The sequence below is a fragment of the Sinorhizobium sp. 8-89 genome (genome assembly GCF_030124325.1).
Classification (GTDB): Bacteria; Pseudomonadota; Alphaproteobacteria; order Rhizobiales; family Rhizobiaceae; genus Sinorhizobium.
The window spans coordinates 798,825-854,535 of sequence record NZ_JASKLR010000001.1; the positions used below are offsets into that span (position 1 = coordinate 798,825).

The 55,711-nt window shown below is 60.9% G+C and carries 53 protein-coding genes, 3 tRNA genes and 1 pseudogene (2 of these 57 only partly in view); 29 read left to right on the top strand and 28 right to left on the bottom strand.

What is annotated here, in order from left to right; all coding sequences use genetic code 11:
* Positions 1–1,311, top strand: partial view of a DNA polymerase III subunit alpha gene (gene dnaE, locus QN219_RS03885; protein WP_283998070.1) — the end only. The gene continues 2,184 nt to the left of window position 1, outside the view; 1,311 of the gene's 3,495 nt are visible here — the last part of the coding sequence; its start codon lies off the left edge, out of view; its stop codon occupies positions 1,309–1,311.
* A gap of 77 nt (positions 1,312–1,388) precedes the next feature.
* On the opposite strand, the gene QN219_RS03890 is transcribed toward dnaE, so the two are convergent.
* Together QN219_RS03890 and QN219_RS03895 are read right to left on the bottom strand one after the other, a co-directional pair.
* Positions 1,389–2,615, bottom strand: a complete 1,227-nt coding sequence (locus QN219_RS03890) for a L,D-transpeptidase family protein (protein WP_283998275.1) — start codon at positions 2,613–2,615, stop codon at positions 1,389–1,391.
* A gap of 95 nt (positions 2,616–2,710) precedes the next feature.
* On the bottom strand, positions 2,711–4,003 hold the full coding sequence (locus QN219_RS03895) for a DNA polymerase IV (RefSeq protein WP_283998072.1): 1,293 nt from the start codon (positions 4,001–4,003) through the stop codon (positions 2,711–2,713).
* Positions 4,004–4,078: 75 nt separating this feature from the next.
* On the opposite strand from QN219_RS03895, the gene QN219_RS03900 reads away from it, so the two are divergent.
* Positions 4,079–4,666 (top strand): GNAT family N-acetyltransferase, encoded by a 588-nt coding sequence (locus QN219_RS03900; protein WP_283998074.1) that lies wholly within the window; start codon positions 4,079–4,081, stop codon positions 4,664–4,666.
* 98 nt (positions 4,667–4,764) lie between these two features.
* Here the strand turns inward: QN219_RS03900 and QN219_RS03905 are convergent, their stop codons facing one another.
* Complete coding sequence (locus QN219_RS03905; RefSeq protein WP_283998276.1) at positions 4,765–5,424, bottom strand: hypothetical protein; 660 nt, start codon at positions 5,422–5,424, stop codon at positions 4,765–4,767.
* Entirely contained in the window at positions 5,421–5,693 is a 273-nt protein-coding gene (locus QN219_RS03910; RefSeq protein WP_173512556.1) for a DUF3572 domain-containing protein, read from the bottom strand. The genes QN219_RS03905 and QN219_RS03910 overlap by 4 nt, the downstream gene beginning before the upstream one ends.
* A 234-nt stretch (positions 5,694–5,927) precedes the next feature.
* Between QN219_RS03910 and QN219_RS03915 the strand changes: the two genes are divergently transcribed.
* Together QN219_RS03915 and QN219_RS03920 are read left to right on the top strand one after the other, a co-directional pair.
* Positions 5,928–6,299, top strand: coding sequence for a response regulator (locus QN219_RS03915; RefSeq protein ID WP_283998277.1), 372 nt, complete (start codon positions 5,928–5,930; stop codon positions 6,297–6,299).
* An 18-nt stretch (positions 6,300–6,317) separates the two neighbouring features.
* Entirely contained in the window at positions 6,318–7,685 is a 1,368-nt protein-coding gene (locus tag QN219_RS03920; protein ID WP_283998075.1) for a PleD family two-component system response regulator, read from the top strand.
* A 549-nt stretch (positions 7,686–8,234) separates the two neighbouring features.
* Here the strand turns inward: QN219_RS03920 and rpmG are convergent.
* The 10 genes from rpmG to QN219_RS03970 all read right to left on the bottom strand — a co-directional run bounded on the left by rpmG (position 8,235) and on the right by QN219_RS03970 (position 20,203).
* The gene (gene rpmG / locus QN219_RS03925; protein ID WP_153436600.1) at positions 8,235–8,402 is read right to left on the bottom strand and encodes a 50S ribosomal protein L33; all 168 of its coding nucleotides are present in this window, start codon (positions 8,400–8,402) and stop codon (positions 8,235–8,237) included.
* A 93-nt stretch (positions 8,403–8,495) separates the two neighbouring features.
* Positions 8,496–9,680, bottom strand: coding sequence for an MFS transporter (locus tag QN219_RS03930; RefSeq protein ID WP_283998077.1), 1,185 nt, complete (start codon positions 9,678–9,680; stop codon positions 8,496–8,498).
* A gap of 13 nt (positions 9,681–9,693) precedes the next feature.
* Positions 9,694–10,410, bottom strand: a complete 717-nt coding sequence (locus QN219_RS03935; RefSeq protein WP_283998078.1) for an NUDIX hydrolase — start codon at positions 10,408–10,410, stop codon at positions 9,694–9,696.
* Positions 10,407–10,862 (bottom strand): DUF983 domain-containing protein, encoded by a 456-nt coding sequence (locus QN219_RS03940; protein ID WP_283998279.1) that lies wholly within the window; start codon positions 10,860–10,862, stop codon positions 10,407–10,409. Before QN219_RS03940 ends, QN219_RS03935 begins: the two co-directional genes overlap by 4 nt.
* Before the next feature lie 39 nt (positions 10,863–10,901).
* Positions 10,902–13,271, bottom strand: a complete 2,370-nt coding sequence (gene rnr, locus QN219_RS03945; protein WP_283998080.1) for a ribonuclease R — start codon at positions 13,269–13,271, stop codon at positions 10,902–10,904.
* A 2-nt stretch (positions 13,272–13,273) separates the two neighbouring features.
* Positions 13,274–15,949 carry a type I DNA topoisomerase gene (topA, locus tag QN219_RS03950; RefSeq protein ID WP_283998081.1) on the bottom strand — a complete coding sequence of 892 codons (2,676 nt, stop codon included), beginning with the start codon at positions 15,947–15,949 and terminating at the stop codon, positions 13,274–13,276.
* Between the two features lie 231 nt (positions 15,950–16,180).
* Entirely contained in the window at positions 16,181–17,332 is a 1,152-nt protein-coding gene (gene dprA, locus QN219_RS03955; RefSeq protein WP_283998083.1) for a DNA-processing protein DprA, read from the bottom strand.
* Positions 17,332–17,943 (bottom strand): glycerol-3-phosphate 1-O-acyltransferase PlsY, encoded by a 612-nt coding sequence (plsY, locus tag QN219_RS03960; protein ID WP_283998084.1) that lies wholly within the window; start codon positions 17,941–17,943, stop codon positions 17,332–17,334. Before plsY ends, dprA begins: the two co-directional genes overlap by 1 nt.
* 29 nt (positions 17,944–17,972) lie before the next feature.
* On the bottom strand, positions 17,973–19,265 hold the full coding sequence (locus QN219_RS03965; protein WP_283998085.1) for a dihydroorotase: 1,293 nt from the start codon (positions 19,263–19,265) through the stop codon (positions 17,973–17,975).
* A complete protein-coding gene (locus QN219_RS03970) occupies positions 19,262–20,203 on the bottom strand; it encodes an aspartate carbamoyltransferase catalytic subunit (RefSeq protein WP_173512564.1) in 942 nt (313 codons plus the stop codon). The genes QN219_RS03965 and QN219_RS03970 overlap by 4 nt, the downstream gene beginning before the upstream one ends.
* Positions 20,204–20,352: 149 nt before the next feature.
* Between QN219_RS03970 and QN219_RS03975 the strand changes: the two genes are divergently transcribed.
* Positions 20,353–22,005, top strand: coding sequence for an acyl-CoA dehydrogenase family protein (locus tag QN219_RS03975; RefSeq protein ID WP_283998087.1), 1,653 nt, complete (start codon positions 20,353–20,355; stop codon positions 22,003–22,005).
* Here the strand turns inward: QN219_RS03975 and QN219_RS03980 are convergent.
* A complete protein-coding gene (locus tag QN219_RS03980; protein WP_283998088.1) occupies positions 21,987–22,922 on the bottom strand; it encodes an AEC family transporter in 936 nt (311 codons plus the stop codon). The genes QN219_RS03975 and QN219_RS03980 overlap by 19 nt on opposite strands.
* Before the next feature lie 158 nt (positions 22,923–23,080).
* Between QN219_RS03980 and QN219_RS03985 the strand changes: the two genes are divergently transcribed.
* Together QN219_RS03985 and QN219_RS03990 are read left to right on the top strand one after the other, a co-directional pair.
* Positions 23,081–23,236, top strand: a complete 156-nt coding sequence (locus tag QN219_RS03985) for a hypothetical protein (protein ID WP_283998090.1) — start codon at positions 23,081–23,083, stop codon at positions 23,234–23,236.
* A complete protein-coding gene (locus QN219_RS03990; RefSeq protein ID WP_283998092.1) occupies positions 23,233–23,574 on the top strand; it encodes a DUF6105 family protein in 342 nt (113 codons plus the stop codon). Before QN219_RS03985 ends, QN219_RS03990 begins: the two co-directional genes overlap by 4 nt.
* On the opposite strand, the gene ruvX is transcribed toward QN219_RS03990, so the two are convergent.
* A complete protein-coding gene (ruvX, locus tag QN219_RS03995) occupies positions 23,523–24,005 on the bottom strand; it encodes a Holliday junction resolvase RuvX (RefSeq protein ID WP_283998094.1) in 483 nt (160 codons plus the stop codon). The genes QN219_RS03990 and ruvX overlap by 52 nt on opposite strands.
* Before the next feature lie 165 nt (positions 24,006–24,170).
* Between ruvX and QN219_RS04000 the strand changes: the two genes are divergently transcribed.
* The 5 genes and pseudogenes from QN219_RS04000 (at position 24,171) to QN219_RS04020 (ending at position 27,875) form a co-directional block, all read left to right on the top strand.
* Positions 24,171–24,875 (top strand): metal-dependent hydrolase, encoded by a 705-nt coding sequence (locus tag QN219_RS04000; RefSeq protein WP_283998096.1) that lies wholly within the window; start codon positions 24,171–24,173, stop codon positions 24,873–24,875.
* A gap of 104 nt (positions 24,876–24,979) precedes the next feature.
* On the top strand, positions 24,980–25,267 hold the full coding sequence (gatC, locus tag QN219_RS04005; protein WP_283998097.1) for an Asp-tRNA(Asn)/Glu-tRNA(Gln) amidotransferase subunit GatC: 288 nt from the start codon (positions 24,980–24,982) through the stop codon (positions 25,265–25,267).
* Between the two features lie 50 nt (positions 25,268–25,317).
* On the top strand, positions 25,318–26,799 hold the full coding sequence (gatA, locus tag QN219_RS04010; RefSeq protein WP_283998100.1) for an Asp-tRNA(Asn)/Glu-tRNA(Gln) amidotransferase subunit GatA: 1,482 nt from the start codon (positions 25,318–25,320) through the stop codon (positions 26,797–26,799).
* Between the two features lie 114 nt (positions 26,800–26,913).
* Positions 26,914–27,039 (top strand): annotated as a pseudogene (locus QN219_RS04015) (GNAT family N-acetyltransferase); the annotation flags it as partial.
* A gap of 68 nt (positions 27,040–27,107) precedes the next feature.
* Complete coding sequence (locus QN219_RS04020; protein ID WP_283998102.1) at positions 27,108–27,875, top strand: GGDEF domain-containing protein; 768 nt, start codon at positions 27,108–27,110, stop codon at positions 27,873–27,875.
* Here QN219_RS04020 and QN219_RS04025 read toward each other — a convergent pair.
* Positions 27,862–28,116, bottom strand: coding sequence for a YjhX family toxin (locus tag QN219_RS04025; RefSeq protein ID WP_269276507.1), 255 nt, complete (start codon positions 28,114–28,116; stop codon positions 27,862–27,864). The two genes, QN219_RS04020 and QN219_RS04025, sit on opposite strands and share 14 nt — an antisense overlap.
* A 176-nt stretch (positions 28,117–28,292) precedes the next feature.
* Entirely contained in the window at positions 28,293–28,595 is a 303-nt protein-coding gene (locus QN219_RS04030; protein ID WP_283998103.1) for a DUF1294 domain-containing protein, read from the bottom strand.
* A gap of 163 nt (positions 28,596–28,758) precedes the next feature.
* Between QN219_RS04030 and gatB the strand changes: the two genes are divergently transcribed.
* The 5 genes from gatB to QN219_RS04055 all read left to right on the top strand — a co-directional run bounded on the left by gatB (position 28,759) and on the right by QN219_RS04055 (position 32,499).
* Positions 28,759–30,261: an Asp-tRNA(Asn)/Glu-tRNA(Gln) amidotransferase subunit GatB gene (gene gatB / locus QN219_RS04035; RefSeq protein WP_283998104.1), complete on the top strand. Its 1,503-nt coding sequence runs from the start codon at positions 28,759–28,761 to the stop codon at positions 30,259–30,261.
* Positions 30,262–30,263: 2 nt separating this feature from the next.
* Positions 30,264–30,761, top strand: a complete 498-nt coding sequence (locus QN219_RS04040) for a GNAT family N-acetyltransferase (RefSeq protein WP_283998106.1) — start codon at positions 30,264–30,266, stop codon at positions 30,759–30,761.
* Positions 30,762–30,864: 103 nt separating this feature from the next.
* Positions 30,865–31,329, top strand: coding sequence for a GNAT family N-acetyltransferase (locus QN219_RS04045; RefSeq protein WP_283998108.1), 465 nt, complete (start codon positions 30,865–30,867; stop codon positions 31,327–31,329).
* A 108-nt stretch (positions 31,330–31,437) separates the two neighbouring features.
* Positions 31,438–31,833 carry an NADH:ubiquinone oxidoreductase subunit NDUFA12 gene (locus QN219_RS04050; protein ID WP_283998110.1) on the top strand — a complete coding sequence of 132 codons (396 nt, stop codon included), beginning with the start codon at positions 31,438–31,440 and terminating at the stop codon, positions 31,831–31,833.
* Between the two features lie 213 nt (positions 31,834–32,046).
* The gene (locus tag QN219_RS04055) at positions 32,047–32,499 is read left to right on the top strand and encodes a DUF2155 domain-containing protein (RefSeq protein WP_405052079.1); all 453 of its coding nucleotides are present in this window, start codon (positions 32,047–32,049) and stop codon (positions 32,497–32,499) included.
* Between the two features lie 213 nt (positions 32,500–32,712).
* On the opposite strand, the gene aat is transcribed toward QN219_RS04055, so the two are convergent.
* The 5 genes from aat to QN219_RS04080 form a co-directional block, all read right to left on the bottom strand.
* Positions 32,713–33,327: a leucyl/phenylalanyl-tRNA--protein transferase gene (gene aat / locus QN219_RS04060; protein WP_283998112.1), complete on the bottom strand. Its 615-nt coding sequence runs from the start codon at positions 33,325–33,327 to the stop codon at positions 32,713–32,715.
* 9 nt (positions 33,328–33,336) lie between these two features.
* Positions 33,337–34,680 (bottom strand): acetyl-CoA carboxylase biotin carboxylase subunit, encoded by a 1,344-nt coding sequence (accC, locus tag QN219_RS04065; RefSeq protein WP_173513312.1) that lies wholly within the window; start codon positions 34,678–34,680, stop codon positions 33,337–33,339.
* A 12-nt stretch (positions 34,681–34,692) separates the two neighbouring features.
* A complete protein-coding gene (gene accB, locus QN219_RS04070) occupies positions 34,693–35,169 on the bottom strand; it encodes an acetyl-CoA carboxylase biotin carboxyl carrier protein (RefSeq protein ID WP_283998113.1) in 477 nt (158 codons plus the stop codon).
* Between the two features lie 24 nt (positions 35,170–35,193).
* Positions 35,194–35,640, bottom strand: coding sequence for a type II 3-dehydroquinate dehydratase (aroQ, locus tag QN219_RS04075; protein WP_283998115.1), 447 nt, complete (start codon positions 35,638–35,640; stop codon positions 35,194–35,196).
* Between the two features lie 156 nt (positions 35,641–35,796).
* On the bottom strand, positions 35,797–36,561 hold the full coding sequence (locus QN219_RS04080; RefSeq protein ID WP_283998117.1) for a DsbA family protein: 765 nt from the start codon (positions 36,559–36,561) through the stop codon (positions 35,797–35,799).
* A gap of 325 nt (positions 36,562–36,886) precedes the next feature.
* Here QN219_RS04080 and QN219_RS04085 point away from each other — a divergent pair, with 325 nt between their 5' ends.
* On the top strand, positions 36,887–38,044 hold the full coding sequence (locus QN219_RS04085; RefSeq protein ID WP_283998119.1) for a pyridoxal phosphate-dependent aminotransferase: 1,158 nt from the start codon (positions 36,887–36,889) through the stop codon (positions 38,042–38,044).
* Between the two features lie 176 nt (positions 38,045–38,220).
* On the opposite strand, the gene QN219_RS04090 is transcribed toward QN219_RS04085, so the two are convergent.
* Complete coding sequence (locus QN219_RS04090) at positions 38,221–41,001, bottom strand: ribonuclease E/G (RefSeq protein WP_283998121.1); 2,781 nt, start codon at positions 40,999–41,001, stop codon at positions 38,221–38,223.
* A gap of 821 nt (positions 41,002–41,822) precedes the next feature.
* Between QN219_RS04090 and QN219_RS04095 the strand changes: the two genes are divergently transcribed.
* The 3 genes from QN219_RS04095 to prfB all read left to right on the top strand — a co-directional run bounded on the left by QN219_RS04095 (position 41,823) and on the right by prfB (position 47,046).
* Positions 41,823–42,995, top strand: a complete 1,173-nt coding sequence (locus QN219_RS04095) for an N-acetylmuramoyl-L-alanine amidase (RefSeq protein WP_283998123.1) — start codon at positions 41,823–41,825, stop codon at positions 42,993–42,995.
* A gap of 368 nt (positions 42,996–43,363) precedes the next feature.
* Entirely contained in the window at positions 43,364–45,817 is a 2,454-nt protein-coding gene (locus QN219_RS04100; protein WP_283998124.1) for a penicillin-binding protein 1A, read from the top strand.
* A 97-nt stretch (positions 45,818–45,914) separates the two neighbouring features.
* Positions 45,915–47,046 (top strand): peptide chain release factor 2 gene (gene prfB / locus QN219_RS04105; RefSeq protein ID WP_283998125.1). Its coding sequence is split into 2 segments (ribosomal slippage): positions 45,915–45,983 and positions 45,985–47,046, totalling 1,131 coding nucleotides; the frame shifts between segments, so codons are not numbered across the junction.
* 92 nt (positions 47,047–47,138) lie between these two features.
* Here prfB and QN219_RS04110 read toward each other — a convergent pair.
* Both QN219_RS04110 and QN219_RS04115 read right to left on the bottom strand, forming a co-directional pair.
* Entirely contained in the window at positions 47,139–47,654 is a 516-nt protein-coding gene (locus tag QN219_RS04110; protein WP_283998127.1) for a hypothetical protein, read from the bottom strand.
* An 87-nt stretch (positions 47,655–47,741) separates the two neighbouring features.
* Positions 47,742–48,515, bottom strand: coding sequence for an NAD kinase (locus QN219_RS04115; RefSeq protein WP_283998129.1), 774 nt, complete (start codon positions 48,513–48,515; stop codon positions 47,742–47,744).
* A 155-nt stretch (positions 48,516–48,670) separates the two neighbouring features.
* On the opposite strand from QN219_RS04115, the gene QN219_RS04120 reads away from it, so the two are divergent.
* Positions 48,671–48,746: transfer RNA gene (locus tag QN219_RS04120), tRNA-Thr, on the top strand.
* A gap of 92 nt (positions 48,747–48,838) precedes the next feature.
* Here QN219_RS04120 and QN219_RS04125 read toward each other — a convergent pair.
* Positions 48,839–49,777: a LysR family transcriptional regulator gene (locus QN219_RS04125; protein WP_283998130.1), complete on the bottom strand. Its 939-nt coding sequence runs from the start codon at positions 49,775–49,777 to the stop codon at positions 48,839–48,841.
* A gap of 137 nt (positions 49,778–49,914) precedes the next feature.
* Here QN219_RS04125 and QN219_RS04130 point away from each other — a divergent pair, with 137 nt between their 5' ends.
* Complete coding sequence (locus QN219_RS04130) at positions 49,915–50,535, top strand: FMN-dependent NADH-azoreductase (RefSeq protein WP_283998132.1); 621 nt, start codon at positions 49,915–49,917, stop codon at positions 50,533–50,535.
* Between the two features lie 109 nt (positions 50,536–50,644).
* Entirely contained in the window at positions 50,645–50,917 is a 273-nt protein-coding gene (locus QN219_RS04135; RefSeq protein WP_283998134.1) for a hypothetical protein, read from the top strand.
* Between the two features lie 23 nt (positions 50,918–50,940).
* On the opposite strand, the gene QN219_RS04140 is transcribed toward QN219_RS04135, so the two are convergent.
* The gene (locus QN219_RS04140) at positions 50,941–51,816 is read right to left on the bottom strand and encodes an RNA methyltransferase (RefSeq protein ID WP_283998157.1); all 876 of its coding nucleotides are present in this window, start codon (positions 51,814–51,816) and stop codon (positions 50,941–50,943) included.
* Between the two features lie 215 nt (positions 51,817–52,031).
* Between QN219_RS04140 and QN219_RS04145 the strand changes: the two genes are divergently transcribed.
* The 5 genes from QN219_RS04145 to QN219_RS04165 form a co-directional block, all read left to right on the top strand.
* Positions 52,032–52,116, top strand: a tRNA-Tyr gene (locus QN219_RS04145).
* Positions 52,117–52,139: 23 nt separating this feature from the next.
* Positions 52,140–52,213 (top strand) — tRNA-Gly (locus tag QN219_RS04150).
* A gap of 262 nt (positions 52,214–52,475) precedes the next feature.
* Complete coding sequence (gene tuf, locus QN219_RS04155) at positions 52,476–53,651, top strand: elongation factor Tu (protein WP_173512596.1); 1,176 nt, start codon at positions 52,476–52,478, stop codon at positions 53,649–53,651.
* 337 nt (positions 53,652–53,988) lie between these two features.
* Positions 53,989–54,669: a hypothetical protein gene (locus tag QN219_RS04160; protein ID WP_283998159.1), complete on the top strand. Its 681-nt coding sequence runs from the start codon at positions 53,989–53,991 to the stop codon at positions 54,667–54,669.
* Positions 54,670–54,844: 175 nt separating this feature from the next.
* On the top strand, positions 54,845–55,711 hold the 5' portion of the coding sequence (locus QN219_RS04165; protein ID WP_283998161.1) for an NAD(P)-dependent oxidoreductase. The gene runs 27 nt beyond the window's last position; 867 of the gene's 894 nt are visible here — the first part of the coding sequence; it begins with the start codon at positions 54,845–54,847; its stop codon lies beyond the right edge, outside the window.

The following is a 55,711-nucleotide window of genomic DNA, read 5'->3' on the forward strand; positions in this document are numbered from 1 at the left end:
GGTAAGAAGATCAAGGAGGAGATGGACAAGCAGCGCGCCCGCTTCGTCGAAGGCGCCGTCAAGAACGACGTGTCGAAGCCGCAGGCGGACCTGATCTTCGACCTGCTCGCAAAGTTCGCCAACTACGGCTTCAACAAGTCGCATGCGGCCGCTTACGCCATCGTCTCCTACCAGACCGCCTATATGAAGGCGCATCATCCGGTCGAGTTCCTCGCGGCATCGATGACGCTCGATATGTCGAACACGGAAAAGATCAACGATTTTCGCCAAGACGCCATGCGCCTTGGCATTGAGGTGATCGCTCCGTCGGTGCAAACGTCCTTCCGCCATTTCGAGACCGGCGACAACCGCATTTATTATTCGCTTGCCGCCATCAAAGGCGTCGGCGACTCGGCCGTCGAGCATATCGTTGCCGTTCGCGGCGACCGCCCATTTGCGAGCCTCGAGGATTTCTGCCTCCGGATCGATCCTAAACTTCTGAACAGGCGCGTCTTCGAAAGCCTGATTGCTGCTGGCGCATTTGATTGCTTCGGCTACGACCGGGCCGAACTTATTGGCGGGCTTGACCGGATCCTGGGCTTCGCCCAGCGCGCGCAGGAAAACAAAGTGAGCGGCCAGAGCGATATGTTCGGCGCCGGGGCAGCGACCGGACCGGAACGGATCGCGCTGCCAGCCTACACGCCCTGGCTTGCCTCCGAGAAGCTGCACCGGGAGTTCCAGGTCCTCGGCTTCTATCTTTCTGCCCATCCGCTCGATACCTACAACAAGCTGCTGGCGAAGATGCGCGTCCAGACATTTGCGGATTTCGCGGCGGCGGTGAAGCAGGGGGCGACCGCCGGCCGGCTGGCCGGAACGGTGACCTCGAAGCAGGAGCGCAAGACGCGTACCGGCAACAAGATGGGGATCGTCGCTTTCTCCGATGCATCGGGTCAGTTCGAGGCCGTTCTCTTCTCGGAGATGTTGAACCAATACCGCGATCTCCTGGAGCCGGGCAAATCGCTGGTCATGACGGTCGCCGCCGAGGAGCGACCGGAAGGAATCGGCCTTCGCATCCAGACTTTGCGCTCTCTCGAAGAGGAGTCGCTGCAGATGCAGAAGGCGCTGCGCGTCTTTGTGCGCGACGCCGGCCCGCTGCGCTCCATCGCCTCCCATCTCAACACGAAGGGCGACGGTCTCGTTTCCTTCGTCGTCATCAAGGAAAACGGCCAGCGGGAGATCGAGGTCGAACTCAACGAGAAATACCGGATTTCGCCGGAGATCGCGGCTGCCCTTCGCTCGGCCCCAGGGGTCGTCGATGTCGAACTCGTCTAAAAGTGTTTCCAGGAACGTGTGTGGCTGTTGTCCGGTTGGAATTGCATAATTCCCAGAGGCTTAGAGGCGGACAGTCGTCAGCGCGGGGCAGAGCGCGTGATGGTGATGAAGTCCGTTCCCTCGCCAGTTTCCTGGCCGCTCTCCGCGTCGGATATCGACAAGGACGATCCGTTGACGAGAAGACCTGCGATCCGTGTACGCACATCAGGGGGTACCGTGAGCCGATCCAGCGTTCCTTGAAGCGTGTTGGAAGCAAGCGGATCGGCGTCGATGGAAATGCCGAGTCGTTTTTTCATCGACGCGGGAAGATGATTTTCAAGGGAAACGCCAAACCATTTGCCGCTGCCGCTTGCCGCATCGAGATCCTGGAACTGCAGGAAGTGCGTTCCCAAGGCGACCTCCGGCTGCTCGATGTGGATGTCGGCCGAGAAGAGCGGCTGGAACTGTTGACGCACGAGCAAGATGCCGTTCGACGGTTTCTCGCGACCGGCCTTGCGGAACACCGCATCAATCAGTTCCGGCGTTATTTTGCCGTCAGCTTGAAGACCTTGAGCCGACTGGAAAGCGCTGACCGCGTCAAACGTGGCGGACCCGGCCCAGCCATCCGGGACGCCGGCATCAAAACCGAGGCTGCTCAGCAGCGTCTGCAACTCGCGAACGACGTCACGGGTGCTGCGTCGGGTGATCAGAATGCGAATCGGTCGTTGGGATTGGCCGGAGGCGGCAGGCACGGAAGCCGTCTTTATCATTGCCACTTCGAGTGCGTCGGTCTCTTTCTCACTAAGCGCCGGACGTAAAGGGACGTCGGGAAGCGGGGCCGGCTCTTCCTCAAGCGCTTGGTTCGGCTGGAAAAGCGTGGCGTTCGAAACCTCGGCGGGGATCACCGGACGATCCGATATCAGAACGTGCATTCCGTGCTTGGTCATCTTGAACAGTTTCGCCGCAAATTTGCTGGGCAACCGCACGCAACCGTGAGAGGCCGGGTATTTCGGTACATGGCTGGAGCCATGCAGGGCAATTCCCGACCAGGTCAGTCGCTGCATGAACGGCATCGGCGCGTTCGAATAGATGTTGGACTTGTGGTGACGGCGTTTCTCGATGATCGAGAAGATGCCCGTGGGCGTCGAGTGACCGGCCTTCCCGGTCGATGCCTTTGACTTGGCTACGACGGCATTGCCGTCATAGACGGTGATCGATTGCTGCTGCGTCGAGACGATCACCTGCAGCGGTCCATCGCTGGATGCAAACACGGACGAGGCCGACGCCAGCAGGAGGGCAAACCCGCCTCCGAGAGTGAAACGCAAAACCATCCGCTCATTCCAACGCGAGAACTGTCGAATGAGCGTATCCGCCAATATTTAAGGAATTCGATCACAGCGGCCGTCCCCGCGCGAGAGCATTATTGATCGCGACGCCGATGGCCGAAGGTGTAGCCCGTCTCGACGGTTGTTTTGCCGAACTTGTCACGCAGCTTGTTGATCGCATCTTCGGCAGCCGCGCGTCTCGTCGCCGCCGGGTCCACCAGATCCGGCGGATCGGCAAGACCGGGATCGGAGAGGTCGCTGACGCCGATGCCGATCAGCCTGTATCGGGTGCCGTCGGCTTCTTTTTCCAGAAGCTGAAGGCCGGTGCGGAAGATACGATCCGCCAGGCGCGTCGGGCTGTCGAGCCGCCGGTTACGCGTGCGGGTCTTGAAGTCGGCGGTCTTTAGCTTGAGCACCACGGTTTGCCCGGCAAGCTCTGCCTTGCGCAGCCGCAGCGCCACCTGTTCGCTGAGCCTCCTCAGATGAGGGATCAGTTCTTCCGGACGCGAGAGGTCGTCGTTGAATGTGGTTTCCGACGACACGCTTTTCGCTTCCCCGTCCGTTTCCACGATCCGCTCGTCCTGACCGCGCGAGAGGCGGTAGAGCCTTTGGCCCATCGTGCCGTAGCGGCGCATCAGGTCGGCCTCCTCCATCATCTGCAACTGGCCGATCATGCGAATGCCATCCCGCTCGAGCGTCGCGGCAAAGGCCTTGCCGACTCCCCAGATCAGCGTGACGGGACGCTCCTTGAGGAAGTCGACGGCCTCGGCCTGTCCGATGACGGAAAAACCTCGCGGCTTCTGCAGGTCGGAAGCGACCTTGGCGAGGAACTTGCAATAGGACAGGCCGACCGAGACGGTGATGCCGATTTCCTGCTCCACCCGCTTGGCGAACCGGGCGAGCGTTCGGGCCGGAGGATCATGGTGGAGCCGCTCGGTGCCGCTGAGATCGAGAAAAGCTTCGTCTATCGAAAGCGGCTGCACAAGCGGCGTCAATTCCAGCATCAGCGACCGCACTTCGCGCCCGACGCGGGAATATTTCTCCATGTTCGGCTTGATCACGACCGCCTCCGGGCAGGCTTCCAGCGCCTTGAACATCGGCATGGCGGAGCGCACCCCGTGAATGCGGGCGATATAACACGCGGTGGAGACGACGCCGCGTTTACCGCCTCCGATGATCACCGGCTTGTCGGCGAGTTCCGGATCGTCGCGCTTTTCAATCGAGGCATAGAATGCGTCGCAGTCGATATGCGCCAAGGTCAGCTTGTAGAGTTCGGAATGGCGAAGAAGTCGCGGGCTGCCGCAGGAAAGGCACCGCCGCGCCACGACGGTTTGTTCCCTGAAGCAGTCTCGGCAGAAGCCAGGAATCGATGCAGCGCTGTCGGGCATATCCGGAACAAAAGTTGAACGCGGCGACTTTACGCTCTACGCTACTGAGTCTCAAGGCGGAGATCGGAGGGGAGTTTGGATATCGCCCTGGAATTTCAACCGGTCACGGCGGAGCGCTGGCAGGATTTCGAACAGCTCTTCGGCCGGCAAGGCGCCTTCTGCGGCTGCTGGTGCGTTGCCCTCCGACTGCCGCACGCGATCCGCACCCGCATGTCGGCCGATGAGCGCAAGGGCTTCATCAAGGATCGGATTACCGCCGGACCGCCACCCGGCATCCTCGGATATTGCGAGGGCGCGCCGGTTGCCTGGGTGCAGGTCGGTCCGCGTCATGACGTCCCCCAGTTCAATTCGCCACGCACGGTCTCGCGACCGCTTCACGATTTCGAGGCCGACGACCGAACGGTTTGGGCGCTGAGTTGTCTGTTTCTTCTGCCGCACCTGCGCGGCAACGGGTTGAGCCATCGCCTGCTTGCTGCGGCGATCGACTACGCAAGGGCAGGGCGCGCCCGCTTTCTCGACGCATGCCCGATCGACCACGCCAAGCAGTCGAAATCGGCGACCCTCTGCATCGGCTCCACGGCGATCTTTGACCTCGCCGGTTTCGAGACGGTTGCGCGACGCAAGGACGGCAGACCGCTGATGCGGCTGGATTTGAGTCAATGAGTGCAACAGCGGGCATCACCTGGGCATTGGATTCGGCGGGCGTGGCCCTCCGCCGCAAGACGGCGCGCCGACAGGGCTGCTCAAGGCGCGGCGCTGACTCAGCGGCTTGCCGTCGAACGTCCGAAGTGAGCGCGGATCAGGCGCGCTGCATCGGCCCAATCCGCAGCGGTATGGATGCCTATATCCGGGACCGGGGCGAGGGCGCGAAATTCGGCGTTTGCCATCAGGTTTATGAGGAGGCAGGAAGGTGCGTAAGCCCTTACCGAGTGGAGATTGCGCAGGATGTCGTCGATAAAGACGACGGGGAGCTCCCGGGCGCCGTGCAGTCGCTCGACCAGCGGACCTTTGGGCTCTTCGGAGGCGAGCAGCGGATAGGAGAGATCGAGGGCGTCGAGCAGCGCACGCCGCACGGCGGCGTGGCGCGGTGGCATAGCGGTCAGAAACACGATGTCCGCCTCGGCGGAGAGCTCCGCGAGCGTCTTGACCACCAGCGCGGCCGGTGTCTGCCACTGCTCCTGCGCGGCGTAGAAGGCATCAAGCAGCGCCTTCACAGCGGCTTCGCTTGCCGCCTCACCGTTTTGCAGGTCGACTATGTTGCCTGCCAGGCGGAAGGAACGAGGCAGCAGCCTGTGCCGACGACTTTCGAGGAAGAGCTTGAAGGGCGTCAGAAATTCCAGGACGACTTCATCGACATCGCTGACGATCAGAGGCCTGTGCCCGAGAACGACGTCATCGCGTCGGTCGGTGGCCACGCTCAGCTATCCTCGAAATCCGACGCACCGGAGAGAAGCTGGTGCGCCCGCACGACGTCTTCCGGGGTTGTTTGCGTTGCTGCGCAAAAAGCCATCAGGGTCGGTTCGTGGTCCATCAGGAAAGCAACCAAACCGCCCATGAAACCCGGCTCGCCGATTGCCGCGCGCAGCGAGCCGGGATCGGTTCCGGTCAGGGCGAGGAAACGCGACAGAAGTTCCGGTTCGTCAGCGAGCCAGGCGAGGATGGCGATAGCCGTTTCGTCAGCACTCTTCATGGTGTCGAACCTCTCGTCATCTTGCGCCCGGAATTACCTATTTTTCAACCAAATAGCGCTAGCCTGGCGACTGAGGAAATGGGCCGAGTCGTTGATTGTGCAACTTATATGTCTAGAGCGGGATGAGGAAAAGTGTTTGCGGTTTTCCGCTCGCATCCCGCTCGCACTTATTAGGATCGATCACAACGTGATCTCATGGACTTGCAAGGCGGCGGCGGACAGCAAGGTATCGACATGCCCAAACAGGTGATGATTGTTGAGGACAACGAGCTGAACATGAAGCTCTTCCGCGACCTGATTGAGGCTTCTGGCTATCAGACGATCCAGACGCGCAACGGCATGGAGGCGCTCGAGCTTGCGCGCAAGCACCGGCCCGATCTGATCCTGATGGACATCCAGTTGCCCGAGGTTTCCGGCCTCGAGGTTACGAAATGGCTCAAGGAAGACGATGAACTCCATGTCATTCCGGTCATCGCGGTGACCGCCTTCGCCATGAAGGGCGATGAGGAACGTATTCGTCAGGGCGGTTGCGAAGCCTATGTCTCCAAGCCGATTTCGGTTCCGAAATTCATCGAAACGATCAAGACCTATTTGGGCGATTGCTGAGCGTCGGGGAAGATTGAGATGACAGCGCGTATCCTCGTCGTCGATGACGTACCAGCCAATGTGAAGCTCCTGGAGGCGCGTCTGGTAGCTGAGTATTTCGACGTTTTAACGGCCGGGGATGGGCAATCGGCATTGGCGATCTGCGAAAGGACGCCGGTGGACCTGGTGCTGCTCGATATCATGATGCCGGGCATGGACGGGTTCGAGGTTTGTGAGAGGTTGAAGGCAAACAGCCGTACCTCGCATATTCCGGTGGTCATGGTGACTGCGCTCGATCAACCGTCCGACCGCGTGCGCGGGCTGAAGGCGGGGGCGGACGACTTCCTCACAAAACCGGTCAACGATTTGCAACTGATGTCGCGCGTGAAAAGCCTGGTGCGGCTGAAGAATGTCAGCGATGAATTGCGTCTGCGGGCGCAAACGGCACAAACGATCGGCCTTCAGGAACTTGCGCGGCCGGATCGTCCGGACGAGCCGGGCAACATCCTCCTGGTGGACGCACGCGCCTCATCCCAGGAACGCCTTGTGCGCGCGCTGAAACCGATCGCCGACGTTTCGGTCATAACGGATCCCCAGGCGGCCTTGTTCGAGGCGGCCGAAAGCAGTTTCGACCTCGTCATCGTCAACGCAAACTTCGATGACTACGATCCGTTGCGCTTGTGCTCGCAGCTGCGTTCGCTGGAGCGCACACGCTTCATACCGATCCTGCTCGTCACCGAGCAGGGGCGCGACGAGATGGTCGTTCGGGCGCTCGAACTTGGCGTGACGGACTATGTCATGCGCCCGGTCGATCCCAATGAGCTTGTGGCTCGTTCACTGACGCAGATTCGTCGCAAGCATTGCAATGACCGGCTGCGGGCCAGCGTCCAGCAGACGATCGAATTGGCGATCACCGACGATCTCACTGGTCTGCACAATCGCCGTTATCTGGACAATCACCTGAAACTATTGATGGACCGCGCCGCTGCCCGCGGTCGGCCGCTTTCCATCTGCATCACCGATATCGATCGCTTCAAATACGTCAACGATACCTATGGCCATGACGCAGGCGACGAGGTGTTGCGCGAGTTTGCTAACCGCGTGCGCGCGACGGTCCGTGGTGCCGATCTCGCGTGTCGGTTTGGCGGCGAGGAATTCGTGATCGTCATGCCGGACACCACGCCAGAAATGGCGGCAATCGTCGCCGAGCGCCTTCGTCTGGCGGTTGAGAGCGGTGCATTCCCCATTTCGCGGACTGATACGCTTCATTCCGTCACGGCCTCTCTTGGCATCTCCAGCCTGAGAGCAGACGGCGACACGCCGGAAGCGTTGTTGAAGCGAGCCGATATGGCGCTGTATCAAGCAAAAAACAACGGCCGCAACAGGGTAGTGGCGGCAGCCGCCTGACCTTGATGCAGCAAGTAACACGGCCGCCCGACCGCGATTAGAATGCCTTTTTCGGGCTCTTGTTAAGTTTCTTTAAAGTTGTATTCTCCGCTCGACCGCTGGTGCTGGGGCAAAGCATTTCCATAAGCGGCAGATTCGGCGTTGTCCGAATATGAGACAGAATTAACCAAACGCCGAGCAACCTTGTTTCGGCGATTAAGAATTCGTTGATTTTTTTTTATTTTCAGGCAATGCTGATACGTATGGAAGCATGCCTTCCGTCACCAATCGGTTACCCCATGATGCTCAGGTCCGCCGCATCTCCTGGGTCGTGGGGTCGGTCGGCTGGCTCTGATGTTCGCGGATTCCTCGTGCCGCAGTCGGAAGTCAGCCGGCCCCCTTTCAAAACGCCGCTTCGCAAGAGGCGGCGTTTTTCGTTTCGGTTCAGCTAGATAGAGCTGTCCAGCGTCGGGAACGGCGCACCATTGAGGCCGTCGTCGAAGACAACAAGATCAAAGAAAAAGCGCCGACCTTGCGGCCGGCGCTTTAAAACAGACTGGAACGCTGATCTTACTTGATCTTCGTTTCCTTGAACTCGACATGCTTCTTCGCAATCGGGTCGTACTTGGTCTTCGTCATCTTTTCCGTCATCGTACGGCTGTTCTTGGTCGTGACGTAGAAGAAACCCGTGTCCGCTGTCGACAGAAGCTTGATCTTGATGGTGGTAGCTTTCGCCATGGTCGTCCTGCCTTTATAAAGATGAAAGCCGTGGACAACCGGTTGCGGGCCACGGTCAAGGTTGGCGCGAAACTACAAATCGCGACCGAAAAGTCAAGGCCGTTTTGGATTCAAAACGATCCGGACCACTGAAAGCGCAACATAAAGCCCGAAGAACGCCGCGATCGCCCAGGCAAAACCGCTGTTGCCGGTGACGTCCATCGCCGCTCCGATCACCTGCGGGCCGGCGACGGTGCCGACCGCGTAGGAGAAAACGAAGGCCGCATTCGCTGCGGCGAGGTCAGCGCCCTGGAGCCGGGAACCCAGATGGCTGAGGCCGACTGTGTAGAGACCTGAAACGCAACCGCCCCAGAACAACAGCACAAGGGCCATCAGAATCCAGCTTTCGATCAGCATCGGCAGGCACAGGGCGCCGATCAGGCCGATCACCGTCATCGCGGAAAGGAGCGTGCGGCGATCCTTGACTCGGTCGGACAGCATGCCGAGCGGAATCTGGAAGATGAAGTTTCCGATGCCCATCACCGTCAACAGCAGCGCTGCCTGCGATTCGGTGAAGCCGGCCCGCGTCCCGAAAATCGGGAACAGCGAGAGTCCCCCCGATTCGACGGCGCCGAAAATGAATACCGCGGCGGTTGCCGTGGGCACGAGGAAGACATAGCGCATGAAATGGCGCTCGGGCTTCTCGTCGAGCACGGGACTTTCATTGCGCGCCAGAAAGATCGGTATGGCCGCAAGCAGAATCACGCCGGCGCCAACGGCGAAGGGTAATATCCCGTCGCTACCGAGAATCGAGAAGAGCAGGGGACCGCTCGCGAAACCGAGCGAAAGCACGGTGCCGTAGATGCCGAGCACGAACCCCCGCCGGTTAGGGGGCGCCGTCGCATTGATCCAGAATTCAGAGAGGATGAAAAGGACGGTGATCGCGCCGTGGAAGACGACGCGCAAGGGGAACCAGAGCCAGAAATTGGTGATGTAGTAAAAGCCGAGCGCGCTCGCGGCGGCAAACAATATCGCCAGGAGCATTGTCGGCGCGACGCCATGGCGGTGCGCGAACTTCGTCGTGAACGGGGCGGCTGCCATGGAGGCGAGGCCGGCCATTGCCGAGTTGAACCCGATCAGCGTCGACGGAATTCCGCGCTTCTCCATGATGATGCTGAGCAACGGCAGCCCCAGGCCGATGGCAATGCCGACCGCGGTGATTGCGGCGACGGCGGCAATCAGCGAAAGCCAGTGAATTTCGTCAACCGGTGCAGGCGTACCGGACGGCGGCTTTGACATTCGAAAAGAACCCTTAGAGGAGCGTGCGGACAAAGCGCCCACGGCGCGTGAAGTAAAACGGCACTGACCTCTCACGAGGAAGGGAGGGATCGGATTCGAGGCTGCTCCTCAGGTCCGCAAGGATTAGGGCGGTGATCTCCGGTATTTGGAGGGGCGGAAATTCGTTCACATCGATCCACTGCAAGTCCTGAAGCTCCCGGCTTTCCAGAATCAGCGAAGCATCGATGTCAGCCTCATCCGCGAAAACCGCGAAGAAACGCGTGTCGAACCGCCTCGGGTATCCCGGAGGAGTGATGGCCCGAGCCATATAGCGCAAGTTTGCAAGATCGGGAAGGAAGGGAAGCTCGGCGTTTGGTTCAAGCCTCGGCTTGCCGACACGGACGCCGGCCTCCTCGTAGAGTTCTCTTAGGGCCGCCAGCGCCAGCGCCCGCGCGCGTGCATCGGTCACCGCTCGCCCGTCGACCGACCTCAGCGACCGCAGAACGGCCGGATGGAGATCACCCGCAAAGGCCAGCCGGTGGTCGGAGGGATCGCGCCTGCCGCCGGGAAAAACATAGAGGTCTGGCATGAACGCATGGGCGCTGTGCCGCCTGCCCATCAGCACGCGCACGCGCGCGTCGGAGCGGTCGAGGAGCATGATGGAAGCGGCGTCTCGCGGCCTCGCGAGCCGGCTTTTTGTTGCCTCCGATTGCGGCGAAGGTGCCCTGCCGCTGATGCACTCCGACGTCATGCCGAAGGGTCTCGCGCCGGAAGAACGTCCTCCGGGGCATCCTCCTTGCCGCCGAAACCGTGCATCTTCATGGCCCATTGTAGCCCGATGACGGCACCCTTGACCGGCTGCAGCAGTGCCAAAGAACTGGCGACCGTGACCGGCGCCCAGATCGCCAGATGCTGCCAGGTTGAAAGGGGGAAGACGAGGTCGGTCATCATGTAGCCCCCGAGCACCAGGTGGCCGATGATCGTGACGACGATATAAGGGGGGAAATCATCGGCGCGATGATGATCCATGCGCTCGCCGCAGACGGCACAGGCGTCGACCGACCTGATGAAGGCGCGGAAAAGACGCGCTTCGCCGCAGGCGGGGCACCGGCTGAGAAAGCCGCGCTTGATCGAGCGCATCACGGGACGTTCGCCATCCTGCATTCCCCCGAGCTGTAGCTCTTCCGTGGCCGTTGCCTTCATAGCGATATCCTTCATGTCCGACCGCATTCCTGTCGGCCGCTATCGTCTGCCTCGCGGTGCTCGCGTTCCCGGTCGTTTGCCCGCGCCAGGTCGCTCGCGGCGACCGGCCTTGTGAAAGGAGCGTGTTGCGGTCGGCATCTTTCGCCCTTCGCTCAACATCTCGAAGCGGAGCGCGCCGGCAAGCGGCACGGCCTCTTCCAGTTTGACGCGCACCGGATCACCGAGGCGATAGCCAAGTCCGGATTTTTCACCGGACAGGGCCTGATGGGCCTCATCATAGATGTAATAGTCGCGACCGAGCGTAGATATAGGGACAAAGCCGTCGGCGCCATAGGCGGGGAGGGTGACAAAAAGTCCCGCCCTCGTGACTCCGGAGACGCGCCCGTCGAATTCCTCACCGACGCGTCCGTTCAGGTGATGCGCGATCAACCGATCGATCGTGTCGCGTTCGGCCGCCATTGCGCGCCGCTCGAACGTCGAAATCTCGGCGGCGACGTCGTCAAGCGTACCTTCCTCCTGCGGTGTCGTCCCACCCGCGCCGAGGCCGAGCGCGGTGATCAGGGCGCGATGCACGACCAGATCCGCATAGCGCCGGATGGGAGAGGTGAAGTGGGCATACTTCATCAGGTTCAAGCCGAAATGGCCGATATTCTCCGGGCTGTAGATCGCCTGGCTTTGTGAGCGCAGCACCATTTCGTTGACCATGGTCTCGTAGGGTTTGCCCTCGGCCTTCGAGAGCACGCCGTTGAAATGGTTCGAACGCATGTTACCGCCCTTGACGAGCGAGATGTCGAGCGTCGCCAGGAACTCGCGAAGCGTCTCCTGCTTGGCGAGCGACGGCTGATCGTGAACACGGTAGATAAGTGCCTGCTGCTTCTGCTCCAGCGTCTCTGCCGCCGCGACATTGGCCTGGATCATCATTTCCTCGATCAGCTTGTGCGCGTCGAGTCGTTCCGGCACGAAGACACGGTCGACGGTGCCGTCCGGTTTCAGGATGATCTTGCGCTCTGGCATGTTGAGCTCGAGCGGCTGGCGACGATCGCGCCCGCGCGTCAGTATTCGATAGGCTTCCCAGAGTGGCTTCAGGATCGTTTCCAGGATCGGCCCGGTCTTCTCGTCCGGCGCCCCGTCGATTGCGGCCTGAGCCTGGTTGTAGGAAAGCTTGGCTGCGCTGCGCATCATGATGCGGTGGAACGTGTGTCCGGCCTTGCGACCCTCTTTCGAAAAGCGCATCCGAACAGCGATTGCGGGGCGGTCGACGCCTTCCTTCAGTGAGCAAAGATCGTTTGAAATGCGCTCGGGCAGCATCGGTACGACACGGTCGGGAAAATAGACCGAATTCCCGCGCTTCAATGCTTCCAGATCGAGCGCAGACTTCGGCTGCACATACCAGGAGACGTCGGCAATCGCGACGGTGACGATCACGCCGCCCGGATTGTCGAGTGAGGGATCCGGCTCGGCGTAAACGGCGTCGTCGTGGTCCTTGGCATCGGCGGGATCGATCGTGATCAGCGGCAGCGACCGCCAGTCCTCGCGGTGTTCCATCGTCGCCGGGCGCGCTGCCTCGGCCTCCTTCAGCACGCGCTCGGAAAAGACGTAGGGTATCCCATGTGCATGGATGGCGATCATCGAGATCGCCTTCTCCGACGCCACGGAACCGATGACGTTCTGCACCTGGGCGCGCGGCAGCCCGTAGCGTCCGAGGCGGGCAAGGTGCACCTCCACGAGATCGCCGTCCTGAGCGTCGCCGGTGAAGTCCGGGTCGACCAAAATCTCTTCACCGCGTTTGTCGATCGGCATCAGCCGTCCGCCACCGCCGGGCGTGGCTCGAAAGACACCGAGCACGGCATCTTTGCGCTTGTCGAGAATCTTGATGATGCGAGCCGTAAAGGCGGGGCCGCCGCGGTCCTTTGAGGGGAATATCTTTGCCAGCACCCGGTCGCCGAGGCCGCCGATCGGCGCCTTGCCCTTTGCCTTGCCGACAGCGGATTGCTTGATAAGAACCGCGGGCGCAACGCCGTCGTCATCCAGCCACTCCGCCGGCCGGCCGATCAATTCGCCATCGATGTCGCGTATCGTGATGTCGAGCACTGTGACAGGCGGCAGGGCACCCGGACGGACGAGCGATTTGCGCTTCTTTTCGACCAGCCCGTCTTCCTCGAGCGAGCGCAGCAGCGCCTTCAGCTCGACGCGTGCCTCCCCCTTCAAGCCGAAGGCCTTCGCGATTTCCCGCTTCGACGCCTGCTGCGGGTTCTCGGCGATGAAACGCATCAGCACATCGCGAGGCGGAACCGCGCCGTGAATGATCGTTTCCTTTTCGGCGGCAGGTGCCGTCTCGGCCGCGCTGCCGTTCTTCTTGCCTGCGCCCTTTACGGGCCGTTGGGTCGGGTCGCGCGGGATTCTGGTCAACGTCAGTCCTTCTTGGCCTTCGCGGCCGTTTTCGATTTGGCCTTCGCGGCGGTCTTCGGCTTGGCGGCCTTTGCCGCGCCGTTCGAGGCAGACTTGGTGGCCCTTGCCGCCGTTGATTTCGCTTTGGACGCCTTGCCTTTTGTTGGACCGCCCCTGGCCGCGCGTTCGGCAATGAGCGTCAGTGCCTCTTCCACGGTCACGGATTGCGGATCCTTGCCCTTCGGCAACGTCGCATTGACCTTGCCCCAGTTAACATAGGGGCCAAACCGCCCGTCGCGCACGGTGATCGGGCCGCCGTCTGGGTGCTCTCCAAGTTCCTTGAGCGCGGCCGCGGTAGTGCGTCCGCGGGAGCCGTTGGCGCCCTTCGACTCCTTGTCTGCGAGCACCGAAACCGCGCGGTTGAGCCCGATCGCGAAAACATCCTCGATCGAATCCAGGTTGGCGTAGGTACCGTTGTGAAGGACGAAGGGTCCATAGCGGCCGAGCCCGGTGGAGATCATCTTGCCGGTTTCCGGATGCGCGCCGATATCGCGCGGCAGCGACAGCAGCGCGATGGCCTTTTCATGGTCGATCGATGCCGGCGTCCAGCCCTTCGGCAGGCTGGAGCGCTTTGCTTCCTTGCCGTCACCGCGCTGGACGTAGGGTCCGAAGCGGCCGCTGCGGAGCGTGATTTCCTCGCCGGTATGCGGATCCTTGCCGAGGTTCAGCGGCTCGTTCGACACCGAGGCTTCCGCGTCGCCGTTGGTTTCGGAGGAAAGCTGGCGTGTGTAGTTGCACTCCGGATAGTTGGAGCAGCCGACGAACGCACCGTATTTGCCGAGCTTCAGCGAAAGTTTTCCCGTTCCGCAGACCTGGCAGATGCGCGGGTCGCTGCCATCTTCCCGTTTCGGGAAGACGAGTGGCGCCAGTTCCTCGTTGAGGGCGTCGAGCACGTTGGTGACGCGCAGTTCCTTGGTGTCTTCGACCTGCGAGAAGAAGTCTTTCCAGAACTCGCGCAGGACGTCCTTCCAGTTGAGGTCGCCAGCGGAAATCTGATCGAGCTTTTCCTCCAGCGACGCGGTGAAATCATATTCCACATAGCGCGTGAAGAAGCTCTCCAGAAACGCTGTCACGAGACGGCCCTTGGCCTGGGGCACAAGCTTGCGCTTGTCCGTCGTCACATAGTCCCGGTCAATGAGCGTCGTGACCGTTGCGGCATAGGTCGAAGGGCGGCCGATGCCGAGTTCTTCCATCTTCTTGATCAGTGTCGCTTCCGAGTAGCGCGGCGGCGGCTCGGTGAAGTGCTGGGTGGCATTGATCTTCTGCTTGGCGAGATTTTCTCGCGCGTTGATCTCCGGCAGCCGACCTCCCTCGTCGCCATCGTCGGGCTGCTCGCCGTCTTCCTTCATATCGGTGTAAGCGGCAATGAAGCCGTCGAAACGGATGACCGAACCGGTAGCTCTGAGACCAGCTTTCTTGCCGCCGTTGTCAGCGGTGATCTCGGCGGTCGTCCGCTCGATTTCGGCTGAAGCCATCTGGCTCGCGATGCCGCGCTTCCAGACGAGATCGTAAAGTTTGAGCATATCGCCGTCGAGGAAACGGCGCACCTGGTCGGGCACGCGGTTGAAATCCGTCGGGCGGATGGCCTCGTGCGCTTCCTGGGCGTTCTTCGCCTTGGTGGAATAGAAGCGGGGCTTCTCCGGCAGATACCGTTCACCGAACTGGGTGCCGATCGCCAGGCGCGCAGCCTCGATCGCTTCGGGCGCCATCTGTACGCCATCGGTACGCATATAGGTGATGAGACCGACGGTCTCGCCGCCGATGTCGACGCCTTCGTAGAGTTTCTGCGCCACCTGCATCGTGCGCGAGGCCGAGAAGCCGAGCTTGGAAGAGGCGGCCTGCTGCAGCGTCGAGGTGGTGAAGGGCGGCGCCGGATTGCGCTTGACCGGCTTCGCGTCGACGCTGTCGACGACATAGGTCGCGCCATCGAGCAGCGTTTTCAGCCGGTTGGCCTCCTCGCCGTTGCCGATCGCCTTCGGCTGCAGCCGCTTGCCGTCGGCGGAAACGAGGCGCGCCTCGAATTCATCGCCGCGCGGCGTCTTCAGGAGCGCCGAGAGGTTCCAGTATTCCTCGGTGACGAAGCGTTCGATTTCGGCTTCGCGATCGCAGACGAGACGCAGCGCTACCGATTGCACCCGGCCGGCCGAGCGCGCGCCCGGCAACTTGCGCCAGAGGACGGGGGAGAGATTGAAACCGACGAGATAGTCGAGCGCCCGTCTGGCGAGATAGGCGTCGACCAGCGAGATATCGATATCACGAGGGTCGGCCATGGCATCGAGCACGGCCTTTTTCGTGATCGCGTTGAAGACAACACGCTTGACCGGCTTGTCACCGATGACCTTCTTCTTCTTGAGAAGGTCCAGCACGTGCCAGGAGATTGCCTCGCCCTCGCGATCCGGGTCAGTCGCGAGGATCAGTCCATCGGACGATTTCACGGCGTCGGCGATATCCTTCATGCGTTTCGCCGAGGCGCCGTCGACCTCCCAGGACATCTCGAAATCTTCATCCGGGCGGACGGACCCATCCTTGGCAGGCAGGTCCCGCACGTGGCCGAACGAGGCAAGCACCTTGTAGCCGGGGCCTAGGTACTTGTTGATCGTCTTGGCCTTGGAAGGCGATTCCACCACTACAACATTCATCGTCATTCTCTGAGACAATCTCTTTTGGCAAAGCGCAAATGCTGCGCGCCGGATGTTGACGCCACGAAATGGACAGGGATTCGGGCGCGGTCAAGGGGTTTCATTGAAAATAGCAACATCGCCATGGACTGCAACCAAGCGGCAATATCCGAAATTCCGCAACCGAAGGTCGTTTCGTCCTGCGAGTTTGCATGTGCCCCAATGGCGCGTGGCCTTGCCTTTTCTGGCACGTCACTCCTTGGGATTAAGAGACACCAGGCCGGCGCCGTGCCGGCAAAGCTGGCCTGCGAGATCCAGTTCCAGAAGCACGAGGTGGACCTGGGAGGCGGAGAGCGCGGTATGGCGGATGATGTCGTCGATTTCGACCGGCGTTGGCCCAAGCGCTTCGACGATGCGGTTGCGCTCGCCGTCATCGGGCGCCGCAGGTGCCGTGCGCGTGTTCTCGATCGCCGGTTCCTTGATGTCGAGGCGCGTAAGGAGGTCGTTGCGCGTGAGCGGCGCGAGCGCTTCCAGAACGTCCGCCGAAGAGGTCGTGACGGTCGCGCCCTGTTTCAAGAGGTCGTTCGTACCGTGGCAGCGCGGATCGAGTGGCGATCCGGGAACCGCGAAGACCAGCCTGCCGAAGTCGGCCGCGTAACGGGCGGTGATTAGTGAACCGGAGCGGTTGGCCGCCTCGACGATGGTAACGCCAAGGCTGACGCCGGCGATGAGCCGGTTTCGCCGCGGAAAATCACGCGCGCGGGGTTCCCAGCCGAATGGCATTTCGCTGATCGCCAGTCCTTCGCCGGATGTCATCTCCTGCAACAGCCCGATATTCTCCGGCGGATAAGGCTGGTCGAGGCCGCCGGCAAGCGCTGCGATCGTGCCGGTCTGGAGACTTGCGCGGTGGGCGGCCGTATCGATGCCACGGGCAAGCCCCGAGGTGATGACATAGCCTGCAGCCCCCGCATCGCGCGCGACCATGGCGGCGAATTTCGCGCCGCTCACGGAGGCATTGCGCGAACCGACGATGCCGAGGGAGGGGCGCGTTGCCGCCTGGATATGACCCTTCATGGCAAGTAGCGGCGGAGCGCCGTCGATCTCTCTCAATGCCGGCGGATAGTCCGGCTCGCCGATCCCGACAAAAACGGCGCCGAACCGGTGCGCCGCCTCGAGCTCGCGTTCCGCATCTACCGCCGTCGCAATGCGAAATGCACGCTCCGAGCCGCCGCGCCGGGAAAGCTCCGGCAGTGCTTCAAGAGCGGCCTCTGCCGTGCCGAAGTGATTGATCAGGTCTCGGAAGGTGGCAGGTCCGACATTGTCGCTGCGAATGAGCCTCAGCCAGGCGATTTTCTGCCGTTCCGTCAGCGCGATTCCTCTTTGTTGGGCGCTGACGTTCAGCATCATCCCTTTTCTCCGATCCGGCTTTCCGTGCCGCTGAGCAACCGCTGGATGTTCGCACGGTGTTTGATCCAGGTGATGACGGTCATGATTGCGAACAGCAGCGCTACTTTCCCATATCCGGTGGCATAAAGCACCAGCGGCACGATAGCGGTCGCAGTGAGGGCGCTGAGCGACGAGTAGCGCGTGACCTTGGCCATGGTGAGCCAGATTGCGCCGAAGACGAGCACCATGACCGGTGCAAGGCCCAGCAACACGCCGATGTAGGTTGCGACGCCCTTGCCGCCCTTGAACGAAAGCCAGACTGGATAAAGATGTCCGAGGAAAGCGGCGAGGCCGGCGGCAATACCGGCCTCAATACCCCAAAGAGAGGCGACGACGGCGGCGGCTGTGCCTTTGAGGGCATCGAGGAGCAGCGTTGCCGCAGCAAGCTTCTTGTTGCCGGTTCGAAGCACGTTCGTTGCGCCGATGTTACCCGAGCCGATCTTGCGAACATCGCCGAGGCCTCCCATGCGGGTGAGAACGAGTCCGAAGGGGATCGATCCCAGAAGATAGCCGAAGACGAGACATACGAACGTCGCGGGCAGCCCGAGCTGCCAGGATAATAACTCCACCGGTTCCTCCCCGCCTGACAGCTCCGGCCTTACGCTGAATGCACCAGCTTGCCTGCAACATAAGTTTGGACGACCCGTCCGGTAAAGCGGGCATTTTCAAAAGGTGTGTTCTTCGAGCGGGAAACCAGCGCCTTTTCGTAGAGGACCCAAGGCTCTTCCAGATCGAGAACTGTGATGTCCGCTTTCGCGCCTGGTTTCAGCGTGCCTGCATCGAGGCCGAAGATCGCGGCCGGGCGCGTCGACATCGCATCGATCAGGCGCATCAGCGGTACTTGGCCGCTGTGGTAGAGCCGAAGGGCTGCCGCCGCGAGGGTTTCGAGGCCGATCGCACCGTCGGCCGCGTCGGAGAAGGGCAGGCGCTTGGTGTCGACATCCTGCGGATCGTGCGACGATACGATGATGTCGATGGTCCCGTTGGCAAGCGCCTCTGTCATTGCGACGCGGTCGTCTTCGCCGCGCAACGGAGGCGACAATTTGAAGAAGGTCCGATATTCGCCGATGTCGTTCTCGTTCAACGTCAGATGATTGATCGAGATGCCGCAGGTGACATTGGTCCCGCGCTCTCGCGCGGCGCGCACGGCATCGGCCGATTCCGGTACGGAAATCTCCGCGGCGTGGTAAGCGACCCTGGTCAATCCGGCGATGCGAAGGTCGCGTTCGAGTGGAATGATCTCCGCTTCGCGCGGCACGCCCGCGAGGCCGAGCCAGCTTGCGAGCAGGCCTTCGTTCATGACGCCGTTGGCGCCAAGGTATTTGTCGCGGGTCTCAAGAGCGATAACCGCTCCGAATTCGCGCGCATACGTCATCGCGCGGCGCAACACGAGCGTGTCGTGAACCGGTTGCCGGCCGTTGGTGAAGCAGACAGCGCCCGCGTCGCGAAGTAGTCCGATTTCGGTCATTTCTTCGCCGAGCAGTCCCTTGGTGAGGGCTGCAGCAGGGTGGACATTGACGAGCGCCTTGTCGCGCGCCGTCTTCTGTACGAATTCCACGAGGGCAATTTCGTCGATGACGGGATCGGTGTCCGGCATGGCGATGAACGACGTGACGCCACCCGTCGCTGCAGCCCGCGCAGCCGATTCGATCGTCTCACGATGCTCGCTTCCGGGCTCGCCGACGAAGACACGTGCATCGACGAGGCCCGGGACAGCCGCAAGGCCCCCGCAATCCTTCACGAAGGCACCATCCGGTGCGCCCTGGTTCTGGGCGTCGCTACCGGCTGCAAGGATGCGGCCGTCGCTGCCGACGATGATCGAGCCCGTTTCGTCGAGATTGCGCGAAGGATCGACAATGCGCAGGTTTTTCAGAACGAGTGGTCTGGTCATAGGCGCGGCCCCTGGTTCTGCGAAAGGAGAAGCGTTTCCATCACCGCCATGCGCACGGCAACACCCATCTCGACCTGTTGCTCGATGACGCTCTGCGGACCGTCGGCGACTTCGGAAGCGATCTCGACGCCGCGATTCATCGGGCCCGGGTGCATCACCAGCGCATCGTCCTTGGCTGCCTTCAGCTTTTCAGCGTCGAGGCCGTAATAGTGGAAATATTCGCGCACCGAGGGCACGAAAGAGCCGGTCATGCGCTCGCGCTGGAGCCGCAGCATCATCACTACGTCCGCGTCCTTCAAGCCTTCCGCCATGGAATGATAGACCTCGACACCCATCTGCGCGATGCCGGCGGGCAGCAGCGTCGCCGGTGCGACGACGCGCACGCGCGCTCCCATCTCGTTGAGCAGCAGAATGTTGGACCGGGCGACACGCGAATGCAGCACATCGCCACAGATTGCGACGATGATCCGCGAGAGCTTGCCCTTGGCGCGGCGGATCGTCAGCGCGTCGAGGAGCGCTTGGGTCGGATGTTCGTGCTGACCGTCGCCGGCATTGACGACCGAGCAGGAGACCTTCTGGGCGAGCAGAGCCGCCGCGCCCGCCGAGGAGTGGCGCACGACCAGCACGTCGGGATGCATTGCGTTCAGCGTCATCGCCGTGTCGATCAGCGTTTCGCCCTTCTTCACCGAGGAATTGCCGACGGACATGTTCATGACGTCGGCGCCGAGGCGCTTGCCCGCCAGTTCGAAGGAGGATTGCGTCCGGGTCGAGGCTTCGAAGAAAAGATTGATCTGCGTCAGCCCGCGCAGCGAGGAGGTTTTCTTCTCCCTCTGCCGGGAGATCTTGACGGCTTCGTCGGCGCGATCGAGCAGGAGGGTGATGTCCTGTTCCGTGAGGCCCTTGATGCCGAGCAGGTGGCGATGCGGGAAAGTGATCATGAGCCGCCCTTGCACTCTATAATTTGGCTCGCTCTATAAAGCGTGGTCAGGGGCCGGGCAAGCGGCGCGCCACCCCTTCCGCAGAAAACTTGCGTGGGCCTCAGGGCGCGCCTGTTTCGCGCCTGCGAAACTTGCGCTAGAACCGGCCCATGAATCAGATGAACCGGACTGAACAGAAACTCGCCGAGCTGAACCAGCCAAAACCCTGGTCCGGTGTCAACGCCTATCGCTCCGATCCTCTCGTCGTCGATATCACGTCGAGCATGCCGAAGACGTTGCGCGACGAATTTGACGTGCTCGGACGGTACGTCACGTCGCCGGAAGCGCAGGAACTGGCGCGCATGGCCAATGAGGGCGTGCCAAAGTTGAAGACCCACGGACCTCGCGGCGAGCGCCTCGATGTCGTCGACTTCCATCCGGCCTGGCATGCGCTGATGCGCCGGTCGATGACGACGGGTCTGCATTCGTCCGCCTGGGAGAACCTGGCGGATGAAAGAGGCCGCTCGCACAAGGCGAGGGCGATCCGCTTCTATCTGACAGCCCAGCTGGAATGCGGTCATCTCTGCCCGCTGACGATGACGAGTGCGTCGGTTGCCGCTATCACGGCGTCTCCGGCAGTCCAGAAAGAATGGGCGCCGAAGATCCTCTCGCGCAAATATGACTCCTCCAACCGCCCCTGGATGCAGAAGACCGCCGTCACCATCGGCATGGGCATGACGGAGAAGCAGGGCGGCACCGATGTGCGGGCCAACACCTCGACTGCAGAGCGCGTGGGGGAGGGTATCTACCGTCTGAACGGCCACAAGTGGTTCATGTCGGCGCCGATGAGCGATGCTTTCGTGATGCTCGCGCAGACGCGCGACGGGCTCGGCTGCTTCCTAGTGCCGAGGCTGCTCGAGGATGGTTCCGCCAACGGACTGCGCTTTCAGCGCCTGAAGGACAAGCTCGGCAATCGCTCCAATGCTTCGTCGGAGGTGGAGTTTTCCGACACGTTCGGCTTCGTTCTTGGAACTCCCGACGCCGGCATCCGCACCATCCTCGACATGGTGACATTGACGCGGCTCGACTGTGCGCTTGCTTCGGCGGGCATGATGCGGGCTTCGCTCGCCGAAGCCGTGCACCACACCCGCGGCCGCAAGGTCTTTGGAAAGGCGCTGGTCAGCCAGCCGATGATGACGCGTGTTTTGGCCGACATGGCGCTCGACGTCGCCGCGGCGAGCGCACTGTCGTTCCGTCTTGCCGATGCCTTCGACAAGGCCCACGGCAGCGCCGAGGAAGCCGCCTATGCCCGCATCATGACGCCGGTCGCAAAATATTGGTGCTGCAAGATCGCGCCCGCCTTGATCTACGAGGCGATGGAATGTCTCGGTGGCAACGGCTACGTCGAGGAGCGGGCACTCGCCCGACACTATCGCGAGGCGCCGGTCAATGCCATTTGGGAGGGATCCGGCAACGTCATGGCGCTTGACGTTCTGCGCGTGCTCGGGCGCCGCAAGGAATTGTTCGAACAGCTTTTCGGTGTCTTCAGCCGTGATCTCGGCCCCGCCGGCCGAAAGACGATCGATGTCCTTCGCGCCGCCATGTCGCTCTGCGAGCGCGACGAAGGTGCCGCCCGCATGCTGGTCGAACAGCTTGCGCTTGCCGCTGCTGCTGCTGAACTTTATCGGCTCGGGGCCGGGCGCATCGCCGACGCCTTCCTCGAGTCGCGTCTCGCGGCGGGTTGGCGCTCCACTTACGGCATGCTCGATTCGCGCTTCGATTCGGGCTATGTGCTCGATCTGCTCTACCCGGCCGCGACGTAACCGGTGGCGGAAAGGACGAGCGGTATCGTAAAGAAGGATAACGCCGTCTGAACCGTCGCGACCGCGGCATAGAGTTCTGCATCTCCCCCCATCTGCTTGGCGAGAAGATAGCCGTTCATGGCTGTCGGAACGGCCGCTCCCAGCGCTATCACCAGCAGCGCATCGCCGCGGATGCCGAGCAGCGCACTGGCTCCGACCATAAAAGCCGGCATGACGATTAGCTTGAGCGTGACCGCCAGAATCGCGGCGCTGCTCGGCCTCAAGGCGTCTGCGATCTTGAGACCGGCACCAACCATGATCAGGCCGAGGCTAAGTGAGGCCGTCGCCAGCATGTCGATTGCCGTCATCACCGGTGCATAGAGCTCGATGCCGGTGATGTTGAACAATATCCCAAGCGCCGACGAAATGATCAAAGGATTGGTGATGATCTTCAGGAAGAAGAACCCGAGACCGCGACCGCCGCCGCCGAACCAGACGAGCACGGCGACATTGTAGAAATTGATCGGGATGATGATCAGCGTCATCACCAGCGCGGTCAGGCTGAGACCGATCGCGCCGTAGAGCTTTTGCGCAACGGCCAGCGCGATGAAGGCGTTCCAACGCGTCGCGGTCTGAAAGATCGAGGTGAAGGCAGCGCCGGAGATCTGGCGGCCGCGCAGGAGCGGCCAGCTCAGAAGGAGTGCGGTCGACATAGCTGTAACGCTGCCGATGGTCGCGATCGCCGTTGCGTCGGCCTTCATTCCGGTGAAGTCCGCCTCGGCCAAGGTCGAGAAAAGCAGCGCGGGGAAAAGAAGATAGTACCCGAACTGCTCGAGCCCCATCCACAGCCCCTGATCGATGAGCTTCGACCGTCGAAGCCAGACCCCAAGAAGCACGAGCAGGAAGATAGGCAGAATGCTCTCGAAGATGACAGTCATGACGGGTCCATGCACAGGGAGGCTTACGCATAGTTCGCACCACGGCCAGTCGCAAGCCGAACTTCGCTTGTAAATGTTAACCTTAACAAATGGTTTACGTTGCAGGCGCGTGCCCAAGGGTGGAGATTGGGGCAGGAAATCGAGAACGGAGCGGTTCGATGAGAACTGGTTTGTTGATCATCATGATGATTTTTTTTGCCGGCCTGGCACTCGACATCGGGGTGCTTGCGGCCGCTCTTCTGGCGTTTGTGCTGGTCGAGAGAGCGCTCTATCCGCTGCTCCGCCGGCGGATCTCGGAAAGGGCGAGCGTATGAAGTGGCTCCTGATCTTTTGGGGCGCCCCGGTTACCCTGCTGACCGGCTGGTATGGTCTTTCCTATTACGACATGAGCTTCGGCGTCTTCATGTTGACGCGTCAGGCGCATGACCTGGTTTTCGCGATCTATGGCCACGTGCTCGGAATTCCGCCCGAAACCATTCCGCCGCTCGTCGCGCGGGCAATGGTGGTGGATAGCGCCATCGTATTTGCGCTGGTCGCGGTCAGGAAACGCCGGGAGATCCTTGCCTGGTACCGACGTCGTTTCGGCAGGCGCGGCACCGCTCAATCGCGGGAGGCGTTTGCGAGCGACGCCAACCTGTCTAGCGCTCCCTGAAGAATGAAGGAAGCGGCGGCGGAGTCGATGCGCTCGGCTCGCTTCTTCCGAGATACGTCCATCTCGATCAGCACCCGCTCCGCGGCGACCGTCGAAAGCCGCTCGTCCCAGAGGACAAAGGGGATATCGGTTTTCTCTCCCATATTTCTGACGAAGGCGCGTGTCGCCTGGCAGCGCGGCCCCTCGGTCCCGTCCATATTGACGGGCAGGCCGATGATAAAGGCTGCGACCTTTTCTTTCTCCGCCACGGAGAGAAGCGCCTGCGCATCGACGCCGAACTTGACGCGCCGGATCACGTCGCGCGGTGTCGCGAAGCGCCGTCCGAGATCGGAGACCGACAGCCCGATCGTCCTCGTGCCGAGGTCGAGCCCGGCAATCGCCTGGTTGGGCGGCAAACGCGCTGCCAGTTCTTCGATCGTAAGAATTGCCATGGGATTTCCCGATTCGATCTTTCCACTTGTGTCGTCTGATCCATATGCTGGTCCAACACATAAATCATCAGCGCGGTTCGCCCTAACTCTTTAAGAACGACAACGCCCTCAGGTTCGGTTGCCCGGGTTGCTCGCTCAAACTTACCCTGGTCCAAGGAGAACATCATGAAGATCAAATGGCTCGGCCATTCCGCCTTCCACATCGAGACGGCGAAAGCCAAAATCCTGATCGATCCCTTCTTCACCGGAAACCCGGCGTTCCGTGAAAGCGATCGCAAGGCGGCCACCGCGGGGCTCACGCATATCCTGCTCACGCATGGCCATGGCGATCATGTCGGCGACACCGTCGCGATTGCCAAGGAAACGGGGGCCACGGTGCTTGGCAACTTCGACCTTTGCATGTGGCTTGGGCGGCAGGGCGTGTCGAAGATGGAACCGGGCAATACCGGCGGCACGATTCAGCTTGACGGCTTTTCCGCAACATTCGTCAATGCGGTTCATTCCTCGGCGCAGATCACCGAAGATGGCGTTTCCCATTCGCTCGGCAGCGCCGGCGGCCTCGTGCTCCACTTCGAGGACGAACCGACGCTCTATCATATGGGCGACACGGATATTTTCTCGGATATGGCCCTGATCCACGAACTGCACGAACCGGACATCGGCATCGTGCCGATCGGCGACCGCTTCACCATGGGCGGCGCCGTGGCCGCTCTCGCCTGTCAGCGCTATTTCAGATTCAACACTGCCATCCCCTGCCACTATGGTTCGTTTCCGATCGTCGATCAGACGCCCCAGACCTTCGTCGCCGGCATGGATGGCGCCTCGACGCTGGTGGCAACGCCGGAAGTCGGTGGGATTGTCACTCTTTAAAGAGCAATGGTTGCCGGCGCGAAGCCTGCCGGTGACATTCGCCCGTTGCACGTTGTGCAACTCGTCTTTATAGCGGGGGAAACTTTGAGATACCGGAGACGATCATGTCCGTAGACCTTGCCACCGTGAAGCGCGTCGCGCGCCTTGCCCGCATCGCCGTCAGCGAAGAGGAAGCCGCGCGGATGATGGGCGAGCTCAATGGCATCCTCGGCTTCGTCGAGCAACTGTCCGAAGTGAATGTCGACGGCGTCGAGCCGATGACTTCGGTAACGCCGATGAACATGAAGAAGCGCGCAGACATCGTCGCCGACGGCGGCAAGGCGGCTGACGTTGTCGCCAATGCGCCGAATTCGGACCGCAACTTCTTCGTCGTCCCGAAAGTGGTCGAGTAAGAAACCGCCTCCCGCCCCGACGTTTCCGATTGCGAAAGCCCGAATACATCATGACCGAACTTACAAGCCTCACGATTGCCGAAGCCCGCGCGAAGCTTTCCGCCAAGGAAATCACGGCGGTCGAATTGACGGATGCCTACATCGCCGCGATCGAGGCGGCCAACGACACGATCAACGCTTATGTCGCCGTGACGCCGGAAAAGGCCCGCGAGATGGCGAAGACTTCCGATGCCCGTATCGCGGCCGGCAAAGCCGGTGCCCTGGAAGGCATTCCGCTCGGCATCAAGGATCTCTTCGGTACCGAGGGCGTTCACACGCAGGCCTGTAGTCATATTCTTGATGGTTTCGAGCCGCGCTACGAATCGACGGTTACCCAGAACCTCTGGAACGACGGTGCCGTGATGCTCGGCAAGCTCAACATGGACGAGTTCGCCATGGGCTCTTCCAACGAGACGTCCTACTACGGACCGGTCAAGAACCCGTGGCGCGCCAAGGGCTCCAACCTTGACCTCGTGCCGGGCGGTTCTTCCGGCGGTTCTGCGGCCGCGGTCGCGGCCCATCTCTGCGCCGGTGCGACGGCGACGGATACCGGCGGCTCGATCCGCCAGCCGGCCGCCTTCACCGGTACTGTCGGCATCAAGCCGACCTATGGCCGTTGCTCGCGCTGGGGCGTCGTCGCCTTTGCCTCCTCGCTCGACCAGGCCGGCCCGATCGCGCGAGACGTGCGCGATGCGGCGATCCTCTTGAAGTCGATGGCCAGCATCGATCCGAAGGATACGACCTCCGTCGACTTGCCCGTGCCCGATTATGAGGCGTCGATCGGCCAGTCGATCAAGGGCATGAGGATCGGCATCCCGAAGGAATACCGCGTTGACGGCATGCCGGAGGAGATCGAGGCGCTCTGGCAGCAGGGCATTGCCTGGCTGAGGGACGCCGGTGCCGAGATCGTCGACATCTCGCTGCCGCACACGAAATACGCGTTGCCGGCCTATTATATCGTCGCGCCCGCCGAGGCGTCGTCGAACCTCGCGCGCTACGACGGTGTCCGTTACGGCCTGCGCGTCGACGGCAAGGATATCATTGACATGTATGAGAAGACGCGGGCTGCCGGCTTCGGCCAGGAGGTCAAGCGCCGCATCATGATCGGCACCTACGTGCTCTCCGCCGGCTACTACGACGCCTATTATCTGCGCGCGCAGAAGGTCCGGACGCTGATCAAACGCGACTTTGAGGTCGTTTTCGATGCAGGTATCGACGCGATCCTGACGCCGGCGACGCCGTCCTCTGCCTTCGGCATTGCCGACGAGGATCTCGCAGCCGATCCGGTGAAGATGTACTTGAACGACATCTTCACCGTTACCGTCAACATGGCCGGGCTGCCGGGCATTGCGGTGCCGGGTGGGCTCGATCGCAAGGGCCTTCCGCTTGGCCTACAGCTCATCGGCAAGCCGTTCGAGGAAGAAACGCTCTTCAAGACGGCGCATGTTATCGAACAGTCGGCTGGCCGCTTCACACCGTCCAAATGGTGGTAACAGGCCCAGCCGATCGCTGGCCACGCAGCGGAAGAAATGATGTAGTGGAGCGGAAAGGGACCGCTCCATGTTCATTGTCCGCCATGCCCGTCAAAGCGAAATTCGGCTTCTCGCCGATCTGGTTATCGCGTGAATTGGCTATCGACGGCCTATTCGCAGAAGCTCGATCGTGACGTCCAATTCATCGGGCTAAGCAAACCGCTCATCTCAGACTCGACCGACGAGTTTCCTCAGAACTAATTTCAGCAAGTTGATGCCGGGATCTCGCGACCACGGCGCTGACGATGATTGTCTGCCTCTTGACTTAGATGACGGTTGCCTCTGGCGCCTTGCGCCTTGGGGTGAGCGGCGTTGCCGAAGCGACGCTGACATCGACCCGGCTTGGGATAACGCTGCTTGCCCTCGGGCTTTTGACGGTGTCGAGCATCGACATGGCGCGCCGCAGCCTGATCGCCCGCCTTTCACATGCGGTCAACTACGACTCTCTTACCCACTGTCTGGCGCGCGCGAGCGCCTTGATTGCGCGGCTGGAGAAGAGCAACGAAAGCGCCTTCGCGATGATGCTCGACATCGACCATTTCAAGGCCATCAACGATACTCACGGGCATGCCGTCGGCGACCGTGTGTTGCAGGTCGTGGCACGAACCATGTCCGGCACCCTGCGGGCAGATGATCTCCTGGGCCGGCTCGACGGCGAAGAGTTCGCGATCGTGCTCGCGCGCCAGTCCCTGCAAGACGCAAGCGACGCGGCAGAGCGCGTCGTGCACGGCGTGCGTTCTGCGACCGTCGATCTCGAACACGGCGGTAAGTTGAGTGTCACGGCAAGCGTCGGCGTCACAATGCTGGCATCGCCGAAGCTGGGGCTCTCATACCTGCTGTCGCAAGCCGATATCGCCCTCTACGGCGCCAAGGCGGCGGGGGCGGGACCGCGTCGTTGGACCGGTCCCCGCCGAAAGGGCGATACCGGCGTAAGCGATCGTTCAAACGTGAGGCCGATCCAGACGGATCCCGTCAACGCCCCGGAGATCGCAACATCTCCGGGGATGATCGGAGTTGGAGCACTCAGCGGTTGTTGAGTTCCGATCTGACGAGATAGAGACCGCGCTCCGTGATGCGGTAGGGCTTTCCGCCCGAGGACTTGATCGCCTTTTTTTGTTTCAGCTTGCGAAAAAGCTCGAGATCGACGCCGGGATAGACCCAGCCGTCTCGTGTGAAACAACGGATTTCGGCGATAGCCTTGCCTTCGCGGGTAATTTCAATGCGGCCGCCTTGGGCCAAATGATGAAGAATGCGCTGTTCCGCGCGCGAGATGTCCATGGTTTGAGTATTCCGGAATGGCGCTCGTGAGAACGCAAGAAAACGTTCCGCAAATCCTGGGATGAGCGGGGTTCACGTTTCCGGCCCGTGCGCGCAGGTCGTGGTGACCGCGGGCAGGGCCCTTACCGGGACTCAGACTGAAAGAACATCAAGACTCCATTCGGACGGTGATTCTTCTAAGAAATGGCCGCCCAGGCGTCAAGAAGTGACGGCAGTTCTGGATCTGTAAGAGCAATGGCGACAACCAGGCCGATGTGGAACGCGACGATGGCGAGAAGCAAGGTCCGGAATGGTTCTTTGCGTGTCTTGTGTCGATGCACATGACACGCGACGAGCGCACCGAGTGAGCCGCCGGCAGCGGCAAACGTCAGCAGCATGCGCTCCGACACGCGCCAAGCGGTCCGTTGCGCCGCCCGTTTGTCCAGCCAATACAAACAGTAGGTGGCAAGGTTGATACTTGCGACAGTGATGAGGGTCATCGTTGGCGACATGGGTGATAGTAGGCACGAGGTGCCCAAAGCTTCGTTAATCGCGGCCGCCGGTCTCGGCGGCCCGTCTTCCCCGGCCTCACAAGCCTTGCGCCAGCGGTCCAATTGCTCTACCGAGAAACCTCGAAATTCAGGCTTCAAAGAAGAGCATGACATGAGCATTGTCGACGTCCGCACTCCCGATCCGAAACGCTTCATTCCCGGTGCAACCGGCGACTGGGAAGTGGTCATCGGCATGGAAGTCCATGCCCAGGTGCTCAGCAACTCGAAACTGTTCTCGGGTGCGTCGACGGAATTCGGCAATGCGCCCAATGCCAATGTCTCGCTGGTCGATGCCGCTATGCCGGGCATGCTGCCTGTCATCAACGAGGAGTGCGTCAAGCAGGCGGTTCGCACCGGTCTCGGCCTCAAGGCCAAGATCAACAATCGCTCGATCTTTGACCGGAAGAATTACTTCTATCCGGACCTGCCGCAGGGCTATCAGATCTCGCAGTACAAGGATCCGGTCGTCGGCGAAGGCAAGATCATCATTTCGATCGGGCCGGACCGCCAGGGACAGTTCGAGGATGTCGAGATCGGCATCGAGCGTCTGCATCTGGAGCAGGATGCCGGAAAGTCCATGCACGATCAGCATCCGTCCATGTCCTATGTCGATCTCAATCGCTCGGGCGTCGCATTGATGGAAATCGTTTCGAAGCCGGACTTGCGGTCGTCGGACGAGGCGAAGGCGTATCTCACCAAGCTGCGCTCGATCGTGCGTTATCTCGGCACCTGCGACGGCAACATGGACGAAGGCTCGATGCGGGCAGACGTCAACGTTTCCGTCCGCCGCCCCGGCGAGCCTTTCGGCACGCGCTGCGAAATCAAGAACGTCAACTCGATCCGCTTCGTCGGCCAGGCGATCGAATACGAGGCGCGCCGTCAGATCGCGATCCTCGAGGATGGCGGCGTCGTCGATCAGGAAACGCGGCTCTTCGACGCGAACAAGGGCGAGACGCGTTCCATGCGCTCGAAGGAAGAGGCGCATGACTATCGTTACTTCCCAGATCCGGACCTGCTGCCGCTCGAATTCGACGACGCGTTCGTCGAGGCCTTGAAGGCCGATCTTCCGGAACTGCCGGACGACAAGAAGGAGCGCTTCGTCCGCGACATGGGCCTTTCGATCTACGACGCCTCGGTTCTCGTGTCGGAGAAAGCGATTGCCGACTATTTCGAGGCGGTGGCCGCCGGACGCGACGGCAAGATGGCAGCCAACTGGGTCATCAACGACCTGCTGGGCGCCTTGAACAAAGCCGGCAAAACCATTGAAGAGACTCCGGTTTCTGCCGCTCAGCTCGGCGGTATCATCGACCTCATCAAGGCCGAAACCATCTCCGGCAAGATCGCCAAGGACGTCTTCGAGATCATCTGGAACGAGGGCGGCGACCCGGCTGAGATCGTCGAGACACGCGGCATGAAGCAGGTCACCGATACCGGTGCAATCGAGAAGGCCGTCGATGAAATCATTGCCGCCAATCCGGACCAGGTGGAGAAGGCCAAGGCAAAGCCTTCGCTCGCCGGCTGGTTCGTCGGCCAGGTCATGAAGGCAACGGGCGGCAAGGCGAACCCGCAGGCTGTCCAGGCGCTGGTCAAGGCCAAGCTCGGCATCGAGGAATGACCATGTTTTTCGTCCGCACGGCCAGCGAGCGCGACCTCGAAAAGGTCCGCGCCTTGCTGGCCGAGACGTGGCATGCGACCTACGACACGCTTTACGGAGCCGACAAAGTCGACGAACTCACCGCCAGATGGCATTCGATCGACGCCTTGAGAAAGCGCCTGCAGCGAAAGAATGCCGAATTCGTCGTTGCTGACAACGGCAGAGAGCTCGCCGGCATGGGCTATGCGGCGATGTCGGACTCGCTTGCGAAAACCGCCGTCCTCCATCAACTCTACGTTCTTCCGAAATATCAAGGACAGGGCATCGGCCGCGACATGTTTGCCGAACTCGAAACCTGTTTTCCGGATGCTGAGCGCATGCGCTTGGAAGTCGAGCCACAAAACCTTCACGCATTGGCATTCTATCGGGCGCATGGCTTTTCCGAAGTCGGAAGGACGGAGAATTGCGGAGACGAACAGTCGGGCGTGCCGGCGCTTATCCTGGAGAAGCGCCTTCCCTAGCCCTCGCGGTCAGTTTCGATGCGAATACGCTCCGGTTGTCATGAAATTGTAGCCTCCTGGTGATTGATGCGCCGCAGCGTTGATGGCACGGGAAAAACGGGAAATGACGATCGACCTCGAAATCCGCCAAGCCGAGCGCGGGGACTTGCCCGCGATCATTGCCCTTTTTGCCAACGATCGGCTCGGCGGGCACGGCGATACGACTGAACCGGAAGCTTTCGGCGACTATCTCTCGGCGTTCGAAGAGATCAGCGGGTCGCCCCACCAGACCCTGTATGTAGCTAGTCTCCGCGGCGAGGTGGTAGGCACGTTCCAGACGGCGCTTCTGACATCGCTTCCCGGGCGAGGCAGTTCGAGCCTCGTGATCGAGGCCGTACAGACACGCGAAGACATGCGGGGTCTCGGCATCGGCGAGAGCATGGTTCGTCATGCGATCGCCGAGGCTCGGGAGAAGGGAGCTTCGAAGGTCCAACTGACCTCCAACGTCGTGCGAGCCGATGCGCATCGATTTTACGAGCGTCTTGGTTTTGAGCGCAGTCATATCGGCTTCAAGATGCGGCTGAAATGACTGGCGGAAAAGCAGAATCACTGGACAAGGCATGAGTGGCGGGGCATAAGCGGGAGCATGATATTGATGTCCGGCTGCTTTCCCAACAGCCGGTGAAGGAAGACACCCATGAAGCTTCTGCTGCAGATTTTCACCTGGTGGAACCAACAGACGATAGGTACGCGTTTTCATACCTGGCGCTTTGGCAAGCGCGTGGGGGAAGACGAGTTCGGCAACGTCTACTATCAGGGTGGCACGGATTCCGAAGGTCGTACGCGGCGCTGGGTGATCTACAGTGGGCCTGCAGAGGCTTCGGCGATCCCGCCGGGCTGGCACGGCTGGATGCATCACCGTACGGACATTTCCCCCGCCGACGAGAAATACGTAGCCCGCGAGTGGCAGAAGCCGCATCGTTCGAACCAGACGGGCACGCCGAACGCCTATCGCCCGAAAGGGTCGATCGCGGGCGCGGGCGAGCGCCCGCGCGTTACCGGCGACTACGACGCCTGGACGCCACGCTCCTGAGCCCGGTTCATCTGTACAAGATATGAGCGAACCCCTCGATCATGGCGCAGCCACATTTCGGGTTTAGCGCCTGAAGGCCGGAGCAGTTCCAGGTGACGCGGAAATCGGTTGCCGTCCGGAAATGCGGCAAACAGAAGTTGGAGTTGGTGCATGGTTCAACTGGAACGAACCACTCCCGGCACGAATAGGAAAGCGCGGGGGAGACTGGCGTAAATGGCAGGTTTCTGTCTGCAGAATTGGATCGGCCGGGCGGCTCGTCGAGCGAGCCTTGCGCTGCTGATGGCGCTGCCGTTGATGTCCTCCACCGATATCGCGCGTGCAACGCGTCTTTCCAATCCCGTCGCGGTTTTTTCCGGTATCGACAAGATCACCGGCCGCATCACAACGTTCGACGTCTATATCGGCGAGACCGTGCAATTCGGCGCGCTGCAGGTAACGCCGCGCGTCTGCTACAGCCGCGACGACACCGAGGCGCCGAAGACCACGACCTTCGTGGAAGTCGAAGAGATCACGCTCGATCGCAAGATCCGGCGCATCTTCACCGGCTGGATGTTCGCTGACAGCCCGGGCCTGAATGCCGTTGAACACCCCGTCTATGACGTCTGGCTGCAATCCTGCAAGACGACGTCCGACCTACCGCCGCCGGACACTGCAGCGAAGCAGTAGATTCCTGGCAACCGTCGCTGCGACATATCTTTCAGCGCCGCCCGTCTTGTCACACGCGCAAAGACTTCGAATTGCTGCATGGCTGACCTTGAACCGGCAAGCAATGATGCAGTAGCCGAAGCCGATTTAACGACAAGGTTTATTTGAAGCGCAAAAACGCTGTGGTGCGGCGCCTATCGATGACAGGCCGCCGCGTCCTGGGCAAGCGCGCAGCTAAAACGGCAAGTCCGACGAGGCCATCGCTCTCGCCAGCAGAACCTCGTACTCGGCTTTGGGCACATCGATCGCGCCGAACGATTTCAGGTGCTCGGTCGTGAACTGGGTATCGAGGAGCTGAAATCCCTTCGCCCGCAGGCGCTCGACGAGGTGGACGAGGCAGATCTTGGAGGCATCGCTGCGCAGCGAGAACATGCTCTCGCCGAAAAAGGCGGCCCCGAGCGAGACTCCATAGAGACCGCCCACAAGCGCGTTATCCTGCCAGGCTTCGACGCTGTGGGCATAACCCATCCGGTGAAGGGCCGCATAGAGCGAGCGGATTTTGTCGTTGATCCAGGTCGTGGGCCGGTCCGGCGCTGGTTTTGCGCATCCTTCGATCACCGCGTCGAAAGCGGTGTTGTAGCGTATCTCGAACGGACGCCGGCGAATTGTCTTCGCCAGGCTGCGCGAGATATGGAAGGCGTCAAGCGGAATGATGCCGCGTATTTCCGGCTCGACCCAGAAGAGTTCCGGATCATCGGCCGAGTCGGCCATTGGGAAGAGGCCGATCGAATAGGCGCGCAGCAACATGTCCGGCGTTATGTCCGGTTGTTTGCTGCGCGTCCCTTTCAACTCTTTGTCCTATGCGGATGTTGTGGCCAGATGGTGCTCCAGCCAATGGATGTCATAGTCGCCGTTGGCGATGTCCTGATTGTTGATCAGTTCCTGGAACAGAGGCAAGGTCGTCTTGATGCCATCGATGACGAATTCATCGAGTACGCGGCGAAGCCGCATCATGCACTCGACGCGCGTCCGGCCGTGGACGATCAACTTGCCGATCAGGCTGTCGTAATAGGGCGGAATGCGGTAGCCCTGATAGGCGCCGCTGTCGACACGGACCCCGAGACCGCCCGGCGCGTGGAAATGCGTGATCGTACCCGGCGAGGGCACGAAGGTGCGTGGGTCTTCCGCATTGATGCGGCATTCGATGGCGTGGCCCGAGAAAACGATATCTTCCTGCTTGACCGAGAGACCGGCGCCCGATGCCACGCGGATCTGTTCGTGCACCAGGTCGATGCCGGTGATTGCCTCGGTAATCGGGTGCTCCACCTGCAGGCGCGTATTCATTTCGATGAAATAGAACTCGCCGTCCTCATAGAGGAACTCGATCGTCCCGGCGCCGCGATACTTCATCTTCTTCATCGCATCGGCACAGATCTGGCCGATCTTCATGCGCTGATCGACGTTGAGGGCAGGCGAGTTGGCTTCTTCCCAGACCTTCTGGTGGCGGCGCTGCAGCGAGCAGTCGCGTTCACCGAGATGGATGGCATTGCCTTCGCCGTCGCCGACGATCTGGACTTCGATATGGCGCGGCCTGCCGAGAAACTTTTCCATATAGACGGCTTCGTTGCCGAAAGCCGCTGCCGCTTCGGCACGCGCCGTCGCGACGGCATGCTCAAGATCGTCTTCGGTTCTCGCGACTTTCATACCGCGGCCACCGCCGCCGGCCGTCGCCTTGATCAGCACCGGGAAGCCGATCTTGCGGGCGACTTCAAGCGCATTCTCGGGCTTCACCTCGCCTTCGGAACCAGGCACGACCGGAATGCCAAGCGCTTCCGCTGTCTTCTTGGCAGTGATCTTGTCGCCCATGAGGCGAATATGTTCGGCCGTCGGACCAATGAAGGTTATGTCATGCGCGTCGAGGATGTCCGCGAACTTGGCGTTTTCCGAGAGGAAGCCGTAGCCCGGATGCACGGCATCCGCACCGGTGATTTCACAGGCGGCGACGATCTGATGGATATTCAGATAGCTCTCGCGTGAAGGCGGCGGTCCAATGCAGACGCTTTCGTCCGCCAGCCGAACATGCATCGCGTCGCTATCGGCCGTCGAATGCACAGCAACAGTTGCGATGCCGAGCTCCTTGCAGGCGCGCAGCACCCGCAGAGCGATTTCGCCGCGATTGGCAATGAGGATTTTCGAGATCATCGCCATCGTGCCTTACTCGATCACGATCAGGGGTTCGCCATATTCTACAGGGGCCGCGTCCTGAACGAGAATCTCGGTGACCTTGCCGGCGCGCGGTGCCGGAATCTGGTTCATCGTCTTCATAGCCTCGATGATCAGGATCGTCTGGCCTTCCTTGACCAGCGCGCCGACTTCGATGAACGGGCGGGCGCCCGGCGCAGGAGACAGATAGGCGGTACCGACCATCGGTGCCGTTACGGCATTCTTGGAATTGCGGCCGCCTTCGGCAACCGGCTGAGGAGCGGCGGCGGGCTGGGCCGCGGCGACCGGGGGCGGCGCCTGATAGGTGGGCATTGCCGGCATCGACATCGCGACAGGCGTGCCATTGCGCGAAACGCGGATGCGCAGATCGTCCTGCTCCACCTCGATCTCGGTCAGATCGGTATCATTGAGGATATTGGCGAGATCGCGGATCAGCGCCTGATCGATACCCGGTTTCTTTTCAGCCATGGGAGTATGAGCCTCGTGTTCTTTTTATTTCGATTTGTCCGTCAGGATCTTTAGCGCATGCAGCGCCAGAATGTAACTCTGCGCGCCGAACCCGCAGATCACGCCCTTGACGGCCGGTGCGATCATCGACTTGTGGCGGAATTCCTCGCGCGCATGGATGTTGGAAAGATGCAGTTCCACGACGGGAACAGCAATCGCACGAATGGCATCATGCATGGCAATCGAGGTGTGGCCGTAGGCGGCCGGGTTGATGGCGACGCCTGCGGCCTTTTCGCCGGCTTCGTGCAGCCAGTCGACCAGAGTGCCTTCGTGGTTCGACTGCCGGAAGTCGACATCGAAGCCGAGCAACTTTCCCTCCGACTTGCACATCGCCTCGATGTCGGCCAACGTCTGGCCGCCATAAATACCTGGCTCGCGCTTGCCGAGCGCATTCAGGTTAGGGCCATTCAGCACAAAAATCGTCGAGGGCATAAGGGATTCCGGTCCGATGATGGAGGGTTACCTATAGACTGATGGTTCCGCGAGGAAAAGCCCCTTAGGTCCGCCCCGGATTTGTCCACAAGTGATGGTGATTGGGGGGGACGCGACCTGGGGAAGGCCGCTGACATCTTCGTGGTGTCCCTCGGTTCAGCAGACGGTCTTGCCGCAGCTGCGCATGTTCGCCACCTTCGTCACGATCTCGTCGGCGCCAACGGCGCCGAAGACCGCTTCGTTGCCGATCACATAGGATGGTGTGCCGGTGATGCCGAGCTCGTTTGCGAGCGAATAAGCCTCGCGCACGGCGGAATCATGCGGTTCTTTTTCCATCTTCTCCCGCAGTTGTTCCTCGGTTACGCCGAGTTTCGCCGCGACGGCAATTGCCGTTTCCTCAGTCGCCCGCTCCTCGCCTCCAAGCAGAGCCCGGTGGAAGTCGCCATATTTCTCCGGAGCGATCAGGCGGAAGGCAGCGCTGACCTTGTGCGCAGCAAGGGAGTCAGGCCCGAGGATCGGCAGTTCCTTCAGCACGAAACGGACGTTCTTGTCCGTCGTGATGATCTCATCCATGTCGGAGAGTGCCCGTTTGCAATAGCCGCAATTGTAATCATAGAACTCGACGATCGTCACGTCGCCGTCAGGATTGCCGAGGGTGACATCATGATCGGATTGGAAGATCGCCTTCTTATTGTTGGCGATCGCCGCCTCGGCCGCTTCCTGCTGCTTGGCGCGCTGCTTGGCTGCAAGGGCTTCCTGCACCTCGAGCATGACTTCGGGATTGGCGAGCAGATATTCCTTGATGAAGGCGCCGAACTCTTCCTTCTGTTTTGCATCGAGCGCGGCGGCCGTCTGCGGCAAGGCTACGCCCGCAACAAGCGCGAGCAGCGTCGCAGCGGCAATCATCTTCTTGAAGGTCATTCTTTCCTCGTTGTCTTTCCGTATTCTGTCTGTCGTTCATTTCGCACGGCTGCGTCAATGTGCGTATTTGAAAGACAACAATTATCCAAGGTTCGTACCCTTTTATGCGAGCATAGGGTGGGCCGCGGGGAAACGAAACGGCAAAATCGGCGGAAATGCGGCACTCTCGCACTTGTGAAGCGCGAGATGATCAGGCAAAGGGGCACAAACTAGCCGTTTCCACAGCGCCGCGCGTCGTGTCAGGCGCGTAAATGACGCTGTAGCACTTTGAATTGCTGCATTTTTTTATCTTTCGATTTTATGGACATGCAGCAGAGGATTTACATTGACACAGATGTCGAAACGCAGTGCCGTCGAGCCCTTTCATGCCATGGATGTGCTGGCGGAAGCCACACGGCGGCGCGATGCTGGCCATCCGGTCATTTCGATGGCAGTGGGTCAGCCGGTCCATCCGGCCCCGAAGGCGGCGCTTGAAGCAGCAAGGTGTGCCCTTGAGCACGGCCGCCTCGGCTACACTGACGCGCTTGGCACGCTGTCCTTGAAGACCGCGATTGCCCGCCACTATCACAGCCGCCATGGCATCACCCTCGATCCGCAGCGAATTGCAGTCACGACAGGCTCGTCGGCCGGTTTCAATCTGGCGTTCCTCGCGCTCTTCGATCCGGGTGATTGCGTCGCCATCGCCCGCCCGGGATATCCAGCTTACCGCAACATCTTGCAGGCGTTGGGTCTGACCGTCGTCGAGGTCGAGGCGGGCAGGGAGACCGGCTTCACCTTGACGCCGGAAAGCCTCGCACGCGCGGCCGAGCGCATCGGCAAGCCGCTCAAGGGCGTGCTGCTTGCAAGCCCCGCCAACCCCACCGGAACGGTGACAGGGCGAGCCCGTCTCAAGGCGCTCGCGGATTATTGCCGCGCCGAGCGCATCACTTTCATTTCCGACGAGATCTATCACGGTCTGACATTCGTTGGCGAAGAAGCCACGGCGCTTGAAGTGACCGACGATGTAGTCGTGATCAACTCCTTCTCGAAATACTATTGCATGACCGGTTGGCGGATCGGCTGGATGGTGCTGCCGGAGGTGCAGGTGCGCAGCTTCGAGCGCCTGGCGCAGAGCCTCTATATTTCGCCGCCGGAGCTTTCTCAGATCGCCGCCGAGGCGGCGCTCGACGCACATGAAGAGTTGGACGGGTACAAGGCAGCCTATGCAGCCAACCGCGAACTCTTGATGAAGCGCTTGCCGCAGATCGGCCTCGCGATCGCCTCGCCGATGGACGGGGCCTTCTACGCCTATGTCGACGTCAGCCGGTTTGCCAATGACAGCATGGCCTTTGCGCGCCGGATGCTGGCCGAGATCAATGTGGCGGCGACGCCCGGTTTCGACTTCGACCCTGTGGAAGGGCACCGCACAATGCGGTTCTCCTACGCTGGATCCGCAGCGGAGATGTCGGAGGCCATGGATCGCGTCGCCAGCTGGCTGGCCTAATTGACACGTCGTTTCCGGTGGTTATGGCAATTGTTGGAATCTTCGCCGCAAGCGCGCAATGTACTGTCGGTCGCGATCGCTCGCCTAGGATAAACCACCTGCGGCAGCCGTAGCGGGCAGGCACAAAAAAGCCCGGAGCGAATCCGGGCTTCTTGTTCAGTCATTCTATCTCTGGCTCAGAAGAAACCGCGACGTTGCCACCAACCGCCCTTTTTCGGCTTCGGAGGCTCCTCGTCGTTGGTCTCCTTCTTGTTTGAGACATTCGAGGTGATGACGGGTTCGGACGCGATCGTCGCGAGGTCGCGATTAGCCCTCGTGGGCTTTGCCCCTTCGAGATCGGCGCCGGCTTCCTCGACGGCTTCTGCCGCCGGATCTACGGCCTCCGACTGCGCTTCGACTGCCGTCTGGGCTGCCTCGTCAACGTCGGCGTCGACTTTCACCGCCTTCTTGCGAGTACGCTTCGGCTTGGCCGGCTTCGTTTCTTCCGACACCGTTTCCACGGATGCGGCCTCGGCCAAAACAGGCGCTTCGGCTACAGGCTCCACCGCTTCCGCTACAGCATCTTCGGCTGCAGCATCTTCGTCGGCGGCTTCAACAGCAACATCGCCAGCGGTCTCGCCTTCTGCCGATTCCAGCTTGTTGCGGCGGCCGCCACGCTTGCCGCGGCGTCGACGCTTGCGCTTCTGCTCGGCATCGTCCTCTGCTGCTGCTCCGGCCTCCTGAGCGTCTTCTTCGTCCTCGGCCTCTTCAGCTTCGTCGGCCACACCTTCCAGCGTCTCGCCAGCTTCAGCGGCTACTGCTTCCGTCGCCGGACCGCCGCCCTTGCCGCGCCGACGACGACGGCGCTTGCGCTTGCGGCCACCCTGTTCGTCGGACTGCTGTGCCTTTGCGGGCTCCGGACGCTCGGCCGCGGCTTCTGCGGCTTCTTCCTCGTCCAGATCTTCTTCGATCACGACGTCGTCTTCTTCCGGTTCCGGCTCGAAGTGCAGAAGCTGTTCGATCTTGACCGGGTTCTCGACCGGCTCTCCGCGATCTATTGCGAAATGCTGCGCGCCGACGTGGGCGTCGGCCTCAATGATGATCGAGACTCCGAAGCGCTGTTCGTAATCCATGATCGTACCGCGCTTCTGGTTGAGCAGGTAAAGCGCGATTTCGGGGGTCGTGCGCACGGTGATGTCGTGCGTCGTGTTCTTGAGCAGATACTCCTCGATACCGCGCAGCACATGCAGCGCGACCGAGGACTGCGAACGGACATGACCGGTGCCGTTGCAGTGCGGGCAGGTCTGCATCGTGCTTTCAAGAACCGAGGCACGGATGCGCTGGCGCGACATTTCGAGCAGGCCGAAATGCGAGATGCGGCCGACCTGAATGCGTGCTCTGTCGTTCTTCAGGCAGTCCTTGAGTTTCTTCTCGACCGCGCGGTTGTTGCGCTTCTCCTCCATGTCGATGAAGTCGATCACCACCAAGCCGGCAAGGTCACGCAGGCGCAATTGCCGCGCCACTTCCTCGGCAGCCTCCAAGTTGGTCTGGAGGGCGGTGTCCTCAATCGAGTGCTCGCGGGTCGAGCGGCCGGAGTTAACGTCGATCGAAACAAGCGCTTCGGTCTGGTTGATGATGATGTAGCCGCCCGACTTGAGCGTCACCTGCGGCTGCAGCATGCGATCGAGCTGCGCCTCGATACCGGAACGCGAGAAGATCGGATGCACGTCGCGATAGGGCTGCACGACCTTGGCGTGGCTCGGCATCAGCATCTTCATGAAGCCCTTGGCTTCCTTGTAGCCTTCCTCGCCGGAAACGATGATCTCGCTGATGTCCTTGTTGTAGAGATCGCGAATCGAACGCTTGATCAGGCTGCCTTCCTCGTAGACGAGGCAAGGCGCGGTCGAGTTCAACGTCAGCGTACGGACGTTTTCCCAAAGGCGCATCAGGTATTCGAAATCGCGCTTGACCTCGACTTTGGTGCGGTTGGCGCCGGCCGTGCGCAGGATCACGCCCATGCCTTGCGGCACTTCGAGTCCGCGAGCGATTTCCTTCAGGCGCTTGCGATCTTGGAGGTTGGTGATCTTGCGCGAAATGCCGCCGCCGCGCGCAGTGTTCGGCATCAGAACCGAGTAGCGACCCGCGAGCGAGAGATAGGTGGTGAGTGCGGCACCCTTGTTGCCGCGCTCTTCCTTGGCAACCTGGACCAGCAGGATCTGCCGGCGCTTGATTACTTCCTGAATACGGTACTGCTTGCGGGGCCTGCGAACCTGGCGGTCCGGAACCTCTTCCATCGCGTCTTCGGCGCCGACGGATTCGATGACTTCCTTCTCGCCGTCGTGGGCGTCGTCGTCGTCATCATCGTCGTCGCGGCGCCGCCGCGTATCGATGTCCTCGGAAATCGAATCGGTTTCGACCATGGCGGCCATCTCGCCGCTGCCGGTCTCTTCGCCGCCGTCCTGGCTCTCCGTCGTCTCGGAAGCTTCTTCGGCGACCTTCGCCTTCGTCCGGCGAGTGCGCTTCGGCTTTGCCTTCGGCTTCTCCGCGACGGCTTCGACTTCCGCGGGCTCCTCGACGGCCGCTTCGACCGCTTCGGCGAGCTCGGCCACGGTTTCCGCTTCGGCTTCGACCGGGGAGGGCTTCTGCTCGCTCGCCGTCTCGACCGGTTCAATGTCGTCGTCGCGGCGGGCCTCTTCGGCCTCCGCTTTCAAAAGCGCCTGACGATCGGCGAGGGGGATCTGATAATAGTCCGGATGGATTTCGGCGAAAGCCAGGAACCCATGGCGATTGCCGCCGTAGTCAACGAAGGCGGCCTGGAGCGAAGGCTCCACCCTGGTCACCTTGGCCAGGTAAATATTGCCGCGGATCTGCTTCTTGTGTTCGGATTCGAAGTCGAATTCTTCTATGCGGTTCCCGCGTACGACAACGACGCGCGTCTCCTCTGCGTGAGACGCATCGATAAGCATTTTCTCTGCCATCTAAGTTGTGCTCCTCGGCGCGAGGGTGCAACGGCAGACAGACCTGCTTCCTTGGGAAGGCCGTCAGACACGTCGAACACTGCGCCGGATGTGAAAGGTCCTGTTTGGTGCAGGTGAAGGTGCAGCAGCCAGACGGCAGCCGGAACGTTCACGTCCCGGGGCCTCTTTACTTCTGACCGATACTGCTGAGTCACATCAAAGACCAAACAAGAATGCCAATGTCCTGGGCCTCGAAGGCGAGGCCCGATGAATGCGCCCGCTTGCGGGCATCTGGTGAAATCACCATCAATAACTCCGGCCACCGCCGGAAATTTGCGATCCAGTATACGGGGAGGAAATGCAGCGACGGCGGATGAACACCTGCGGCCGCGTAAGGCATGATACGGTTGTAACCGGCATTTCCGGCTCGATCATTCCTGGCGCCAAGCTCTGGAAAAGCTCCGGCTGCCCGGCCGACGATTCTATCCCGTCAACACTTTCTCCTTGTGACGCTTTTATGGTTTCTATGTCACATTGGCAAGGGAAAAGCCTTTGCCGCCACAATATTGATCGATTCGCTTGCCCCGGTGAAATTGATCGGTAAGAAGCCGTTCGCGCCAGCGTGTCGCGTTGCCATGCCGCCATCATGAGGATTATCAAGGTTTGGTTAACCATGAGGGTTCATTGGTTGAGGGGCTAGTGGTCTCGCCGGAGGGCGGGCCGCCGATAACAGTATTTGTGGGGAGCCCAGGGTGATGCCTTCGGCGAAACGTTTGCGTTCTTTGCGATCTGTGACGTCGTGGTGTCGTTCTCTGCGAGTGATCGCCTTTGCGTTTGCTGCGATGACCATGGTGCAGGACGCGGCCGATGTGCGGGCCGCGGAGCCGGTCCCCTTGCTTGCCTTCGGTGCTCGAATCGCCGGCGACGATGCCCGCACGCGCATCGTCGTCGAATTCGACCGCAAGCCGGAATTTTCCATCCATTACGTGGCAAACCCCGTCCGCATCATCGTCGATTTGCCGCAGACGTCCTTCGGCCTGAAGCCGGAGAGCCTGGAGCCGCGCGGGCTGTTCGACGCCATCCGCTATGGCGGGATGGGGGTCGGTACCTCGCGGCTCGTTCTGTCCGCCAAGGGACCGGTGGAGGTCAGCCATGCGGAAGTGAAGGCCGAAGAGGACGGCAAGAGCTTCCGGCTTGTCCTTGATGCCGAAAAGATCGACCAGGCCCGCTTCGATGAGCTTCTCGGCGACCAGCAGTGGACGGGAACGGTGCGTGCGGCGAAGACTGATCGGCCGGTCGCCGCTGCAGTGAAGAACCCTAGTGCCTTCGTGATTGCTGTCGACGCCGGCCATGGCGGCATCGACACGGGCGCGATCGGCACCGTCACCAAGACCGAGGAAAAGCACGTTACTCTCGCTTTCGCCGAGGAACTGGTCGCGACGCTCAAGCGCGAAGCCGGCGTCGAGGCGTTCCTGACCCGCGATCGGGACGAGTTCCTGTCGCTGCCGCAGCGTGTCCAGATCGCACGGCAGAAAGGCGCCAACCTGTTCATCTCCGTTCATGCCGACACGCTGAAACAGAAGGATATTCGCGGGGCCACGGTCTACACCATTTCCGACAAGGCATCCGATCACCTCGCCGCCAATTTGGCCGAGCGCGAAAACCTGTCCGACGAGATCGCCGGCGTGCCCTTGGAAAGCGAACCGGCAGAGGTGGCGGACATCCTGATCGATCTCACGCGGCGTGAAACCCAGGCCTTCTCGGTGAATCTCGCGCGCACGGTCGTTTCCTCCTTTGAGGGGCAGATCAAACTGATCAACAATCCCCATCGCCATGCCGGTTTCCGCGTGCTGCAGGCGCCGGATGTGCCCTCGATCCTGCTCGAACTCGGCTTTCTTTCGAACAAGGACGACGAGAAGCAGTTGCTCGACCCGGAATGGCGCAAGAAGGTGTCGGGTCTGCTCGCCGTGGCCGTTCGACGCTATCGCGAGACGGCCGTTGCAAACGGCGGTTAGTCAAATCCAAGTTCGACGGGGAACCGCCGCGTGTGGGAAGTGATTTGTGTCGCTCGGGTAACAGCGATATGCTTTTCAACAGATGCGCACGGGATAATCACGGGATAATCAGAGACAAGCCCTATTTTACTCACAATCCGGGCACCTAGGAACAAGGCGCCCGGATTTGGTTGGGAAACAATGTTGATGCGTGGGCTCCCTCGCCATAAGAGGGAGCGGCAGAAACGTGCAGCTGTAATACCAGACGATTTCTGACGGAAGAGTTTGGCGAGGTCGACTTCGTTGGCGAGAACAGGAGCCTTCGAGCTTTCGCGTTATGCGGCGGCGACCTGGCAATGGGACGATAATTAGGTACCGGTATCTGACTGATGATCAGACTGATTGGATATTTTTTCGGCGTTGGTGCGTTTCTGCTGCTTGGCGTCGCTGCGGCCGTTGCGATCTACCTTGGTGCCATCACCAAGGACCTGCCGGATTATGAGGTGCTGGCCAACTATGCGCCGCCGGTAACCACGCGCTTCCATGCCGGCAATGGCGCCCTGATGGCCGAATATGCCCGCGAGCGGCGCCTCTATCTGCCGATCCAGGCGATCCCCGACCGCGTCAAGGCGGCTTTCATTTCCGCCGAAGACAAGAATTTCTACCAGCATCCCGGCGTCGACATCACCGGTCTTGTGCGCGCGATTGCCGTCAACGTGCAGAACTTCGGCTCCGGCCGTCGCCCGGTCGGCGCTTCGACGATCACCCAGCAGGTCGCGAAAAACTTCCTGCTGACCTCCGACCAGACGATTGATCGCAAGATCAAGGAAGCAATTCTCTCTTTCCGCATCGAGCAGGCCTACAGCAAGGACCGCATTCTTGAGCTTTACCTCAACGAGATCTTTTTCGGCCTGAACTCCTACGGGATTGCGGGCGCCGCGCTGACCTATTTCGACAAGTCGGTGACCGAACTGACCGTTGCCGAAACCGCCTACCTCGCCGCGCTGCCGAAGGGACCGGCCAACTATCATCCCTTCCGCAAGACGGAAGCCGCGATCGAGCGCCGCAACTGGGTGATCGACCGGATGGTGGAAAACGGCTACGTGACCAAGGCCGACGGCGAAGATGAGAAGAAGCAGCCACTCGGCGTGACGCCGCGTCGCGGTGGCGCTCACCTTTTTGCCTCGGACTTCTTTGCCGAGGAGGTGCGCCGGCAAATTATCCAGAAATACGGCGACAACGCTCTCTACGAAGGCGGCCTTTCGGTGCGTACGTCGCTTGATCCGCAGCTGCAGATCGTAGCGCGCAAGGCGCTGCAGGACGGGCTTTTGAGCTATGACGAGCGCCGTGGGTTTCACGGTCCGATCAAGACGATCGAGATCGGCGGTGACTGGGGCGAACCGCTCGGCAAGATCGCGTCCCTCAGCGATGTGCCTGAATGGAAGCTGGCGGTCGTTCTGTCCGTCGATGCGGAAGGGGCGGAGATCGGTATCCAACCGGAGAAGGAAGCATCCGGCAAGATCGTTCCGGAACGCGTGACAGGACACATCTCGGCAAAGAACATGCAGTGGGCTTACCGTTCCGCCGGTGGCCAACGCAAGACCGCCAAGTCGCCGGAAGGTGTCCTTGGCCCGGGTGATGTCGTCTATGTCGAACCGACGGGCGAAGAGGGCGAATATCGACTGCGCCAGCCGCCGAAGGTGCAGGGTGGGCTGGTTGCGATGGATCCGCATACCGGCCGCGTGCTGGCGATGGTCGGCGGCTTCTCCTACGCCCAGTCGGAGTTCAACCGCGCGACGCAGGCGATGCGCCAGCCCGGCTCGTCCTTCAAGCCCTTCGTCTACGCGGCGGCGCTCGACAATGGCTACACGCCGGCCTCTGTCATCCTCGACGCGCCGATCGAGATCGTTGCCGGCGGCCAGGTCTGGCGTCCCGAGAATTACGGGGGCGGTTCGGCCGGTCCTTCCACCCTGCGTCTTGGCATCGAGAAGTCGCGTAACCTGATGACGGTGCGCCTTGCGAACGACATGGGCATGAACATCGTTGCCGAATATGCCGAGCGTTTCGGAATCTACGACAAGATGCCGCCGCTACTTTCGATGTCGCTCGGCTCGGGCGAAACCACGGTGCTGCGCATGGTCTCGGCTTATGCCGTTATCGCCAATGGGGGCAAGCAGATCAAGCCGTCGCTGATCGACCGGATTCAGGACCGCTACGGCAAGACGATTTTCCGGCACGAGGATCGCACCTGCGACAACTGCAATGCCGGCGACTGGGAAAAGCAGGAAGAGCCTGTACTGACGGACAATCGCGAACAGGTCCTCGACCCGATGACCTCCTATCAGATCACCTCCATGATGGAAGGTGTCATCGCGCGTGGCACGGCGGCCGGCAAGATCCAACTCGATCGTCCGATTGCCGGCAAAACCGGAACGACTAACGATGAGAAGGATGCCTGGTTCGTCGGCTATACGCCCGATCTCGTAGCAGGCCTCTATCTCGGCTTCGATGATCCGGCGCCGCTCGGCCGTGGGGCGACCGGCGGCAGCCTTTCGGCGCCGATCTTCAACGCCTTTATCCAGGAGGCGGTCAAGGGCACGCGTCCCGGCAAGTTCGTGGTGCCGGAAGGCATGAGCCTCATTCCGGTCAACCGAAAGACAGGCATGGCGGCTGTCGAAGGCGAGCCGGACACGATCATCGAAGCCTTCAAGCCGGGCACGGGCCCTGCCGATAGCTTCTCCGTTATCGGTGGCCTCGACCAATATGTGCCGCCGGAAGAGATCCTGAGGAACTCCCCGCAGGCCAACCAGGCGGTAACCTCCGGCTCGAACGGCCTGTTCTAACCCTTTATATCCGATGCGCCGCGCGTCGCCTTTACATCGGCGGCGGGCGCCGCTATTTGAGCCTCACGTTTTTTACGGGTTCACAAGAAGCAGGATCATGCGTAGCGAAATCGAGAACATTGTCGACGAAATCAAGCAGGCCATAAGCCTGCTGAGGAGGCATCTTTGACTGGGACCAGGCCGTAAGACGACTGGACTGGTTGAACAACAAGGCGGAGGACCCGTCGCTCTGGAACGATGCCGCTGAGGCGCAAAAGCTGATGCGCGAGCGCCAACAGCTCGACGACGGCATAAACGGTCTGCGCCGGTTCGAGCAGCAGCTCAATGACAATATCGAACTCATCGAACTCGGCGAGGAAGAAGGCGACGCAGCAATCGTTGCGGACGCCGAGGAGGCCTTGAGACAGCTGCGCAACGAGGCCGCGAAGAAGCAGGTCGAGGCTATGCTTTCCGGCGAGGCGGATCAGAACGACACCTATCTCGAAGTCCATTCGGGCGCCGGCGGCACCGAAAGCCAGGACTGGGCGAACATGCTGCTGCGCATGTACACCCGCTGGGCCGAGCGCCAGGGCTATAAGGTGGAGCTTATGGAAATCCAGGACGGGGAAGAAGCCGGCATCAAGTCGGCAACGCTTCTCGTCAAGGGCCATAACGCCTACGGCTGGCTGAAGACCGAGTCGGGCGTGCATCGGCTTGTTCGTATTTCGCCCTATGACAGCAATGCCCGGCGGCATACGTCGTTCTCCTCCATCTGGGTCTACCCGGTCGTCGACGATTCGATTCAGATCGATATCAACGAAAGCGACTGCCGCATCGATACCTACCGTTCCTCGGGTGCCGGTGGCCAGCATGTCAACACGACCGATTCCGCCGTGCGCATCACGCACATGCCGAGCGGCATCGTCGTGCAGTGCCAGCAGGAGCGCTCGCAGCACAAGAACCGGGCCAAGGCGTGGGACATGTTGCGCGCGCGCCTCTATGAAGCCGAGCTCAAGAAGCGCGAGGAGGCAGCGAACGCCGAGGCGGCTTCCAAGACCGATATCGGATGGGGTCACCAGATCCGTTCCTATGTTCTCCAGCCCTACCAATTGGTGAAGGACCTTCGGACGGGCGTCGAAAGCACGAGCCCCGGCGATGTGCTCGACGGCGAGTTGAACGACTTTATGGAAGCGGCCCTTGCCCACCGTGTACAGGGTGGCGCGGATGCCGTGGTCGACGATCTAAGCTAGAGCAATTCCGGGTAACGGTTTCGTCCGGAGCTGCGTAGTACTATGTAGTACTATAAGGCCGGGTCTCGCCCGGCCTTATATATTGGCTGATCTCAGTTCGTTGCGCGCTCGATCTTGATGTCGCCGAGATCGTCGATCAGCACGGTCCACGATTCCGGTTCCTTGGCAGACGGATCGGTCTTGAGGTAGACGGTCGCGAACATGCCCGGCTGCGTGGTGATGCCGGTCGACGTTTCGGGACGAATGTCCGTGATATACGGCTTCAATGCGGTGAATTCTTCCAGTTCGGCGGAGGAAACCACTTCAGGGCCTGTCGGTGCCGACGCAATCTGCTGAAGGTGCACCTGCGCGGTGCCATCGCTCTGGCGGACGGCAATGAGCTTGTAGTAGCCGCGCTTCCCGTCAGGCGGACTTCCCTGCGCCCCTTGCGAACCGGGCGTTGCGCCCCCCGCCTTTTCCTCCGCATTACCCGAAAGCGCGCCGCTCTCCTCCCAGAAACCGGTGCTTGTCACGAAGATGACGTTCGAAGGAAGGATGGTGGATTCCTGCGCCAGCAACTTGCTCGGTGGCAGGGCGAGGCACAGCGCAAGAAGCAGGACTTTGTACATCGGTCGGCGCATCCTCCTGATATGCGTAATTGACGGCCAGCGCCTATCGTTTTGAACTATATCACATCCGTCTTGCAACGCGTGATTTCAATGGGAGAATTGCTCGGCAAGAATGCGGTCGGACCAGGAGTGGTCCGGGTCGGAGAGGATGCGGGCGGTCAATTTTTCGGATTCGGCGATGCGCACCTTGACGACCGACTTGACCTCCTGGTGATCGGCAACTGCGTTGACCGGCCGCTTGTCCGCTTCAAGGATCTCTATCTCCACCGTGACGTGGTTGGGCAACAGCGCGCCGCGCCAGCGCCGCGGGCGGAACGGGCTGACGGGGGTGAGCGCCAGCAGTGGTGCTTCCAACGGCAGGATTGGGCCGTGCGCGGAAAGATTGTATGCCGTCGAGCCCGCCGGTGTCGCCAGCAGAAGTCCGTCGCAGGTCAGTTCCTCGAGCCTCGTCTTGCCATCGATGATGACCTTGAGCTTGGCGGCCTGGTAGGATTGGCGGAACAGATAGACTTCATTGATCGCCAGCGCCGTAAATATGTTGCCGTTGACGTCGGTTGTCTGCATCTCCAGCGGATGGAAGGCGTTCTCGACCGCCTTCTCGATGCGCTGATGCAGGTTTTCCGTGCTGTAGCGGTTCATCAGGAAGCCGACCGAACCGCGGTTCATGCCATAGACGAGTTTGCCGGTATTCATCGTCTTGTGCAGTGTGTGCAACATGAAGCCGTCACCGCCGAGCGCGACGATCACATCGGCCTCGTCCGCTTCGTGGTCGCCATAGATCGCCCTGAGGTCTTTCGCCGCTTTTTGCGCCTCTTCCGCCGAGGAGGCGAGGAAGGCGAGTGAATTGAACTTGCGGGCCATGAAACTCAGTCCGTTCGTCGTGAGAGGGCAGGGCGATTGGCTTGCTGGACCCATTTTCTGGCACGGCCTTGCCGTGAACGCATCCGAAAAATTCGGAGAAGTCGCATTTTTGCTTTACACGGAATCAGAATATGATAACTCCCAGCGCGGAAAGTGCCCTTATAGCTCAGTTGGTAGAGCGGCTGATTTGTAATCAGTAGGTCGGGAGTTCGAGTCTCTCTGGGGGCACCATTTTTTCAAAGACTTAACTGAATTTGAGCTTGGCAGGACTGTCTCGGTCAATGATGGACACGCGTCCGTCCCATGCCGTCATCCGCACCTGATCATATGTCGAACGATGCGGGCTTCGGGTCGACCTCTCGGCAGCGTTCCAAGGCATTGAGCAGGTTCTCGGCCAGGTAGTCGATCAGTGCCCGCGTCGCCGGCAGCATGCCATGGCGCGACGGGAAAACAAGGTGGACGACGACGTCGCCTGAGGTCCACTCCGGCAGGACGGGAGCGAGGACGCCGGTACGGAAGGCGCGCTCGCAAATATGGTCTGGCAGCAGCGCTACCCCCATGCCTTCGATCGCTGCGCGCTCCAGGATGAGAAAATCGCTGCAACCTATGATCGGACGGTGTGCAATTTCGATTGTGCTTCCGTCCGCGTGCAGCAGCCGCCAGGTGTCGGTTGGATGCTGCTCGTTCATCGAAAGTGTCGGCAACTGGGCCAGATTATCGATCGTGATGCTACCGAGACGGGCGAGAAGCGTCGGGCTTGCGGCAAGGCGCTGGCGTACTTCGCCGAACCTGCGCACGATCAGTTGATTGTCGGTGTCAAGTTGGTCGCGGGCACGCAGCGCGACATCGATTCGTTCCTCGATCAGGTCGATCCGCCTGTTGGTCGTCATGATGAGCAGGCGCACGCCTGGATAGCGGCGGTGAAACGCCGGCAGAATATCGGCAAGCATCGGGGTGAAGCCCAGGGGACAGCCGAGTCGCACGATACCTGTCGGCTCCGCGCGCACCGCCGCGATCTCGGCTTCCGCCGCTGCCACGCCATTCAGCAACCCTTGGCAGTGTTCATAGAAAACGCGCCCGATTTCGGTCATGCGCAGCTTGCGCGTCGAACGCTCAAGAAGGCGGACGCCCAGTTGCCCTTCCAGGCGCGCGACGTGCTTGCTGAGCTTTGACTTGGGCATATTCAGGTCTCGCGCGGCCGCGCTGAAACCATTGTTTCTTACAACGGCTGCAAAGAGCGCGATATCATTGAGATCCTGCATTCCTGTCTCCCCTGGGGCCGTTCATCTGAAATAAATTGTTTCCGTCAGGAAACAGAATGTCAAATATCTGCGCACTTATCCGGCGATTGTTTTCGGATCATATGAGGAGCACCGCAACGCAACACAAAGGTGCTCCCATGAAAGTCCTTCATATCGACTCCGGCATTCTCGGAGAACATTCGGTTTCCCGCCGCCTGACAGCGGCAGTCGTCTCGCAGATCAAGGCCGACCGGCCCGACGCCAAGATCACCTATCGCGACCTGGTCGCCAACGGTGTACAGCACTTGACCGGTTCGCAGATCATGGCGCCGGCCGATCTCGGTGGCGTCGACCCGGCTCTCGCCGCCGACGTTCAGAGCGGTCGCCAGATGCTGGAAGAGTTCCTGGCAGCAGATACGGTCGTCGTTGGCGCGCCGATGTACAACTTTTCCATTCCGAGCCAGCTGAAGGCCTGGATCGACCGTCTCGCCGTCGCCGGTAAGACCTTCCGTTACACCGAAGCCGGACCGGAAGGACTTGCAAAGGGTAAGAAGGTCATCATTGCTTCGACCCGCGGCGGACATTATTCCGCTGGCCCGGCTGCCGTTATGGACCATCAGGAAAGCTACCTGAGGACCGTATTCGGCTTCTTCGGCATCACCGACGTCGAATTCGTCCGCGCTGAAGGCCTCAACCTCGGTGACGATTCGAAGCAGTTCGCGATTGCCGAGGCCGAGAAGACGATTGCCCAGGGCAACGTTCTTCGTCTGGCAAGCTAAGACTTTCATATGGACCGTGAAACATCGGTTCGTTGCGGAGAATGCCGGCTGTGAAAGCAGCCGGCATTCTCCGTTTTTGTTGGTCGCCATTTCGCGTTAATATGCGCTTATGAAACGTGTGCGCGCGATGCCGATTGCAATGCTGTCGCTGGCGGCGATCATGGCCGCCGGAAGCGTTCTTGCTGCGCCCCCTGATAGGCGCTGCACCTGTCGCAATCGCGACGGATCGAAATACGAGCTCGGCCAAACCGCCTGCATCAGGGTTGGGGGCATTTCCTATCTCGCGCGCTGCGAAATGAATCTCAACGTGACGACGTGGAAGAAACTCCGTGACGGCTGCCCGACGGCTCAAATCAGTACGGCGGACATTCGCCTCAATTGAAGGCCGCGTGGCCGCCTAGCCGGCTAGATCTTCAGGAACTGCCGTGCCGCGTACATTGCGATCGCCGCAGCGTTGGAGACGTTCAGCGACTTGATCGCGCCCGGCATGTCGAGCCGGGCGAGCGCCTTCACCGTCTGACGCGTCTTTTGCCGCAATCCCTTGCCCTCCGACCCCAATACCAAGGCGATCCTGTTGCCGGCAAAAGTGCCTTCCAGCGGTTCCGGCCCTTCAGAATCGAGACCGATCGTCAGAAAACCGAGCTTGTGCAGCTCGTCTATCGCATCGGCGAGATTGGTGATCTGGATATAAGGGATCAGTTCCAGCGCGCCGGAGGCGGATTTCGCCAGCACGCCAGATTCGGTCGGGCTGTGGCGCATGGTGGTGATGAGCGCGCCGGCATCGAACGCCACCGCCGAGCGCATGATCGCGCCGACATTGTGAGGATCGGTCACCTGGTCGAGTACCAGTATCAACGGGCAGTCGCGCAGCGCTTCGAGCCTGCGGTGCGGCAACGGCCGCGTCTCCAGCATCACGCCCTGATGGATCGCGTCCGGCCCGAGAATCCTGTCGAGGTCCTGCGGCGTCACGATCTCGGTCGGAAAGGGGAGTGCTGAGAGGTCGCCGAGGTCCAGCCGTGCAGCCGCGTTCTGGGTTACAGAGAGCCGAACGATTTTTCGTTCCGGATTGTCGAGGGCGGCGCGAACCGTGTGCAGGCCGTGGAGAAGCACCTGCTCCGGCGCCAGCGCCTGTGGTTTCCAGTCCGCGGGCATCTTCTTGCGCTTGTCCTGCCGCGGCGTGGGAATCTCGCCGCGTTCGCGCCGGGCGTCGCGGTGGGCGCGCCGGAGATTGGCATAGTGGGTGTCCTTGGCGCTCTTGTCGCCGCTCTTGTCCTTGGTCATGCGCGTCTTATAGTGGCGTTCGATCAACGTGGGAAACGGTTTCGGTGATCTTCGCCCGGGGCGGCTGTGGAGAATTTCTGAAATTTTGCGTTTCGCCGTGTTGACAGGACGAAGGAGGGCGGTCATATACCCGGCGCAGATCGCGAGGCGGTAACAAACGTCGCCGCTTCCTTTACGATCTCAAATGCTTGGTCGATTGATCCCGACAGAATAATGGAGGGATGCCCGAGTGGTTAAAGGGGACGGACTGTAAATCCGTTGGCTCAGCCTACGTTGGTTCAAATCCAACTCCCTCCACCATTCTGCCTCAGGATCGAAGACCCGCGGGTATAGCTCAATGGTAGAGCAGCAGCCTTCCAAGCTGAATACGCGGGTTCGATTCCCGCTACCCGCTCCAGTTCACTTCCCGCATTGCAAAGACAGCTCAGACTGCGCTTGAAATAAACACCGCATGTCGATGATTGCGTTGATATTCGCGCGTCCGCCAGGTGGCGGTGCTGGTGTTCGGCAAGTCGTTTGATACTGAAGGGCCGGACGGCCGTGCGGCCCAGCCCCGTGCACGCAATTAAGTCTTGCGCAAATCCCGCGAAACCCTTAAACGGCTCGACAAACCGGCCCAGCCGGCTGATCCATCTTATTTGACCACAGGAAACGTACCCATGGCAAAGAGCAAATTTGAGCGCAACAAGCCGCACGTTAACATTGGCACGATTGGCCACGTTGACCATGGCAAGACGTCGCTGACGGCAGCGATCACGAAGTATTTCGGCGAGTTCAAGGCGTATGACCAGATCGACGCTGCGCCGGAAGAAAAGGCCCGTGGTATCACCATTTCGACGGCGCACGTCGAGTATGAGACGCCGAACCGTCACTATGCGCACGTCGACTGCCCCGGCCACGCCGACTACGTCAAGAACATGATCACCGGCGCGGCGCAGATGGACGGTGCGATCCTGGTTGTTTCGGCTGCCGACGGCCCGATGCCGCAGACCCGCGAGCACATCCTGCTCGCCCGCCAGGTCGGCGTTCCGGCAATCGTCGTGTTCCTGAACAAGGTCGACCAGGTCGACGACGCCGAGCTGCTCGAGCTCGTCGAGCTGGAAGTGCGTGAACTGCTGTCGTCCTACGAATTCCCGGGCGACGACATCCCGATCGTCAAGGGCTCGGCGCTCGCCGCGCTTGAAGATTCGGACAAGAAGATCGGCGAAGACGCGATCCGCGAGCTGATGGCAGCGGTTGACGCCTACATCCCGACGCCGGAGCGTCCGATCGACCTGCCGTTCCTGATGCCGATCGAAGACGTGTTCTCGATCTCGGGCCGCGGTACGGTTGTGACCGGTCGCGTCGAGCGCGGCATCGTCAAGGTCGGTGAGGAAGTCGAGATCGTCGGCATCCGTCCGACGACGAAGACGACCTGCACGGGCGTTGAAATGTTCCGCAAGCTGCTCGACCAAGGCCAGGCCGGCGACAACATCGGTGCGCTCTTGCGCGGTGTCGACCGCACCGGCGTCGAGCGTGGCCAGATCCTGTGCAAGCCGGGTTCGGTCAAGCCGCACAAGAAGTTCAAGGCGGAAGCCTACATCCTGACGAAGGAAGAGGGTGGCCGTCATACGCCGTTCTTCACCAACTACCGTCCGCAGTTCTACTTCCGCACGACCGACGTGACCGGCATCGTGACGCTGCCGGAAGGCACGGAAATGGTGATGCCGGGCGACAACGTCACGGTTGACGTCGAGCTGATCGTGCCGATCGCGATGGAAGAAAAGCTGCGCTTCGCCATCCGCGAAGGCGGCCGCACCGTCGGCGCAGGCATCGTCGCCTCGATCATCGAGTAATTTCCGGCACATCCGGACTTCCAGCCCCGCAGGCAACTGCGGGGCTTTTTCGTTGCAACTCGCAGGGCCTGCGTTTTCCAGATGCACGAAGTCGCTGTAGCCCTTTGAATTGCTACATGTTTAGGGTCCATAAATCGGCTCCGATTCAAGGAGATATGCAGTGGGAGGCGGGTGTCATTTCGAAATTGTTCGCGTGTGATGTTTGCAACAGTCCTCTCGCAGTTCGGTGCGTTGCGGCCGATTAACATAAGGTCATCGCCTCCGATCTGTGCTATTTTCCGAGGCCTGACGATTTTGCCGGAACGGCAACGGTTGCGACCGAGGATCGGAATCCCAAATGAAAAGAAGTATCGCTACGCGCCTCGCGGCGATTGGCATCGCTTTTGTTTGTGCCGGGTTTGTTTGTGCCGGGCCTTTTCCGCAAACGGCATCGGCCGCCGACGACGGCCCGCTTATCTGGGCGCCTGCAAAGACCGGAGCCAACGCCTACAGGCTGCGGCTCGGCATGCGTTTCCCGGGGCAATGGGATACAACCGCCGGGGCCGAATTCTCGATGGGCGCGGAGTCGTCGGGCAAGATCAAGCCGCCCACCGCCCCCGTACGCCTCTGGGGCGCGCTTTCGCGCAAGAGCAAGGGACGGGCGACCACGCGCTCCTCGTTATTCAACATGGACTTCAACGCCTTGACCGGCACCAGCAATGTGGGCGCCGGTACCGCACGAACATGGATTGTGACGCCGACACTCGATGCGGAAGTCCACCGCAGCATCGCCCTTCAGTGCAACGCCTATGAGAACAGTTGCGCCAAACCGAGGCTGACGCAATCAGCCCGGCTCGCATCTCCAGCGACCCGGACGTCACTTGTCGCTCAGGGTGAGCTTTCCAGCGACGGCATCAGCGGCTTGAGCCGCATTGGCTTCGAGCAGAAGTTCGGCAATTTACAGCTCGGGGCCGCCGTCGCCGACCCGTTGTTGGCGCCCCGCAGCGTGTTCGATATTCGCTACAGCCTGCGATGGTGATAAACGGCATGCGACGTACGCGCATCTTGTGCAAACGAACAAAGCGGCTAACAATCGCTTCGCTTTCTGTAGGCCGTGCGTCTTTGAGGGGAGCAAGTCGCTGTAGCACTTTGAATTGCTGCATGTTTCCCTAACTTGGCTTGGATTTAAGGAAACCTGCAGCAGGGGAGGCGTCATGAAAAAGCGAATTCTTTTTACCGGCGGCGCAGGCAAGGCCGGCCGGCATGCCGTACCTTATCTTGTTGAGGCGGGTTACGAGGTGCACAATGTCGACCTCGTTCCGCTCGAAAGCCCCGGCGTCACGAACCTCATCGCCGACATCACCGATAGTGGCCAGATGTTCAATGCGCTCTCGATGCATCGGGACTTTCCCGATCTCGATCAGGGGCAGCAGTCCTTCGATGCCGTCGTGCACTTTGCCGCCATTCCGCGCATTCTCATCAAGCCGGATAACGAGACCTTCCGGGTCAATGTCATGGGCACCTACAACGTGATCGAGGCGGCGGTGAAGCTCGGTATCCGCAAGATCATCATTGCTTCTAGCGAGACGACCTACGGCGTCTGCTTTGCGGAGGGTCATCGCGATTTCCACCAATTCCCGCTGGAGGAGGACTACGACGTCAATCCGATGGACTCCTACGGGCTCTCCAAGGTGGTGAACGAGAAGACGGCGCGCGCCTTTGCCGAGCGCTCGGGGTTCGACATTTATGCATTGCGCATCGGCAACGTGATCGAGCCGCATGAATATGCGAATTTCCCGCATTATTTCGCCAACCCCGAAATCCGCAAAAGAATTGCCTGGAGCTACATCGATGCGCGCGATCTCGGCCAGATCGTCAAGCTCTGCATAGAGAAGGACGGCCTCGGCTTTACGATATTCAACGCCGCGAACGACACGGTCTCGGCCAACACGCCTTCGCGTGAACTTGCCAGGCGGTTTTATCCGAATGTTTCCTTCAAAAGAGAGATCGGCGAGTTCGAAGGTCTGCTCTCGAACAGGAAGATTCGCGAGGTTCTCGGGTTCAAGGAGGAACATGACTGG

What these genes read in the sequence shown, in the direction of transcription:
- rpmG (WP_153436600.1), bottom strand. Translation starts at nt 8,402, where the DNA reads ATGGCGAAAGCTACCACCATCAAGATCAAGCTTCTGTCGACAGCGGAC.
- QN219_RS04130 (WP_283998132.1), top strand. Translation starts at nt 49,915, where the DNA reads ATGAAAGTCCTTCATATCGACTCCGGCATTCTCGGAGAACATTCGGTT.
- QN219_RS03965 (WP_283998085.1), bottom strand. Translation starts at nt 19,265, where the DNA reads ATGACCAGACCACTCGTTCTGAAAAACCTGCGCATTGTCGATCCTTCG.
- QN219_RS04095 (WP_283998123.1), top strand. Translation starts at nt 41,823, where the DNA reads ATGACCATGGTGCAGGACGCGGCCGATGTGCGGGCCGCGGAGCCGGTC.
- QN219_RS04090 (WP_283998121.1), bottom strand. Translation starts at nt 41,001, where the DNA reads ATGGCAGAGAAAATGCTTATCGATGCGTCTCACGCAGAGGAGACGCGC.
- QN219_RS03920 (WP_283998075.1), top strand. Translation starts at nt 6,318, where the DNA reads ATGACAGCGCGTATCCTCGTCGTCGATGACGTACCAGCCAATGTGAAG.
- QN219_RS03930 (WP_283998077.1), bottom strand. Translation starts at nt 9,680, where the DNA reads ATGTCAAAGCCGCCGTCCGGTACGCCTGCACCGGTTGACGAAATTCAC.
- QN219_RS04050 (WP_283998110.1), top strand. Translation starts at nt 31,438, where the DNA reads ATGAAGCTTCTGCTGCAGATTTTCACCTGGTGGAACCAACAGACGATA.
- QN219_RS03940 (WP_283998279.1), bottom strand. Translation starts at nt 10,862, where the DNA reads ATGAAGGCAACGGCCACGGAAGAGCTACAGCTCGGGGGAATGCAGGAT.
- QN219_RS04025 (WP_269276507.1), bottom strand. Translation starts at nt 28,116, where the DNA reads ATGGACATCTCGCGCGCGGAACAGCGCATTCTTCATCATTTGGCCCAA.
- QN219_RS04135 (WP_283998134.1), top strand. Translation starts at nt 50,645, where the DNA reads ATGAAACGTGTGCGCGCGATGCCGATTGCAATGCTGTCGCTGGCGGCG.
- QN219_RS03915 (WP_283998277.1), top strand. Translation starts at nt 5,928, where the DNA reads ATGCCCAAACAGGTGATGATTGTTGAGGACAACGAGCTGAACATGAAG.
- accC (WP_173513312.1), bottom strand. Translation starts at nt 34,680, where the DNA reads ATGATCTCGAAAATCCTCATTGCCAATCGCGGCGAAATCGCTCTGCGG.
- aroQ (WP_283998115.1), bottom strand. Translation starts at nt 35,640, where the DNA reads ATGCCCTCGACGATTTTTGTGCTGAATGGCCCTAACCTGAATGCGCTC.
- QN219_RS04020 (WP_283998102.1), top strand. Translation starts at nt 27,108, where the DNA reads ATGACGGTTGCCTCTGGCGCCTTGCGCCTTGGGGTGAGCGGCGTTGCC.
- QN219_RS03975 (WP_283998087.1), top strand. Translation starts at nt 20,353, where the DNA reads ATGAATCAGATGAACCGGACTGAACAGAAACTCGCCGAGCTGAACCAG.
- QN219_RS03990 (WP_283998092.1), top strand. Translation starts at nt 23,233, where the DNA reads ATGAAGTGGCTCCTGATCTTTTGGGGCGCCCCGGTTACCCTGCTGACC.
- QN219_RS03970 (WP_173512564.1), bottom strand. Translation starts at nt 20,203, where the DNA reads ATGATCACTTTCCCGCATCGCCACCTGCTCGGCATCAAGGGCCTCACG.
- gatC (WP_283998097.1), top strand. Translation starts at nt 24,980, where the DNA reads ATGTCCGTAGACCTTGCCACCGTGAAGCGCGTCGCGCGCCTTGCCCGC.
- QN219_RS04115 (WP_283998129.1), bottom strand. Translation starts at nt 48,515, where the DNA reads ATGGCCCGCAAGTTCAATTCACTCGCCTTCCTCGCCTCCTCGGCGGAA.
- dprA (WP_283998083.1), bottom strand. Translation starts at nt 17,332, where the DNA reads ATGCTGAACGTCAGCGCCCAACAAAGAGGAATCGCGCTGACGGAACGG.
- ruvX (WP_283998094.1), bottom strand. Translation starts at nt 24,005, where the DNA reads ATGGCAATTCTTACGATCGAAGAACTGGCAGCGCGTTTGCCGCCCAAC.
- QN219_RS04160 (WP_283998159.1), top strand. Translation starts at nt 53,989, where the DNA reads ATGAAAAGAAGTATCGCTACGCGCCTCGCGGCGATTGGCATCGCTTTT.
- QN219_RS03980 (WP_283998088.1), bottom strand. Translation starts at nt 22,922, where the DNA reads ATGACTGTCATCTTCGAGAGCATTCTGCCTATCTTCCTGCTCGTGCTT.
- QN219_RS03985 (WP_283998090.1), top strand. Translation starts at nt 23,081, where the DNA reads ATGAGAACTGGTTTGTTGATCATCATGATGATTTTTTTTGCCGGCCTG.
- accB (WP_283998113.1), bottom strand. Translation starts at nt 35,169, where the DNA reads ATGGCTGAAAAGAAACCGGGTATCGATCAGGCGCTGATCCGCGATCTC.
- QN219_RS03910 (WP_173512556.1), bottom strand. Translation starts at nt 5,693, where the DNA reads ATGAAGAGTGCTGACGAAACGGCTATCGCCATCCTCGCCTGGCTCGCT.
- QN219_RS04110 (WP_283998127.1), bottom strand. Translation starts at nt 47,654, where the DNA reads ATGTACAAAGTCCTGCTTCTTGCGCTGTGCCTCGCCCTGCCACCGAGC.
- topA (WP_283998081.1), bottom strand. Translation starts at nt 15,949, where the DNA reads ATGAATGTTGTAGTGGTGGAATCGCCTTCCAAGGCCAAGACGATCAAC.
- QN219_RS03895 (WP_283998072.1), bottom strand. Translation starts at nt 4,003, where the DNA reads ATGCCCGACAGCGCTGCATCGATTCCTGGCTTCTGCCGAGACTGCTTC.
- QN219_RS04140 (WP_283998157.1), bottom strand. Translation starts at nt 51,816, where the DNA reads ATGACCAAGGACAAGAGCGGCGACAAGAGCGCCAAGGACACCCACTAT.
- QN219_RS04125 (WP_283998130.1), bottom strand. Translation starts at nt 49,777, where the DNA reads ATGCAGGATCTCAATGATATCGCGCTCTTTGCAGCCGTTGTAAGAAAC.
- QN219_RS04000 (WP_283998096.1), top strand. Translation starts at nt 24,171, where the DNA reads ATGAAGATCAAATGGCTCGGCCATTCCGCCTTCCACATCGAGACGGCG.
- QN219_RS04055 (WP_405052079.1), top strand. Translation starts at nt 32,047, where the DNA reads ATGGCAGGTTTCTGTCTGCAGAATTGGATCGGCCGGGCGGCTCGTCGA.
- tuf (WP_173512596.1), top strand. Translation starts at nt 52,476, where the DNA reads ATGGCAAAGAGCAAATTTGAGCGCAACAAGCCGCACGTTAACATTGGC.
- QN219_RS04040 (WP_283998106.1), top strand. Translation starts at nt 30,264, where the DNA reads ATGTTTTTCGTCCGCACGGCCAGCGAGCGCGACCTCGAAAAGGTCCGC.
- QN219_RS04080 (WP_283998117.1), bottom strand. Translation starts at nt 36,561, where the DNA reads ATGACCTTCAAGAAGATGATTGCCGCTGCGACGCTGCTCGCGCTTGTT.
- gatB (WP_283998104.1), top strand. Translation starts at nt 28,759, where the DNA reads ATGAGCATTGTCGACGTCCGCACTCCCGATCCGAAACGCTTCATTCCC.
- QN219_RS03935 (WP_283998078.1), bottom strand. Translation starts at nt 10,410, where the DNA reads ATGACGTCGGAGTGCATCAGCGGCAGGGCACCTTCGCCGCAATCGGAG.
- QN219_RS04045 (WP_283998108.1), top strand. Translation starts at nt 30,865, where the DNA reads ATGACGATCGACCTCGAAATCCGCCAAGCCGAGCGCGGGGACTTGCCC.
- QN219_RS04100 (WP_283998124.1), top strand. Translation starts at nt 43,364, where the DNA reads ATGATCAGACTGATTGGATATTTTTTCGGCGTTGGTGCGTTTCTGCTG.
- gatA (WP_283998100.1), top strand. Translation starts at nt 25,318, where the DNA reads ATGACCGAACTTACAAGCCTCACGATTGCCGAAGCCCGCGCGAAGCTT.
- QN219_RS04030 (WP_283998103.1), bottom strand. Translation starts at nt 28,595, where the DNA reads ATGACCCTCATCACTGTCGCAAGTATCAACCTTGCCACCTACTGTTTG.